This is a genomic window from Halorubrum marinum (genome assembly GCF_048381195.1).
Taxonomy (GTDB): domain Archaea; phylum Halobacteriota; class Halobacteria; order Halobacteriales; family Haloferacaceae; genus Halorubrum.
Genome location: NZ_JBLWMM010000008.1, coordinates 55,617 through 107,736 on the forward strand (window position 1 = coordinate 55,617; position 52,120 = coordinate 107,736).

Genomic DNA, 52,120 nt, shown 5'->3' on the forward strand with positions numbered 1-52,120 from the left:
TGAGTTGTCTCAGAGTTCAATCGGCCACTTGGGAGATCTCGGTGTAAAAGGAGCTGAATACGAGTGTCATACCCTTGCCGACCTTGCTCTCATTTCCATCTACAGCGATATTATGTTGGGGTTGTCGGATCCAATTGAGGATGGCTCTGGGCACAGTCGAGCCCTGCACTTCTCAGTTGAGAACTCATTAGATATTATCGGACAGCACATCAATAATCGGGACTTCGAGCATTTCCACGAAGTCTCCCCACATGCCTACGAGATTATGAGGTGGGTTGATGGCATCACTCCGAGCGAAAACTTAGTTCAGAATGTTACAATAAAAGAACTCGTTGAACGCCAGGTTGAATGGTACAAAAAGATCGTTTCTGAGTTTGACTCAGAACTTTCTCAGGAAGACCCAACTGTTGAAGAGATGCTCGGCAAAAAGGATCGAACCGGTCTTAGCATTAGTCAAGACTGGGACCCGAGACAGCACGAGAATTTGAAAGTGTCTGCTCTAATAAATATACGCTTACATATGATGACAATCACAGCGAAGCATTACAAATCAGTAGACTGGCCCGATGATGATGGGACCGTACCTATGTTTATCTCTGGTGCGTGGCGTGATTTATTGGAATATGCTGTTACACACCCTCCTGCAGCAAGTTCGATATTACTCTTACAGCGGTATATCGAAATTATAGGCTATACGCTCGTTGAGCGTGACGATTCCTCTTATTTAGAAGGGCATTCGAACCTGACGATGGTCTTGCATTCTGGGGGTATCATTCCGTTTGAGATTGCTTTTAACCGAATTTTAGAGAATCCGGAGCATGAGGATTTGTTCGGTTATACTACTTTCCGAGGATTGGGTCGAGGACTATTGTGGTTCCCTTTCCGAATGTACGACTACTCGGATGAGTTCATAGAAGCAGTAAATGACCTCCGTGCTGATTTGAGACGAAAGTATTGGGACGAACGATTTGAGGCAGGGGAATCTGCTGCAAGTTCTCTTGACCAGTATCTTCAGTACCGAACTGATGAATGGCAGGGATAGGGTGAGCAGCTACGCCGCGCAACCCCTCGCGCTTACCCGCTGGCGTCGAGACCAGATTCATTTTAGCCCGGAACGGGCGCGGGCGGTGCGGAGAGCGCCCGCACGCCCGGAATGGTCGGTCGCGAGCGACGCGGAGGGCGGCAGCGGCGAGCGGGGCGGGCCGGTACGTACACACCTGTCCAGCCGATCACGTCGCTGGGTGGGCCAGCGACACTCCTGGCGGACTCAGAAAGGGCGAGGCCGTCTCGGCCGTCCCCCGACCCCGCAAGCACCGCAGGCACGAGGCGCGCAGCGGCGGTCGCGGGACGTCGAGCGGCCGAGGGCTTTCGAGAGTAATCGCTATCTCAACTGCTGCGGTCGTTATTCGTCGACCGAGTCGGACTCGTCCTCGACGATGACGTCCACACCGTCCGGTGAGACAGCAAGGGGAATCCCCTCGACAGTGAACTGAACGACGATCTCCTCATCGGCGGAGGCAATCAGCTGTTCGAGCGCACCCGGATCCACGTAATCGTGGAGCTGGTAGGTGTCGTCCTCGAGCCCACACGCTTCCAGTGTCTCGATGATTTCAACGAGTAGGTCACTCGATCCATCCGAACTGCCGATGGACGGGGAATGCATCTGTATGCTCGACCCTTAACGTGGCTGGCGCTTAAAACGTTTGGAGTCAACCACAGAAGCGTAACGCTTTGCTACTTGACTTAGCGCGTTTGGGATAGCGTCGGCGCAACCAGAAGCGATTATGCGCTTTGACGCCGACTGGATGTCTCGCGCTGATGACCGCATTCTGGAGCATCTCTCTGAGGACGGCCCTGACACCCCGAAGGAAATGGCGGACAGCGATCGCGTGCGCTTTTCCCGCCAACACATCAATGCCCGCTGCAAGACGCTGGTCGAATATGGCCTCGTCGTCCACCTGGGCAACGGCGTTTACGACATCACTCGCCAAGGAAAAGCGTATCTCGCCGGTGAGATCGACGCTCGTGATCTAGACCCCGAGTAGCGTCAGCCGTCTCCGGCGACCAGATCCTCGATGAACCGGAATCCGTTCACGAACGTCACTGAATCCCCGTAGCCCTCACTGGCAAGCACCGTTTCGGCTCCTTCCCCGGCCGCGATATCCGTTGTGTAGATGTACACTTCGGTCGCCGTCCCCGTACTGAGGTGCTGGGCAGCCAGAGCCGCGAGGGCTGGGTCCGCCCGTTCAACCTCGTCGGCAGGGCGGTTGTCGGCGTTCGCGATATACCGTTGGACGCCATCCATCGTCCGCGAGACGATAGGTTCGGAGAACTCGAGCGGCACCGCTACCGTTGCCCACCCCTCGTCGATCGCGGTGTCAATCGGCACTTTCTCGACATCGGGGTCGTCGGTGGTTAGCTCCTCGTACACCCGTTCGGGCAGGACGAAGATGATGTCGTTCCGGCGAGTGAACCGCCGAACGGCCTGGTACCGGCTGTTCGACGGCTGTCCCATCGCGACGAACAGGCCGGTGTCGGCGATGTGGAGCCGGCTCACGCGTCGTCAGCTGCGTCGCCGTCATCGATGTCCAACTCGTCGAGTCCTGCCCCTGTCACCTCGATGTCGTAGTGCTCGTGGACGACAGGCCGGAGTGCCTGGAGGATCATCTCCGCAGCCAGCGGCGAGATGTCCAGATCCTCCGCCATCAGCCGGTGGGTCACTTCCCCACGCTCCCGAGCAATCGCGTAGGTGAGCGCGGTCGCGAGGCCGGCGACGCCGTGGCGGTCGATGTACGTGTCGATGTCGGCGTCCGTCTCGCGGCGGCCGACGGCGTCGATGAGCGCCGGCGTGATGGTGTACTCGCGGTCACCAGCAGCTGTCGTCACTGTCAGGTCGATCTCCCGGGCGGCGTACCGGCGCGGCTGCTCGTCGTCGGTGACGTCGACGACGCCGGCGTCGACGAGCCGGTTGACGTAACTGTAGGCGGTCCCCTGGGCAAGTTCGAGGTCGTCCATCACGTTCTGGACGGTCGCCTCGCCCTCCCGAGCGAGGTACGCGTACAGCTGGGCCAGCTGTGGCTCCTCGAGAAGGTCAGCGACCGACAGGAAGTCTTGGACGATGTCGCCGTCGGCGCGGTTTGAGGTGCGTGACACGGGTTGTTCTTGATTACAGTTTACAGCGAAACAGTAAAGAGTGTTGGGGTCACTCCGCCGGCGTCGTGACGAGATGCTCCTCGAGATCGCGCGTCCAGTACGTCGCGAGCCCGCCCGGACTACAACGTGCGCACAGCTGCAACGGGCCTTCCAGATGCCCCAGTTCGACCCGGAATCGGGTGAGTGCCGCAAGTGTGTCGACGACCAGTCCACAGCCGTCACAGGCGACGTGATCGCACTCGTCGGGATCCGGCTCCGTCTGAATCGCGCAGTCCACGCAGATCGGGTGGGTGACCCGCTCGTCCTGCCCCCAAGTATGCGCCTCGCCAGTCTCGGTACCGGGCGGGGCGTCACAGAACGCACAGCCGACGAGAGTCTGCTGCATCACTCGCCCTCCCCGTCGGCGTCGCGTGCGGCCACCCAGCCACGGTGGAAGACGGCCAGCTGCGTTGTCGAGTCGAACGCCGTACCGCTCGGCTCGTGAACCAGAACTTGGTCCTCGGGAACCGAAGTGACGACGTCCGCATCGACGAGATCGCTGACCAGGCGCTGGGCCGTCGTGTCGTCGATGTCCGCCGTGTCGACGCTGGTGGCGTCGCGGTCTTGGGCGAGCAGTTCTTTCTCGAACTGTTCGTAGTCGCGACTCGTGTCGTCGTGAGGATCGGGACCAGGCATGGTGAGTCACGCAGCGCACGCTGTTGCGCGCTGCACGCCTCCCGGCGCCGACAAACAGTCAGGGCGGACAGGGTCAGTCCGGTCGCGGGTCGCGATAGCCGATGACGGCGACGTCGTCGATGAACAGGACGCCCTTCATGAAGTCGAGCTTTGTCAGGCTGTGCTGGTAGAGGTTATGCCGACCAAGGTAGTTCACCGGCACCACCAGACAGCCGAACTCGATCTTCGGCCGGCCGTCCTTCTTGGTGCGGTACCCCTTCTGGAACTTGAGGAGATCGTCGCTGACGTTCTTCCGTTCGCTCTTCTCGACCTCGATGGCGATGCGGGCGTCGGCGTCGTAGAGATCGACGCTGTAGTTAAAACCCTGATGCGACCAGAGCTTGCAGTTCGGGTTGTAGCCGCCGGCGGCGTCTCCTTCGTACTCGTACTGCGGGAGCCGGTCGGCGATCGCGGCATCGAAGCCGCCGACCTCTGTGTGCTTCGTCGAGCCGTCGAAGACGCTTGCTGGGACGGCCTCGACGGCCGACCGAATCGACGCCAGCGCATCGTCCGGAAACGCCTCGGACGAGGTTTGGTTGCGGCGCTCGCTCAGTTTGGTGACCTCCTCGACGACGACCATACTCGCTCACGAGGAGTAGCGACCCGATAAAACCCGTCGCGACGGTCAATCGAGCCGACCGGCCGCCAAGGTATACTTACTCGAGGAGTAGGGCGATGGGCGGGGTTATTCGACTGATTTTAGTTAGGCGCAATATCCCCTTCTCAATTCAGCGATGGGGTGAAAATCCTGCTCAGGGCTGCTAGTCATCGTCATTATCCCGACTTCTTCAACCGGAAAATCATCACTTCTAAGTCTCGAGTCTCGGCGTCATGGCGTAGTTCGTATCCTCCATTGTCTATGGGAACACCGTTCTCAAGTGCACGAAGAATGAGGTCATCCATCGCTTCTTGAAACTCCCGTTTGGTAGTTGGATCCTGTACAGGCATCCTTCTCTTTAGACTGCGGAGAGGAATACGATTGTGGCATGATACACCATGTCGAATCCTGAATTAGCTCTTGAGGGGACGTTCCTTGTCGAAGTGGGGGCCTTTCTTTACAATATTTCTCTCGGGATCCCACTTGACTACCCCATCTTCCACTAATTCTTCCAAGGACTTTTCGCTCAATTCAAGACGGAGTTTAGCAACGTCTAAATCAGCGGAGGGGGGATCGGAACGGGGGGCGTTCCCCGATGACGTGAGGTCTGTGATAAACAGATAGTACGTGCTTCATACGGAAGAGTCCAGTAGGTTTTCACGCGACCTAGACAATTTGATTAAGTGGGTAACATTCTGCGATACGCACTCAGTCCGTAGTCTTCCTTGCGAAAATGGCGATTCCAGCTGTGGTCCTGTTCTGGAAAAAGGGGTCGCGATAGCCCCAGAGTTAACCAACACTGTGTCGATATCGGCCGAAGATGTTGGTTAAGCCTAACCGCTACGGCGTTCGGAGCTCTCGAACTGGCTTCACGACGAAGGTATCTGGCTCGCTGGCTACTCCCTCACCTGACCGCTCCGCCGGCGTCGAGGCCGACCGCGTGAGCTGAGTAATGAGCTCGTCGCGAACGGTTCGTCGAGGGACGGTGGTCTCGTGCCAGCCCAGCCGGTCGTCGAAGTGCCGTTTCTGGAACTGCTCGCCGACGTCGTCGGCTGCGACGTACTGCGTCCGCGTCGACCGCCCGACCTGCCGGGAGATGAAGACGGCGCCCACGGCCTCGTGCGTGAGTTCGACGAGAGAACACTCCACGAGCGCTACGACGGACGCGTGATCCCGGTCGGTCGGAACCGTTACCTCGATGTCTTCCCACGGTGCTTGACCGTCGGGGGTAGTTCCTGCCTGATGCGCTGCTCGTGTCTTGCTGCGTTGTTCCGAAGCCATCGTCTATCGGGGGCACGTGATGCGCCCCGCCACCCCCTCGCGGGGGCGACAGACACCACTGACACACACCCTGTCAACCTATGCGCTAAATCTGATAGATTACTGGATCCAAACTCTGGATGACGGCCCCTCGGCCTGAGAGAGCCGGCGGCCTTCGCACACTGCATATCGCCTCTTTCTTTGGACGAAATCCGCGATATGCAAGACGATATGACGGCCTCAAATCGAAGAAGAACTCCGTCGGGCCGATTTGAGGCAGTAGAAAACACCTCGACGAGTTCGGGAGCGATACTGGAGTCCCAAAATTTGCTCGACGAGGGGGTGATGAAGGTGATTTCGGAGGTATCTAAATTTCACCGGGCCGCTGCTTCACCTGTTCTGTGTCTCTCGAGGCTCCCCTGCTCGGTACTTCGAATCGTGAAACACCCCGATTCCCTCGATTCCGGTTGTGTTAGCCGCTGAAAATTGCTCGACGGGGATTCTGAAAAGACTGGCTTTGGTCTGCAACACGATTCTCGAAAATCTGAGGAGAAGTCTATTATTTAGAATTGCTCAGCGGGGCCGGCAGACTGCTCGTCAACTTGTTCGTACATCTCGTCCGGGAACGGAAGACTGCCCCAGATCGAGTAGGGACATTGGTCCTGGCCGATGCAGTAGCGCTGCATATCGTCGTTATCGCAGTTCATCGGCAACGGGGTGTCTCCGCCGATCGTGTTCGAGAACTCGTAGCGGACTTGGTACTCAGTTTCCTGCTCGTCGTACCACGGCCACCTGGAGAAGACGTCCTTGAGGTCCGCAACGATTTCGTCGAGGCTGCTGTCTTGGTACTGCGGCAGCCACATCACCATCCGAGCGAAGTTGTAGAGATCCTTCCGAACCGGCTTCTTCTCGTGGAGTCGCTCCTCCATATTCGCCAGACAGGGGAGTTCGAAGAGGTCCTCGATTTCCCGCACCTCGATCTGTTCAGCGCCGGTTCCGGCCCGCCCGATTCGATAGGTGTTGACGCGCCCGTCGCGGTCGATGGTGACCGCCGAATGTGACTCGTGGTCGGCCAACGTCTTGGCGAGACTGCTCGGACTCGAGATCCAATCTGTCACGGATGATTCCCAGTCGTCCTCGGCCTCGTACGCCTCGACCGCTCGATAGAGCTCTTTCGCTGTAAGGAACTCCCCTTTCTGGGCGACGTCGTCGGGGGCGTCACTCAGGGCTCGCCGGAGGACGCGAATCGTCCGTTCGCCACGGTCCCAGTTCCGCCAGATGCGCTCGTGATGGCCGGTCTCGAGGAAGCGGTCGATCCGCTCCGTTATCGCGGACTCGTTCGTCGTCAGCCACGTCAGCTGGTCGTCGGAGAGCCCGTCTTCTTGCACCCGCAGGAGCTTCTTGAACGCCCGCTCAGCATAGTCCCGATACTTGCTGTCGAAATCACCGACCGGGACGTACAGCTTGTTGTCTTTCACTCGCGTCAGTATCTCCCCGCCATCGTCACTCCCCGTCGACCCCTGGTCCTCCCGAACGAGACATTTGCGTGACGCTGCGGCCATCGGGATTTCGAGGTAGAGACCCTCCCCGAACTCCGGCATCTCTGTGATGCCCGTACAGACTCGACCAGGGTGTGGGCCATCCTCGCCGGGCTCCTTGCTGTACAGCACGTCGGCGATGTCCTGCTGGAGCGATCCATCACCGTGGGCGCGGATGAGGGAGGCGAGATTGTTGACGTACAGCTGCCGGATGTCGTAGAGCACCTGGATGTTCCGGGGCAATGCGTGCTCGAACTTCGGGTGATCCTTTACACAGACCGCACTCAGCGTTGCAAGCACGGCGAGCGTCCCGGGCTCGTCGACGAACGGCTCCTCAGCGGCGTCAGCACGAACCTGCTCTTTGAACGCCGCCGTCCCGAACCGCTCGACGTCGTTCACGAGGTCCTCGGGCTGGTCCTCGCCGTCGACGACGTATCGGTTGTAGCCACGCGTAAACAGCTGGTTGATGCGGGTCTCACCGTACTCCAGCGGGAGTGCCGCAACTCGATACGCTGCGTCCTCGTCGTCGGTGGGCGTACTGGGGCTCATTCGTCGATCACCTCCGGTGTCGCCGACCGAACGTCGAACGCCGGACTCTCGATAGGTTGGACGATGCTACAGACGTCGGCGTGCAGCGAGTAGGGCAGACGAGCGACACGCCGGCGGTCGGCCGTCACGACGGGGTCGATCGGGATGTCGTACGTCTCGAGGAGGAGGTCGTTCAACACCTCGCGACTCTGCTCGTCGTACCGGTGCGCCAGGTCGGTATCCAGCAGATAGACGTGGACCCCCTGCCCGCTGTAGACGACCATCGTCTCCTCGGCGTCGAAATCGTCCTCAAAGATGTCGCGCACCTCGAACCCGTACTCGATGGCGCGGTCGACGTCTTCGAAGGCGTACGGATACCCCTCGGGAGCGGTGTCGAGGATACCCGCAGCGTCGAGGAGCGCATCGTCGTCCCGACTGTCGACGTCCGCCGACACCATCTCGTCCGCTCGGTCTCGGGCGATCTCTTTCGTGTCGATGTCGACCAGGAGGACCCAGGGTCGTTCCCAGTGATCCAGCGCGTAGTAGACGGCGTCGGGCCGTGGGTCCGGTTGCTCCAGCACCTCCGGATCAGCAAGCGCGAACTTGCTCCGCCCCAGCGGGTCGTTGCGAGCGGGGTGTTGAATGAAGTCGACGACGTCCTCGAAGTCGTTGAACTCGGATGTCGTTCGGTCCCCCGACGGATCTGTCTGCCACGTATCCCGCCGGATGAAGTCCTTGTCCGGCACCCCGTCTTTGCGCACCGGGTGGGACTCTCGGAAGGCGATGGCGTACTGTTTCGGACCGGTCGCCGTGATGAATTCCGGCAGGTCGTCCAGATAGCGGGGGAACTCCTCGGCGTAGTAGGCGTAAATCTCCTCGCGGGTCGCCTGTCGCCAAGTCATTGGTTGAAGTCTTGATCGAGATTTTTGAAGCCCCGAACGGTGGTCAGCCCCGCAGCATCGAACTCGTCGACGGCGTCTCTGATGGTCGTAAACGACCGTGCCGCCCGCCCGCTGACCCGCTCGTCGATTCGGTCCGCGTCGGCAAGGCTATCCAGTACGTCGAGCGCCGTCTCGCGATTGTTGAAGGCCCAGATCGCGTCGGCGTCCACCGCGCTGAGTTTGTCGTAATCCTCGACCGGGGCGTGCCGGTTGTTACTCGCGAGCTCTGCTTCGCCGGCCCAGACGAGATCGCCGTCCTCGTCGAAGCCGGCCACGTCCAGGACGGTGCAGTCGTCGGTTTCGTAGTACGGGTCCACGCGAACGACGTTGTCCTGCTGGTGGAACCACAGTTCGAGGAGCCGGACGCCAACCTTGTGTGGCGTTTTCTCGCCGAGATCGCCCGCTCCTGGTCCCGCCTTCAATTCTCTCCCCAGGAGGTCTCGACCGTCGGGGAGGACGGTGTAGTACTTGCGCCCGGCAGCGGAGTCCGCTTCCAGGAGATCCTGCTCTGTGAGCCGCTCTATATGGAGGTCGTCGTATTCGTCCCGGAGCTGGCTCATCCTGTCCAGTAGCGTGTACTCGTCGTCCTCCCGGTTCATCACGTCGAGGACCCGATTCAGGAACCGGACGTCGTCACGGCTGAGCCCGCGTTGTCGGAGTTCGTCATCGGGGACAGGTACGCTGCTTTCCTGGACGGGCGTTGCCCCGTTCTCCGGCTGCCCTGCTTGGTCACCAGCTGGGTCCTCGTCCGTTTCGGTGGCCTGCCCGAACAGGGAGCTCATCTCTGACTCGTCTGCATCTGGGTCGCTGTCCGTCTCGGTCGGCGTGGTCGACGTCGACGCATCTTCGGTCGTCGATTTGCTGATGAACGCGGATTGCGTCGGGTCCGTTTTTGAGTCGCCGTCGGCAGCCGCACCCGTCGTCTCGGCCCCCGAACTCCCCCAGCCAGTCTCCTCCGGATCAGTGTCCGACTCAGTCGGCTCTGTTAGCCCGTGCTGGGCCTGTGTCCGCTCGACCATCCGTGGCCGGGACACGGACTCGAAATGGTCTTCTTGGGGCTCTGTGAGCGGCTGGTCGCTTTCTGGATGCCCCGGCGCAATCGGGAGGGGCTTCAACGAAAACGGCGGCGGACCAGTCTCCCCGAAGGACGGGCTCGGGAGCTGCGCAATCCACTCGCCGCTCGGAAGCGTGTTGATTCGGTTGCGGAGTTCGGTCGGAGAGAGGTCCTCGTGGGCAAGCGACTCCGCGAGGTCGCGCTCGATCGAGATGTTGCCGATGAGCTTCGTCTTGATGTTGTTCAGCACCTCGTCGTAGGCCCGCTCGTTCCGGTTCCGCACCTGTTCGGGGAACTGCATCACGAGCCCCATACTCAGGCCGAACGACCGGCCCTGCGGCAGGAGCTGCTCGGAGACGAGCTTCGTCGACGCGACCGGCGCCGCCTCCTCGATGATGAGGTTCGTGAGCTTCTCGTAGTCCGTCTGACCGTCGCGACGGCGCACCTGCACGGCGTCCCAGAGGTTGCTCAACAGCAGGAGTGTGATCGCTCGCTGTGCCTCTGGCCGGAGGTCGCCGAGGTCGAAGATGATGGTTGCATCTTCATCGAGGAACTCGCGGAAGTCGAAGCGGTTGTCGACGTACTCGCCGGCTTCGTTCTGCTCGGGGACGTGGCTGAAGATCCGCCGGAGATGTGCGTCCTCTTTGAGCTTGTCGAGACGGTTCCCGACGGCGTCCATCGAGACCTGGAATTGGTGGTTGTCCTTCGCGAAGTGGCGCGTCAGCGATTCCTCGATGTTCTGGTTGTCCGCCGAGACCGGGGGAATCGTCTGGTCGCGCTGCATCCGGAGCGCGGCGGCGAAGAGGTCGTCCAGCCCGAACACGTCGCTCCCGTACTCCTCGTCGAACAGCGCCTTGATTAGGTAACTCAGGATCTCGTTCGCGACGAACGCCTGCCCGTACTGCTCGCGACCCATAATCATCCGGAGGATGTCGTGGAAGTGGTCGACCTTGTCCTGAATCGCGTCCTCTCGGTTGCGACCGGCCTCGAGCGCGGGACGGATGTCGAAGAACGAGAACGCGGGGATGGTCTCCGGGACGCGGAAGTGGTAGACGTCGTCCAAGCCACCGAATCGTTCGTAGTGGCAGCGCAGGTAGTTCTCACACATTCCGTCCCCCTTCGGGTCGACGAGGACGACGGGGCCACCCGTCGTCTCGCGGAGCGAGAGGGCGTCGTTGATGATGGCCTTCGACTTCCCGCCACCAGTCGAGGCGAACCGCCCGTAATGCGTCGGCAACAGATCTGGCGGAATCCGGATCGGGTCTGGTCGTGGCTCACCGTTTTCGTCGAGCGCGTAGCCAATAGCCATCCCGTCCTGGAACTGCTGGATCAGATCCGGATTGGGCCACGGGAGCGGGTTCCGACTTTGCTGTTCGGCTCTGGTTCCCCGCGTCCCTTCGACGGTCAACTGTTCGGAGGATGGAACGAGGACGAAGTTCGCGAGCTCCGTCCCACAGAGGACCAGCTCGGGGCGTGTCTTCCCCCGGCCCGTCGTCAACTCGCGATTGAGGAGGCGCTGGAGAGCGGCCCGTGCCTTCTTCTCCTTCGTCTTCTCACGGAAGCCGCTGTCCCGGAGGCGTTGCCCCTCGACCTCGTAGAACGGCCCATCAAGCGGGTCGAACACGGGGAGGAGCGAGTCCATCCGACTATCGAGGTCGTCGCGGGTGTCGTCGGTGGGGACGCCGACGGCCCGGATGTTGACTGTGAACGACCGTTTGGCGTTCTTCGCGTCGATGTACTCGATTCGCTTCTCGACGGCCTCGCTGAGCTGCCGGTCGTCCTGATCGCTCCGCTGGTCCTCGACCTCGAGCAACGACCCGACGACCTCCTGGAAGAACGTGTCGCGGCCGTCGACGAGATCCTCTTTCCGCACCTCCGCGTCGGACTGCCAGCTGGCACGCCGTTGAAAGACCACCTGGAACGCGGTCGGCGCTGTCGCCTCCATCAGGTGGTCGATCAGCGACGCCAGCGCCGCGCCCGGTTCGTCGACGGACGAGAGGCCGCCGTTCGTTTCCTCTGCCGTGAACGACGTCAGCGAGGTCATCCAGTCCTGCTTCCGCGACGCGGAGCCACACCACCGGACACCGAGCGGCGAGACAGCATCCTGTGCCGGGCGAGCCAGAATCGTTCCCGCCGGTGTCATCGTCGGCTTCTCGATGGCCCGTCGCTCTTCCTCGTCGTCTGGAAGTGCATCGGGCGGCGCTAGTTCGAGGGCTGAGCCCCCGACAGTAACGTGATGATCGGGGACGCTCGTGGTTGCCGTACCGCCGTCGACAACGGGGTCTGCTTCGGCTGCCTCGGAATCCACTGATTCCTCGTCGATATCGTACTGTTCTGCCGGGTCAAACTCGTACTGCAGCCGCCCGGCCTCGTAGTGGTCGACGAATTCCTGCGGTGTGAACTCGACTGGCTGAATGAGACGAGCGGCGACGTCGACGTCGACGCGCTCGATGTCGAACGTGGCCGGATAGATGGAGCGGAGGCGTTTCTCAACCGTATCGAGGTGGGCGTCGGCCCCGTAGAAGAACTCCACCGGGTCGTCGGGGCCATCACTGATTGCGAGGAACTCGAATCGGGGTGGTGTCTCACTGTGGAGTGGGTTCAGCTTCGCCCCGAGGCCCGACGAGCCGGGCGTGGTCAGTTTGTGGAGGCTGTCGAGGACTCGGGGGATGCTCTCCGGGTCGAGCCGCTCGGATGTCGGCGTGACGCGCAGGTACTCAGCCATCGTTGGTTTCCTCCGTAGTCCCGCCGTCTGGCTCAGCTTCGACGGCGTCTGAGTCCTCGTTCAGTTCGCTCGTTTCGTTCGTTCCGTTCGTTGCTCGATGCTCGAGCTCTTCCTGGAACTCCTCCATCTCGGTATCGACGGCTTTGTCGCCGGCGCCGGGCAGTGAGGATCGGACCTGTGAGGTCGGGTCGAAGTCGATGACCTGCTTCTCCTTGGGCATCGCTTTGACCTGGATGCCGCGCCACTCGCCGTCGACGCCCACGAGTGCCTCGGAGAAGCCGGCGTCCTCGTTGCCCGGCACGGCATCTTGGACGAACCGCATCTGTGCGTAGTTCAGGCCGAACTCGTCGGCCCACTCCTCGTCCATCCCGTCGAGGCGGTGGAACTGCTTGACCGCACACTGGTCCAGAATGGCCTCGCTCTCGGCGTGCTCGAAGAACTCGTCGACGGTCTGCGTGACCAGTCGAATCGAGAGGTCGTGATGCCGGTGGTGGCGGAACACCGTCTCGAGGAACGCCAGGCTCGCGGCGTCCTGCATGATGTAGCGCGCCTCGTCGATGTAGAACACGACCTCCTTCTCCGAGACTTTCGCCCGCTCGTACACCAGCGAGATCAGGAGCTGCATCGTCAGCGCCGTGCTGCTGTCGACGCTGCCCTCCTGCTGGGCGAGGTCGAGGTAGATGACCTTCTCGTCGCGGATATCGAAGTCGGACTCCTGGCCGAGGTTGCCGTGCCGACCGTCGTCCTCGAAGGGGCGGAGCTGGTCGAGGAGCCACGTCGCGTCCTCTTTGATCTTCCCCGCCTCCTCGTCGGACCGGACGACGAACTCCTCTGGGTCGTTGACCATCTCCTCGAAGACGTCCATCATATCCTGAATCGTCGGACTCGGGTTGTCGTGCGTCGAGATGTCGTCGGTGATGCCGTTGCGCTTGTACGCCCGCTTGAGCCCGAGTTCGAGCGTGGTCCGGCGGTCGCCCAGCGAGATGCCCCGGAGCGCGAAGAAGTTCGTGAGGAAGCTCATAGCGTCGTCGAGCTTCTCGTTGAACGGGCTCGCGTCCTCGCCCATCGCCCGCTGGACGTGCTCGGGCGTCTCCCGAATCTCCAAGGGGTTCAGGCCGAGCGTCCCGCCGACCGTGATGCGTTTGGCATCGAGCGCTTCGGCGACCCCCGCCCAGTTGTTCAACGGCTCGAGGATGATGCCGATACGGTCCTTGCTCTGCTCGATCGACCGGATGAAGTTCTGTTTCGAACTGAACGACTTCCCGGAGCCGGTGTCGCCGACGGTGAACATCGCGTACCCGTTGTCCCGCGCGAACGGGTCGATGACGACCGGGCTCTGGTTGTCTTTGTGAATCCCGAACTCGACGCCGCCCTCCTCGAGGATCGTCGCGTTGTGCGGCGAGGACAGCAGCGCGCCGACGGCGCCGCCGAGCGCAATCGACGTCCGCCCGAACTCGTTGTCACCGATGGGTGCGGCGGACTGAAGGGCGAGATCCTGCCGGCAGATCGCCGTCTTCGGCGTGAGGTTCGCCGGGTCGTCGCGGAGCGCGCTCTTGACCTTCTGGACGGCGTCGCGGAGGTCCTCCTTCTCGTCGGCCCGGACCGTGATGAACATCCCCTGGTCGAAGACATTCGCGCCGTTCTCGACGGCCTTGTACGTCGCTGCGGCCTCGTTGGCGCGTTCCTGTAGGTAGGCACTCCGCACGCTCTGTTCAAGGTCAGCGTCCACCTGAAGGTCGTCAGCGATATCCTGCAGTTCGTTCCGCGCCCGCTCCTGGTTCTTCGGCGTGATGTGGGCCGTCAAATCGAACTGCACGTCCGTCATCTCGAAGAGCTCGGAGAGGTAGCCGTCGTTGGGGTAGTCCGGGTAGTCAGCGATGTACAGCGTCGTCGTCCACTGCTCGCCGACCCGTGCCGCGCGCGTCTCCCACTCAATCGCCGCCGGCGCGGTCACCGTTTTGTGTGACTCGGCGATGTCGTCGAGAAGTTGGCGTTCGGCCGCGCCCTGTTCGATGGTCTCCTCGTCGAGGAGATCCGAGAACTCGACCTCTTCCTCGTCGTCTTCGGTGTACCAGTCCCAGAGGAATTTCCCGCCGATCCCGACTAGTACCGCGAGCAGGATGTAGAGAGCCGCACCTTCAGCTGAGGTCGGATTCGTGACCCACTCCGTGAGCTGGCCGACGGCTCCGCTGCCCGTCTGGAGGACGAGGTTACGCATCGTGGGCATCCTCCCGGCGCGAGTGGCCGATGATGGGTTGTTCACGAACGACGTTCTCTGCGTCGTCGTAGTCGTGTTCGCGGCCGTTCCAGAAGTCCATATTCAACACGAAGAGTTCGACCGTGCTGAGCCGGCGTGCGGACCACCCGGAGGCCTGCTGGATGAACTCCGACCGCACATCGTTGACCCGGCTATCCAGCTTCTCGAACATCTGTGCGCGGCGCTCGACGTCGGTGAGGTCCTCGCGGCGGGTCACGAACGGGTTGAACAGGAACCCGATGACGGGGAACTGCGTCAGCTTCTCGGCCGGCGTCCCCTCGTCGCGGAAGCGGTCGTAGACCTCCAGTGGGGTGACCTCGACGCCGACGTAGTACCGCACCTGCTGGATGCCCCGTTCTCGCATCTCCTTCGGCCGCGTCTCCCGATACTCCTCGAGGAGTTCCCGGAAGATCGGATTTTCTTTGACGTCCTCGTCGTTCAGGCGGTCTTCGATGTTCTCGGTGATCTGTTCGACCGGGAACGAGCGGGTCGTGGCGTGGAGTTTGAGTTTCGAGTCGAGTTCCTTGTTGGCGAACTCTTCGCCGGCGTCCTGGAGCTGTGCCCAGTCGTCGGACATCGCGAAGTCCATGTTGCCGGGGTCGATCTCGATGAACGCCTCCATCGTGCCGTCCGCGCGCTGGATCGCGCCAGCGCCCGGCCACGCCCGCTCGATATTCGTGAGGTCCTGCGTCCGCTCGTCGGGCTTGAACGGTGTGTAGTTCGCGAGCCCGCCCTCGTTCCGCTCTGTCTCGTTGGTGCTACTGTCGGCGTCCTCCGGGGCGCTGAACGTGATCTGGGGGCGTTTGACGTAGCGATAGACGTCTTTCGTCCACGTCCACGCATTCAGGTGGTCGGGCGAGACGTAGACGATTGCGACGCCGAACCCGAACCCACCTGCGACGAACGGGAGGGCGAGTGATTCGATGCCGGTGAGGCCAGCGATGAACAGGCCGACGATCGGGAAGGCGATCAGGACGCCGACGTCGCCTTCCTCGATGTTGAGGTAGGGGATGCGGCTCTCCTCACCGAACTGGTCCATGATGCGCCGTGCGGCTGCGTCTTCGTCGATGGACATGGATTGTTAGTAGCCTCCAGGGTCGTTCTCGGTCCGCCGGTACGACGGCGTCCCGCTGTCTTCGTCGCTGTTCGCGCCCCGGGCTGCAGCTTTCTGCGCCACAGCGTGTCCCGCTGCGGCCTTCGGTCCCCACCGGGCCGCGGTCGTCGCGACGCCGGCGCCGCCGATGTAGGCTCCAGCGGCGACACCGCCGATGAGGGCCGCTCCTTTCGTCGCACCACCGAGAACCTTCGCCGTCAGCGGGGTCGCGTACTTGAACGTCTTCCACGTGACATAGAGCGCAACGAGGGGAAGTGAAGCCGCAACGAGATACTTGAGGAACGCTGATCCCGGCGTCAACGCCCCTCCAGAGTAGAGTAGGTCGTATCCTTTGAGGACTATCGCCGCAGGCAGGGGTAGGATGGCCAATGGGACGAACCGTTTGCTGAACCCCATCGCGACATCAGAGAGGACTGGGATATTGCCATACGCAACGGCGAACGCGATGGGCATCCCATACAGGTAGACGTAGAGGAGAATCTGCCGGATGTAGAACAGCGCCTCCAGTGCCCACATCGAGATTCCTCCGATGAGAGCAAAGAGGAGACCAAGACCGGGATTGGTAATCGACCCCGTTATGAACTGCAGCATAGCAGAGCCCAGCGAGGACAGCTCCGGCATCAGGGCAATCGTGAACCCATCAACAAGGTAGAGTCCGAGCGCTCCAATCCAGTACCAGGTAATAATCAGAAAGGCTCCGACCCAGGCAGTCTTCTTGGTCTTCCGAGCCTCGTACGCACTCCCGATATTGAAGATGCGGATGGTGTGTCGTCCCTGAACGCTCATCACGAGTAGCAGCAGAGAAATCAACATGATCTCGCCACCGATGAGTCCTTCCTGAATTGCTGGCCAAGGGGCGTTACTTGATTCTCCGAAAATGAACGTCCCGTCAGTCTGGGGAGTCGGAGTGCCAAACATCTCTTCGGTCAGCGTCTGATACCCCGACCGAAGCCCGTCCATGAACAGACCGATGAACCAATCGACGACGTCTTTGAAGCCCTCGAGAACGACGTCTATCAGGTCCACCATCGTTAGGCCTCCGTGATTGAAACCTCGCAGTCACTCATCTCCGTGGATCCGGAGTACTGTACATCGAAGGATTTCGATACCTGGTCGCCGCCAACCTGGGTTCGGACTGTGACGGTGAACTGGCCGCTGTTCCCGTCCGGGGAGCATCCCATTCCCTCCTCAGATTCAGAACCAAACGGGAACGAACTACTGAACAGGTCGGTAGTCTCTCCCGGCGAGATCACCACCTGCTCGGTTTCATACATCCCGCTATCTCGGGGATCTTCGACAGGGTTTGGAACATCACCGGAGAAAATCAACTCAACAATCGCTTCTGGTCCGCTTCCGGTGTTTTCGACGGTGACGTACGCTTCCCCGTTCTTTAGCCGATCCGTCTCGGTGTCTCCGTAGACTTCGTCCCACGGCTTCTCAGGGTTATTCCGATAAAGACCGACCTCTTGAATTCCAATTTCCGGCTGTATCAGTGAGGAAGTCTCAGCTAGCGTTTCTTCACCGCTGAGAGCCACGACAGTATACTCTCCAGGCTCGTAGGAAGTCCCGATCTCGAAAGAGACCTGCTGTGACCCAGCAGCGGTTTCTCGCTGACCGAACAGTTCCCCATTCGGCTGAACGAGATTGATCTGGTCGACTTCCTCCTCTGAGGAGTATTCAACGACGATTTCTGTCCCCTCTACAGTGACTTGCTGGATAACTCCTCCTTCATCAGACGGTGTTGAGTTCCCGCCACCCGGGGAATCGCCGTTGTTGAGGCATCCGGCCACGCTCACGAGAGCGGCGCCGGCAACTGTTCGGAGGGCGGTCCGTCTACTGAGGTGGGGATTGTCCTGAGTCATGGTTTCTGTCCGAAGATGTCTTCTGGGCCGAGCATCCGAAGGAGGCGCTTGCCAGCGTAGAACATCACGAAGAACGGCAGGAGCTGCCAGCCGACCTCGAACACCAGCGCAAACCAGCCGTCGATCGTCCCGAGTGGGTGCCACCGGGCCGTCGCGGTATCACTCACGTACGCCGGGTCGTGACCGAGCCACGAGCCCGGATGGTACCGAGCCGTGTAGATGCCCGGTTCGTCGATGGTCACGATCGCCACCCCCGAGGCGTTGGTCTCGACGCGCTGATCCGCGACTGTGATGTACCCGTTCCGGGTGGTGCCGCCGATTGGATACTGACGGCTATCGTCGAGCGCGATCGGCGCACCAGTTTGATTGTCCCGCAGTTCGACCCTGAGCGTGGCTTGCGACTGATTCTGTTGGATGACCTCGACAGTGAGATTACTGCGGCGGAGCTGTCGCTCGGACCCGGCATCCGGCTCGACGATTGACGCATTCACGCCCCGGACGATGCCCGCAACGTGCAGCGCCTCTCGATCGACGTTCTCAGCTCGAACGGCGACGCCGTACGTCGTCGTGTACGACTGGTTGACGATGTCGATATTGATGTTCTCACCGATGGTGCCGACTGGTGACGGGCGGTCAGTCCCCCAGGTCTCGATGAGTTCCGGCCCGTCTCGAACCGGCTCGGCACGCGGCCCGATCCGTGAGGGATAGGCGTGGACGTACACCGGAATCGCGTCTGACTCGACGGTGGCGCTATCCGTGCGATTCGACCGGACGAGCGTGTCCCAGTTGGTGTTCCGAGCGGTGTAGAACCGCCAGATGCCACGGACCCGTGCCTCACCGTCCTCCGTGAGCGTGTACCCCTGCCACGGCCGCGACTGGAAGATGGCCACGCCGGCATCGCCGTTCGGATACTCGGCGTAGTAGGGGTACGCCGAGAGGTCGTAGATCTCGACGGCGATCGAATCGGAGACGTTCCGTGTTTCCGTCCGATAGGTGACGTCGACGTCCGTCCGGTCACCCAGGTCGGTCCTGACGGTCTTCTTCAGCCGGACGCTAATCTCCGCTTCCAGCGTGAGATTCGCACTCCAGTCATCCTCAATCTGGTAGTCGAGGGCAGGCGTATGGGCTCCGTCACGCTCGGCGATGGTCTCGCCGTCCTTCTTCAACCGGACTTCTTCGATCTCGTGCTCCGTGAGCGACCACGAGATAGTCGTGTTGCCGGAGGAACTCCCGTTGGGGACGCGAACGCGGTAATCAACGAACCCGCGCATCGTCCCATTCGGCGCGATGTAGAGTGGGGTTTCACCGGACTCGAGGTGGCCACGAGTAGAGGGCTGGACCGCGAAGATCGTCGCGTGAGCATCTTCGATGAAGACGCCCTCCTCGAGGTCCGCGTGCGGTGGATGTACGGACGTATCTGGGCCGCCGGCGTCGAGATCCTCAAAGTCGTTCCGCGTCCACGTCGCCGCAGTCGCCGGCGGTCGTTTGAACGTAACGTCCGTCCCGTTGGCGACCTGATGGACGGCGGAGCGGTTCTCGCCGTAGCGCTGGCGGTACTCTTCTTGGCTGATGTAGTTGTCCGCATCACGTGACCACAGCGTTGCCGACTCGTTTTCCGTGAGCCCGTTCCCCTCCGTACCTGGTCGCGGCGGGTCAGCGGCGACGATACCCGTGACTAGGCTCGTCGCGAGCAAGCCGGCCATGAGCACGGAGAGCTCTCGGTGGTTCATAGGGCTCGCAACGGGGCTGTGGAGTGCTTACCAGGGGACGAGGTCGACGCACTGCGCCAGCGGGAGGCCCATCATTGACCCGGCGACGGTGTAGAGCGGGCCGAGGACGACGAGGACGACCGCGGACTTCATCGCCGAGCGCTTGTGGCGCTTGAGCCCCTTCTTCTGCTCGGGATTGAGGGTGAACATCTCGATGAGGGAGTCAGCCTGCCACACGATTGCGAGGCCGACGATCCCCAGCGCGGTGGTCAGCTGGAAGAACCCCTCAATCATGCTCGGGAGGTTGTCTGCGCTACAGACCGCGTTACTCTGGGCGGCGACCGGCTGGACAGCGAACAGGCTCAGGAGGACGACGGTGAGCGCTGCCTGCCGAGGGATCTTCCCGGTCAGCGGTGACTGGTTTTCGACGCTAGGCTCAGGGTCGGAGGGAGTCTGGTCCTGTGACATAGCGAGTCAATCATCTGTGGCGTCTCCAGCTGGTGGCTGGTTCTGTTGCTCTTCGACGAGCGACTGTAGGTCGTCGAATCGGTTGGTGTCTTCTGCGATCTCGTCGAGCGTGTAGCCCTGCTCGCGGGCCCGTTCGAGGAGGTCGCGGAGTTCATCGGGGTCAACACCGCGGACTTCCATTTCCTCGCGGAGGGCGCGGCGATAGAGGGCGGAGGCGTTGATGTGGTCGTTCCACATCAGGTACAGGTCATCGATGTCTTCGATGGTGACTGACCTCGTAATCATACATGCGGGTATGGGTATGCACCGGTTGAGTCACGGTACATATTGGCGCGGTAGTTGGATGATACCTAAATGCTTTCTGGCTACCAAGTGGTGCAAGTTTATCGGATAAATTATAACCAAATCACTTGTTGACCTCGTAGGAAAGGACTTAACCAACGAAGGCGCAGGAGGAAGAAGTCTGTTGGTTAAGAGTGAGAATCAGCTCACTTACTCGAGCTCCACAACTTCGCCGCTTCCCCCGTCGAGGACCTCTCGAACCTCGGTCAGGAGTTCCTGACCCTCCTCGTGAAGTGCTGTACCTTCGTCGAGGTCGCACTCATCTGCGTCGAGCTGCTCAATGATCTCCTCGACGCGACTTAGCCGATCGTGGATTTCGGAGTCTTTTGCCACGGTTAGATCACCCCTAGCCAAAGTCCGGTGATGACCAGCAACAGCAATAGCAACACAGCGATCGCGACTTTGTAGTAAATCGGTGAGATCCCCTCGGGTGCAGTCGCTTCATCGACTGCTTCGGCGAGCTCCTGTTCGTGTTCGTGCTCCTGCTGGAAGGTCTCGTACGCGCCGTCGAGCTGTTGCTCCAGCGGCTCGATCTCACTCGCAAGGAACTCTTGGCGGGAGTTCACGATATACTCGCCGGCGGCGGTCGGCGTGATCGTCGCGACGTCCGCCACCTGATCCGCGATGAGTCGGTCATCAGTGTGTCCAATCGCGGTGACCACCGGGGTATTCGCGGTGAAGATCGCCTCCGCAACCCGCTCGGTGTTGAAGGCCTGGAGGTTCGAATCGCTCCCACCGCCCCGACCGACGATGATGGCGTCGACGTCCTCCGAGCGGTCGAGATGATGAATGCCGTTCGCGATGGACGTCGGCGCGTTCGACCCCTGGACGGTTGCGTCCTTCACCAGGATGTCGACGGTGGGGTCCTGTCCGTGGATCGCGTTCTGGATATCGTACCGGGCGTCTCCTCTAAGGGACGTGACGACGCCGATCCGCTCCGGGAACGCCGGCGGTTGCTGTTTCTGCTCGTCGTCGAACCAGCCACGCTCTTCGAGTTCGCTTCGCAGTCGCTCAACGGCAGCCGCCTGGTCGCCGTCGCCGACGACGATCACCTCCCACGGTTTGAGGTCGATTTTCCCACCTTCGACCCAGTAGTCGATATCGCCCTCGAGGATGACTTCGGTCCCGTCCTCGAGGTCGGCGTCCATCTCCCGGTAACGGTTCGCCCAGATCATACATGGGAGCTCGGCCTCGCCGTCGGTGAGCGTGAAGTAGAGCGCCGTACTGTTCTTGTGGAGGTCAGTGACCTCCCCGATACAGCGGACGCCGTTGAGGGCAGGCGTGTCCTGGACGACCGACGCGATCCGGTCGTTCAGCTGGGACACGCTAAGGACCTCTCTCGCATCGGGTTCGACCGCCTGCCGTTCGGTATCCGGTGCGTCCGCCATCTCCGTTTCCTAACTTCTGAACAGGAACCTCAAAAAGCTACGTTCGAGTGGCGGGGTTGGCTGCGTTACGCAGGCCTACAGATCGCGGGGCTGGACCGTCTTCCGGTCGTTGGCCTCGGCACGCTCTGCGGCGTCGTCGAGCAGTTCGGCGACCTCTTCGTTGAGGGCGTCGTAGAAATCTGCCGAGACGTTGTGGTCCGAAAGTGCGTCCTTCACGGCTGCTTTGACGATTAAATCAGTCATACGACTATATCTCTCCCAGAGGAAGTGAATAAGCGTTTATATTTAAGCGAATGTCTGATGCCCAGTTATTGCTATCGTGGGCCTGTGCCAGCTGGACTCCTACTCTCTTTCAGAGGTCGGGACACACGCGGATCATTGACGCTGGATAACATAAATATCCGAGTGGTGGGTGAGGGCCGTATAATCCGCGGTTTTAATTGGGAGAGTATACAATGAGTGCCTCTGACAAGTAGGGACTACCGATGCCTTCACAATAAAAGGTAGAGATACAGGCATAATAATGAGAATTTAATAATTCACTTGTCACCTAGTAAATCATAACCCCCTCAAATTCCCTCGTCTTTCCTGTATAGCCAATTTCTGATCGCACTTAATCCCAATATGTCCAATGAATTTGAGAACAACAGCAGTGATTACACCTGTGGAATCACCCGGAAATTTTTAGTTTGATAAATGGGTCCGTAGGATTAAGAAGTGATTACTTCTGTTCACTAGCCAGGGGGAGTTCGATGACTAATCTCACGACAATTCTTGTACCGATCCGATATCCACTCACCGATCAAAGTGCCCGAACACTCGCAACCGCTGGTCGACTCGCACACGACTATGCCCCAGCGGACCTCCGGGTTCTCCACGTCAATCTCTATCAGACTGGAGACAAAACCCAAACAGCGGAAATCACTCGATCAATTTCATCAACACTCGATGGCGTTGAAGCCTCAGTGACCACGCGTCAGGGGTTCCTCGTCGAGGAAGTGATCCTCGAAGAAGCCACCCAGATCAACGCAGATATTATCGTTGTTGGGGCAAATCAGCAACCCACCTGGCGGCGACTCCTGCGTCGCCTGCTCCAGAACGATCCTGAAATCAGCTCATTTCTCCACGATCACACGGCCACCGGCACCGAGATTATGGAAGTCGATGTGACGGCTGAAACACCCACCATCGAACCGGTGTGAAACACCCTCAGATATCTCCCAGACAACCATCTAGAGCTACTCGGATTACTGTCAGTTCTTCCTTTACCTTGGATCTGGTAGTGCCACGAATCAACCCGGTCCTCTACTGTGATCACGACCGGGACTTAAGGAATCCTATCGAAAAGACCGTCTGTGAACAAGGACTGTGATTTGAAACTTCGTGCGTCGATATTTCTACTTGTCGGAGTTCTTGTTCTGAGCGCGTGTACACCGGCAGCAGCAGCTGTCGGTTCAACCAGTCAAGAGCGACCACTAGCATCCAACAATTCTGTTTCCACAGTTCCGCTGGAAGCATCCCAAGCTACCTCCTCAGCCACAGCCCGGACGATCGAACTCACCCAAGAGTTAGAACGGACACCAGAAATGCCGGGTGAGATAGTTGTTACACTCCAGTATTCGATGCCCGCCGATGTCGTGGATGTACTCAGCCGGATGAACACCCAGAATGACCCTGTAACCGGCCCAGAATTTCGCGAGATGGTACGCCAAATCGGCGGCGACGATACAGTAACGCTGACCGACCGGTACACGTCGACTCGAGAGATACCTTAAACGTGGGATCAGCAGACGCACGAGCAGGTGTTCGGAGCCACGCCAGCACGAATTAGTTACACGCTCCCCGATCCAGAGAATGCAACAAGCTACCGTGTGAGTGGTCCGTACCGTACGGGAGCCGTTGGTTCGGATCGACCGATTAGACTCGCAACGGGTGAAACCCTCAACCTAAAGATAGTAGCGTCAAATACCGGCGGGACAGCAGGCGAATATGATGCGCGGGTGCAGGTGAATGGGAATCAGACGGATCGCCAGCAAGGCCGTCTCGCAGCGGGTGCGACAAAGACGCTGAATTTCTCTCACACCTTCTCTACGGCAGGTGAGTACAGCCTAGTCGTTGGAGGGGGTCAGGTAGCCGTGAGTGTTCGAAAGCCCGCACAGCCAACTGTCATTTCGATTGAATCCCAAGATACCACGACGACAGGAACGTCCAACTATTCGGTCGAGATTATCGCGACGATACGGAATACCCACGCGTTCCCAGCAGCAGGAAATCTTACACTCTATCAGAACGGAAAGCCGCTCAAGACACAACGAATCCAGTTAGCTCCGAACGAGAAGCGCACAATTAGCTACAACGCGACTGTCGAAGAGGCGGGCGAACACATCTACCGGCTTGGGGGACAGCAAGCGACGGTAACGATCGCGCCAGCGTCAACGCCCAACCCTGATTCGGAAACGACTTCGACGGAGAGCCCTGGATTCGGAGTCGGAGTGGCACTACTTGCAATTATGGGTCTCATCATCGTACTTGTCCGCAAGCAGTAAGATCGCCACCACTCAGCCGATGCAGCGATAATCGGGACTGAAGAGCCGCCACAGGTAATATTATCAGTTCGTAGGTTTGGCCCCCTATTTATATATGTATCCGTCTGTACATGTAAATGTCTGGCATACAGTAGTATTCAATCTATGAACGGGTTTCAACCGACAAGGCGTGATTCGGACACGTCCATAGCGTCTCAGTTGGGACCTGCCCGGATTGGGCTACTTCTTACCCAGGAAGCCAATAGCGAGCATCTGGGCGAGTGGTTATCTTCACCGTATGAGGTCGTTCAACCAGACGGTGAATCTCTGGCTCAGTCGAATTGTGATCTCTACATCGTGGATGAATCGATGCTGGAAATACATTATTCCCGGCTCCACCAACTCAAAGAAGAGTCAAATCCGGTGTTTCTCCCCTACCTCTTGGTTTCGACTAGCACGGATACCCATCCGAACGATCAAGCTGTGTGGGATCTCGTTGATGAGATTATTACCATTCCAACTGAAAAGCGAGCACTCCGCCATCGGCTTGTCAATCTCCTCGAACGGCGCGAACTCTCAGCGAACCTTTCAACGGAGCTGGAACAACAACGTGATCTGTTCCGGAATATCTTCGAGTCTTCGAATGACGCAGTCTTCATTATTGATCCTGAATCGGAAGAGATCCGCGAGTGTAATCCCCAGGCCTGTGACCTGCTCGGGTATCCGAGAGACGAACTCCGTTCGTCCTCTCCGGAGGTCATTCATCCGGACGAAAAATCAGAATTTCGGGCGTTCGTCACCGATGTCATCGAAAACGGTCGTGGGTATACCACCGCGTTGACTTGCCGCACCAAAGACGGTGAGCAACTCGAGGCTGAGATATCGGCCTCTGCACTCCAAATCGATGGGCGGCCTCATGTACTCGCCAGTGTTCGCGATATCACGACTCGCTACGAGCAACGGCAAGTCCTGAATCGACTACACGACGTGACAACTGAACTGATGCGGGCCCCGACAAACCCTGAGATTGCGGAGGTAACGATAGCCGCCGCAAAACAGGTCTTCGAGTACGACATCGCCGGCGTTCGGCTATTAAATGAGGAGGCGACACCCGAAACCCTCGAACTCGTGGACGCAACCAACGAAACATACGAGCGCTTAGATGCCACATCAACCGTCTACGAGCGTGGTGAGAGCGTGGTTGGAGGGGTATTTGCGGAACAAGAACCAACCATTCTCGACGATATTCAGTCGAGTGAGACGCCGTTCGAATACGGAGCCATTCGGAGTGTAATGTGTTTCCCTCTGGGTGAACACGGGGTGTTGAGCATCGGAGCAACAGAAGCCGCTTCGTTCGACGGAACGGATGCCGAATTGACGAGTATCTTGGCCGCGAACACAACTGCCGCACTCACTCGAGCACAACGAGAACAGGCATTGAGCGAACAGACAGAGTATTTCAGTGCCCTCTTCGAGAACGCAACTGACGCCATCGCCGAGGTCACATTTGAGGAAGACACTCCGTGCATCCAAGACGTCAATCCGGAGTTTGAACAAGTGTTCGGCTATGAGAGTGCCAACATCCGTGGGAACTCACTCACCGACCTCGTCGTCCCACCAAGTGAGGAGGCGGCATCCCAGTCGCTCATCGCTCGTGCACTTACAGGCGCGCGTAGCACCGTTGAAACAGAGGGGCGTCGCAAGACGGCATCCGGCCGGCGAGACTTCCTCATCCGCGTCGTCCCGATCCAACAGAATGGAGAAAGCCTCGGCGCCTACATCGTGTATACGGACATTACCGAGCAAAAACGTCGTGACCAGCAGCTACAGGTTCTCAATCGTGTCCTCCGACATAATATTCGGAACAAACTGAACGTCGTCCGGGGAGTCGTTGAGTGGTCACTAGATGACGAGAGAGACCTGCCAACGTCTCTTGCAAAGAACGGGTTGGACGCCGTAGATGAACTCCTCAATCTAAGCGAAACAGCGCGAACCCTTTCGAAGGGAACCAATCCGGAACAGAATCTCGAACCCGTTCCGATTGCCAACCTCATTGAGCAGCCGGTGACGGCACTTCGAGAGCAATATCCCAACGCCGAGATCTCGATGACGATTGAGACCGACGAGTGGGTGGCCGGGACCGTTCAAGTAGACCGTGCGCTGAAGGAGCTATGTGAAAACGCTATCAAACACTCCAATCAGGCGACTCCCTCGGTGTCCATCACAGTCGAACCAGCGGAAGATGAGACTGGGCGGGTAACAATTACTGTCGAAGATAACGGCCCGGGAATCCCGGAAGAACAGCAAGCCGTACTCCGGGAAGGAAAAGAGACCCAGCTCCAGCATGGGAATGGACTCGGTCTCTGGGCTGTACACTGGATTGTCACTATCGCCGGCGGAGATCTTAGATTGTCGAACGATGACGGTCAAGGAGCAACCGTGATGCTCAAGCTGCCCACAGTCGGGTCGAACTACGGCCTACAAAACCATTCGGAGATACAAATATGACAGACCCTACTCAGGAGTCAGAACAAGAACCGGCCACAATCCTTGTCGTTGATGACGAACAGGGATTGGCAGACCTATACGCTCTCTATCTCGAAGAGGACTATACCACGCGAATCGCATACGATGGCGAAGAGGCCCTCGAGATCATCGACGATGATGTTGACGCTGTGTTGCTCGATCGACGGATGCCGGGGATTTCCGGTGATGAGGTACTCGCCACACTTCGTGAGCGTGGATATGATCAGCCCGTTGCAATGCTCACCGCGGTTGATCCAGGGGAGGAGATCATCGGCCTGGATATCGACGAATACTTTGTGAAACCGATCTCCGAGGAACAGCTTCGAGAGGCTGCCGAAGCACTACTTGCGCGAAGGCGATACGATGAAGAGTTTCGCGAGTACTTCGCCGCGATCTCGAAGAAGGCTGCTCTGGATGCATCCATGAGCGAACAGGAACGCGCGTCAAGTGACGCATATATGATATTAGAACAGGAGGTGACGGATGCAAAGGATGCAGCAGATTCAGCACTCACGGAGATGATGGCGAAAGACGCCTTCGCCGGATTCCATAATTTCTGATACTTCAGAAAGTACTATGACAACCAAAACACCAAATCAGCGGAGAGCGAGCAACTCCGGACGTACTCGAAAGAGTGCAACACAGTGGGACAGCGACGTATGAACGATAGTATCACAATCCTTAGGAGTGATTTTGAGATAGATGCAACGACTGATGTGCCGCAGGGGAATGTTGAATACGATTCGTCACTTGAGGCGTATCGCCTGAAACACGACTGGTCGACGAACAATTCGCTCTGCGTATCGCTACTCTCCGTAATAGAGGTAGCATCGAAGGTATCGACAGACGAACTGCCGACGTTGCATGAACGTATCGATCCAGATGCACTAGATGGCCTTTTTGCCCCGATCAAGTCAGGGGCGTCGAGAGCGCGGGGGCAGGTAGCATTCCCATACGCAGGCTTCCATGTGACTATCGCCGCAGACGGGATGATCACAGTCCGACAGAGTCACACAGAGGATGAAACCCAATGACAGACAGCTCAGAACCACATTCAATGACGGAGACCGCACAGACCTTTGACCGCGTTGCCACCGGTATTCGTGGTCTCGATACCATTCTCAATGGCGGGCTCGTACCCGAACGAAGTTATCTCGTTCGGGGGAAACCAGGGACTGGCAAAACGATTCTGGGGTTGCATTATCTCACGCAAGGAACAGCACAGGGCGAAACATCGTTGTTCATCAATCTTGAGGAAGCAACTGCAGACATCGAACAGAATGCAGCAGTACTCGGCTTCGATGTCGAGGACGTTCAATTTCTCGATCTGAGCCCAAAGTCAGAGTTCTTCGCCGACGATCAGGGCTACGACATCTTCGAATCTAGCGAGGTCGAACGTGATCCGTTAGTCGAAAAAATCACCGAGCGGGTGTCGGCAGTTGAACCAGATCGCGTGTTTGTCGATCCGATCAGCCAGCTCCGGTACCTCTCGACCGATGAGTACCAGTTTCGCAAGCAGGCACTCTCGTTTATGCGACTACTGGGTGAAGCGGGTGCGACCGTTCTATTCACAACGCAGGCCACCGAGGATGCCCCAGACGACGACCTGCAGTTTATGAGTGACGGGATGATCGAACTCGGTTACGCGTCGACCGGCCGGTCGATCAGCGTCCCGAAGTTTCGGGGCTCAGCGACTCGGAGCGGGGACCACTCGGTGAAGATCACCGATGACGGGCTAGTTGTGTATCCAGAACTCGCCCCGGGAGACTACAACCAGGAATTCGTCGATGAACCAATCTCTGCAGGTGTTCCAGAAGTCGACCAACTACTCAATGGGGGGCTGGATCGGGGTACCGTGACAGTTATTTCCGGGCCAACAGGGGTCGGGAAGACGACGACTGGCACGCAGTTTATGAAGGAAGCTGCAGGCCGAGGGGAACGATCAGTGATGTATCTCTTTGAGGAAACATCGGGCACCTTTATGCGACGATCCGAAGCAGTCAACATACCCGTCGCGGAGATGCGCGACCGCGGGACGCTTAATGTCGAAGAGATCGAGGCCTTAGAGATCTCACCCCAGGAGTTCACCAATATGGTACGCCAAGAGGTGGAAAACAAAGGGGCCGAAATCGTGATGATCGACGGGATCTCAGGCTACAAACTCGCCTTAGAAGGTGAAGAAGGCGAGCTTGTTTCGCATCTCCACTCTCTCGGTCGGTATCTCAAAAATATGGGTGTGACAGTAATTATGATTGAGGAAATCACCAACATTACAGGAGAGTTTCAGGCGACTGATGTTGGGATAAGCTATCTTGCGGACAACATTGTCTTTCTCCGTCATCTCGAATTGCAGGGAGAGATGCAGAAAGTTATTGGTGTCCTGAAAATGCGCACCAGTGACTTCGAACGGACGCTTCGTCAATTCAAAATCACCGAACACGGAATTACAGTCGGTGAACCACTAACGCAGCTCCGAGGGATTCTCAGCGGAACCCCGGAATGGACTGACGGCCCAGACTCGACTGAGCAATAATCGAGAACGTAATGGAACCTTCTAACAGAGACAACGACCATCGGACGACGCTCCTCCTGCTGATCCAGAGCGAACGGAACCGCGAATTGCTTGCCGAGCAACTGGAGGAGGAATATATTGTTCAGACCCACGCCGATACACCGTTTGAAAATCCTCACTTCGATCTATGTCTGGTCGATACTAACTCGTTTGGGAGGTTCAAGGACGAACTGCAAAAAGTAAAAGCTGAAACGGCACCGACGTTTTTACCGGTCCTCTTGCTCACGGGTGACAAGTCACCGGATGAATGTACAGGCAACACCTGGGACGTCGCTGACGAGCTGATTCAGCGACCGGTCAGTAGGGCCGAATTGAACGCACGGATTGATAACCTTCTGAAACGCCGCCGGCTGTCGCTCGAACTTACACGGCAGAAAGAGCAGAGTGACCGGCGGTTTGAATCGCTCTTCCAGTCCACCCCAGACCCGGTCGTTGTGGTGAAACCGGATGGAACCGTCACCGAGGCAAATGACGCCTTCGCCGAGGCGTTCGGGATCGACACCGAACACTTAGAGGATCGGCCAATCACCGACCTCGAATTCTCCCCATCAGAGTCGCTGGAGCGTGTTCTTCTGAGAATCGACGACGATACGACGACAACAGTCCAGTGGGGACGCGATAAGGAGAACTCCCAAGTTATGGAGTTAAACACGGAGGCTATTACCGGGCTGGGTAAAGCAGCCGAGCGTATCGGGATATTCAGAGATGTCACGGAGCGAGCGAAACGCGAAGAGGAACTCGCACGACAGAACGAACGGCTTCAGGAATTCGCCAGTACAGTTGCCCATGACCTGCGTAACCCTCTCAATGTCGCGAGTGGTCGCCTCGAACTAGCACGCGAATCAGGGGATGTAGAACATTTTGAAGCGATCGAACAATCTCACAAGCGGATGGCGGAGATGATCGACGAACTCCTGTCTCTCGCAAAACAAGGGCAAGCAGTTCTTGATCCAAACGCAGTCACGCTCGCCGAGGTCGCCTCACAAGCGTGGGAGCACGTTGATACATCAGATGCCACCCTCGAAATTGGTGTTGACACTTCGACTGTACTACTGGCTGATGAAGGACGGCTATGTGAACTCTTCGAGAACCTCTTTCGGAATGCGATCGATCATGGTGGAGATTGTGTCACCGTCACTCTCGATATCTGTGACGATGGTGCGGGCTTCTACGTCGAAGACGACGGCCCAGGGATACCTGCTGGGAAACAAGACGAGGTCTTCGAAGCGGGATATACTGATGCAGCGGAGGGCACCGGATTCGGGCTCTCGATTGTCCAACAGATCGTTGATGGACACGAGTGGGAGATCGCTATTTCAGAAGGGACTGCAGGTGGAGCACGATTCGAGATTAGGAACGTCGAACTCGACCGTGTATAGTCTGATTTGGGGCCGATTCGACGTCAGATTGTGCTGCTCCCCAAGAAGTGGATATCGGTAACCGTAGCCGAAACATCATCGAGATAACCGAAAGAAATCGCCTCATTCGCACTCTAATCTGCGAATTCACACCATATCGTTCCCGATCGGGAGATCAAGATACCACTGTAGATCATTGTCGGGGATGGCCTCAGAATGCAGCCAGATACGAATCGTCGTCCCGTCATCGACAGCGACTGTGAGTTTGCCGCCAGAGCGGACAACAGTCCAATAGACGAACCACAAGCCCAACCCCTGGCCGTGTTCCAACTGTGTCTCCATCTGACCTCGGAGAATGTTTCGCTCCATCTCCGGGAGTCCACATCCGTTGTCTTCAACCGTAATCACAACCCAGTCGTCGTCCTCTACTTCAGACTGGAGACTCAGCTCAAGCTCTGGGTCCCCCTTCGTATGTGTGATAGCGTTCTCCCCGAGTTCATACAATGCAGGCTTCAGATACTCGTTCGTAAATGCAGTCTGGGTGTTAGGTATCTCGACATCGACCTCTGCCCTCGGGTGACGATCCTGGAGTTCGGTAGCAACGTCAGATAATAGCGACCCGAGTTCCTGCTGTTCGGGTGGACCAGCGTCTCTGGCAACGTTTTCGAGATTTCGGGCGGTTTCGCCAAGTTCAGTAAGATTGTCCGCGCTGGCCACAATTCGCTTCGCTAACTCTTGTTCGTCGCCAGCGAGTCGTTGAGTAAGAAGGTCGGCGTAGCCTCTGACAACATTCATCGAATTCCGGAGATTGTGCCGAAGAACACGATTGAGAACAGCATTTAGTCGATCACGATCGGCGAGTTTGTATTCGTACCGCTTAGCCTCAATTTCTGTGCCAACGACGCCAGCCACGAGTTCGACGAACGCGCGTTCAGAAGCAGAGAAGTCTCTAGTATGCGGCGCTTTGGAAACGAAGCAAACCGTGCCATAGGTCGTTCCTTCAACCGAGATTGTCGCACCGAGGTAACATTCAAGATTGTGTCTGTGGTACGCGGGATCGTCCGCCCATCCTTGTTCACTGGCATGAGAGATCGCCAGCGGTGAATCCTGTTCGATTGTTCGCCGACAGAATGTCGTCGCGTGAGTATGTTGCGCACCAACCTCGAGGAGTTCGCCCTCCCCCCCAGCAGTCGCGATGACATCATGGACACCGCGCTCTTTATCAATCCGTTTGATATGGCCGTTTTCGACGTCCAGATACTCACAGCCCAGTGAAAGGAGCTGATCAAATTTCTCAGAAAGCGTGAGGTTTTGGTTTTCCCGAACCTGGTACACTTCCCGCCGGTACAAATCCCCCTCCGATGAACGGGAAGATTCCTCAGAGGACATCCTTGGATCAGGGTTCGGGACACACAAGCATCATATTTGGGATGAGGTCGTCCAAGAGCGTGATCGACCACCATGAAACTATCACCTCATATTGAACGATATCCCGATATTCAGCTGTCGTCATTCGACTAGGTCAACTCAGTTTCGAGCTGAAATCCACACACGAATGAGAGAATTGTTGCTAACCAGTAGCCAAAGGGTATACAACATAAGTAGTCTATTCTATACAAACGTCAATAATGTCGTTACGTGATTGGATTCCTAGACTGGGATCACTTGATGATGTTCGGGTGGGAAATCTCAAGAAATGTGTTTCAGAATCTGATGGTGTCAAATTGATAGATGATCATCACCGGCGAGGAACCCATCGAGTGACGCTTCGACTCCATAAGGACTCTTCACTAGACGATGAACTGCTGCGAATGCTCAATACACGTCACGTGAGTTTTGTGGATTTCTATGTTGAAGATGAAAATGCATATATCGAGATTGAGATATCGTAACGATGGCCGATAGAGTCTAGATGTTGCTACTCTCAACAAACATCAACCGGAAGAAGTGAGAGACAAGAATTGGTTTAGGCATATCCGTAGGCAATTTCAGTTGCCATATATATTAATAGCAGACATTTTGGTTGGTGTGATATCCACACTGCAATTCATTCTTGGATAATCGTAAATGCGGCTGGTGCATTATTTGTAACAATATTTATTGCGTTATTCACATTCGGATCCCGTTTTATCTCATTTCCGCTGACCGCTAAAACAATTAAATCAGACTGGAGTGCGTCAGCATATCTGATAGTAGCTTCTCCAATCGGTCCAGGAGAATGCAACAGTCGGACCTTCCGATCAGTATCGTCTGTCATTGATTCTACCTGATCAACGAGTCTGTCGATAGTAGCCTTCGAAAGCTCCTTCGGACGTTGCTCAGTGATTTCTTCAACAGATACCGTTGGTTTTGCAGTCGCATCAGATGCGATGTGGAGAAAATCTATTCGGTGATCAGGTACTGTAATCGCATATTCTAGAGCCGAAAAGGGATTGAGATCCTTGTGGCTTGGTATGAGTAGAGACATTCCTTTTGGAAAATCAAGGGTTGTTCCCTTAATCCTCTTGTGACCAGCAGTACTCCGATAGGAATCACCACAGACATATAGAGCCCAGTAGCAGTCACGAGACATAGAACGGTCGACAATCTTTCCAGGGGCTAGGACTCAGATCGTCAAATGGTCGGTGTCAGTGGCGTGAAGAGAAGCACCCGCACCGACGGTATCCCCATACCACTATTCCAGAAACAGTCCTGACGACAACGTACTCAATTCGGCGTCGTAGCAGATTGTATGCCCGAAATTTCGAACCGTGCACCACTATTTGTACCGTCAGTAATCGTAATCGTCCAGCCGTGCGCCTCGACGATTCGCCTGACGATTGCGAGTCCAAAGCCATTACCCTCTTGATGCGTCGTATATCCACTGTCGAAGACGTCTTCGCGCTCGGCTGCGGGGATACCAGGTCCCGTGTCCTCGATGTAGATGCCATTACCGTCGTCAAGGGGGCCTACGCGAACTGTCACTGTGTCACCACCGTGCTCAATTGCATTCCGGTAGAGGTTTTCGAGCACTTGACCGAGGCGACTGCGGTCCGCATCTAGATGAAGATCTGTCTCAACCTCAATTGACGCAGCATCGGTTGCGACGTTCGCCCAGGCTTGCGTTGCGAGTGAGACAAGCGAGATTGTTTCCGTCTCACCGACCGCATCACCCTCCCGGGCGAGTGTCAACATATCCTCGATGAGTCGTTCCATACGATTCAACGCCCGTATAATGGGGTCAAGGTGATCCTCGTTGTACCCCTCGCGTCCTATGAGCTCCATCCGCCCTTTCGCCACTTGTAACGGATTGCGTAAGTCATGGGACAATAGACTGGCAAATTCCTCAAGCCGGTCGCGTTCTCGCCGAATCGTCTCCTCGGCAGACAATCGTTTGAGAGCGGTCACAACGTGGGTTGCCAGCATCTCCGCGACATCCTCGTCACGGTCCCCGAACGCCCCAGGGTCCGACGCGAACACCTGTAGGACACCCCAGCCCTCAAGCGGGATACTCAATAGCGCCCGTGGGGCGACGTGCGGCTGGGGCTCGGGCTGTGCCCCACCATCTTGATTCGTCGACGTGGCTGCGGATCGGGTGTCCTCGAGATCGTCGACTCTGAGAACCATGCCCGTTTGATAACTCTGTCCAGCGTATCCTACCGAAAGGGGTACTGGATTCCAATCGCCAACATCGTCGGAACCTGAACTGGCGGCTGGAACCAGTTGGTCACCCTCTACCACGGCGACACGAGCGACGTCCGCGTCGAACAGCTCGACAGCGCCGTCAGCTGTCCGTTGATAAATGGCAGCTCTCGAACCGGCCGCGGCGAAGTCAGTGGCAATCTCGTGGAGCTGTGTTACCTTCGACGTGTGCTGATGAAGCCGGTACTCCGCTGCCTTCCGGTCGGACACGTCCTGAATGACACCCGTAAACAGATGGTCGTCACCAACGGCATACTCACCAAAGCTGACCTCCACAGGAAACTCCTCTCCGTTAGCTCGCTGGCCAACCAATTCGAGCCCCTCCCATTCAACAGAACGTTCACCCTTTGAGAGATACCGTGTTACTGCATTATGATGCGCCTCGTGGAACCGATCAGGCATTAACGTCGTTAGCGACTTTCCAGTAAGTGTCGCTGGGGGGTATCCGAAGAGTTCCTCGACGGCGTCGTTTGCATACCGAATCGTGCTCGTTTCGTCGATCGTGATGACGGCAAATGACGAATTCTGAGTCAGGGCACGAAACCGGTGGTCAGATAGTTCGAGCTGTTGTTCGCGGGCTTCGAGGCCGGTCGCATAGTAACCCAGAAGAATCCCAGCGGCCATGAAGATGCCAACGCCGTTGAGAGTGAGAACCATCGGTTCACCGGACGGCACTTGTTCGAGCGAGATGATAAACAGGATCCAGAGAGTGGCGGCCACGCCGACAAGAACTCCACCAAGCAGCCATTTCGCAAGCTGACTAATCCGAGCGGCCGGATGTGTTCGTACCAGCCAGACTCCACCAATAATGAGTCCAAGACTGACAGCAAAAGGGAGCAAGACTTCAATGAAATCGATAACGGGATTGTCGGTATACGTTACGACACGACCAAGCGTGAGCAATAGAAGAACAAATCCAAGGATAGCGACCCCCCATTGGCTGGGCAACCGAGACTCCCAGTGCATTCCAATAGATTACGAACTGTTAGCCACTTAACCAACGTGGTCGTCGAATATCGACGTGTTCAGCGATTACGCAACAAAGAGGAATCCCCTGACGATAGTCTGTTACATCCCCAACGAATATTAGACTACTGTGGCCCTGAATCGTCCACTCCATCAGTCAGGAGTTTTCGGTGGGAGACACTCACTACCGAAGTATTACAACCATCCGAGACATTTCCGGTGGTATGGCTGGGACTGTCTCAACTGGCGACCAAGTATTCGATACCGCCCTCGACGGAGGTATCCCCACTGGTGCTGCCGTGTTATTCACTGGCGGTCCTGGAACAGGGAAAACGACTGCAGCAATGCAGTTTCTTCAAGCCGGACTGGAGGCCGATGAGCAGTGTGTCTTCATCAGTACCGAACAAGCAATCGCCGATCTGCGGATCGGGCTCGAAGATTTTGGATTTGAATTCGACCATCCAAATCTCACGTTGACGACCGTTCATGCGGGCCACGGGGAATCGGTGACAACAGGTGAAGCTGGCCTTGTGATGCGAACGTTAGATGGCGGAACCACTATGGACGAGGGTCGGTCGGTTCCGTTCACACCAGAGTATATCCAACAATATTTTGAGCGGCTTGCACCGGCAGACCGTATTGTTCTGGATAGTGCGTCTGGATTCGCTGCAGTCACACAGGACCACGCTCAGTATCGTCGGGTAATGATCGATATCATTCGACAATTCAAACGCCAATTTGAAGCGACATCTATCTTGACTGCGCAAGATTACGCACAACAAGACGATACAGCAACGAATCACGGAACACTCAGTTCGTCGCTTGCGCTTCAATTTACTGTAGATGGCGTTGTTCGGCTGTGGCAGGACGAGCTGGAAGGCGAATATCATCGCTATGTCCACATTACCAAGATGCGAGGTGCCGATCACGACCTCCGTCCTTACGAGATGAATTTGAGCGCGAAGGGGATGCGACTCAAACCACTCAACCGGTCACCGCCCGCCTCCCTTTCCTCAAAAGGCCGAACGACATCAGGACTCCCAGAGCTTGATAATCTCCTCGGAGGAGGATTCATAACTGGAAGCACAATCAGTTATCTGTACTCGGGAGATGCTCACGCTGATCTGCTATTATCAAAGGTGACTGCTGAAATGGTGAATTCAGATCGCGATGTGGTTATCGTTCCGCCTCCAAATTTGACATACGAGCAGCTTGATCAGTATCTTCAAGCCTTAGAGGACCAACCTCTTAAGGCGTATCTAGATGCCGAATCTATCCGTGTTTTAGATGTGCTTGGAAGCGGCTCAAAATCGAATAATTTCCTGCCAGATGACATCACCTCCCGTTCGGTTGAATCGCCAAAACAGGACGAGCTATTGGATGAGTTACGCCGAATCCAGTATCAGTCGACGACTCCACTTACAATGATCCTCTCCTGCCAAGCGACGCGGATGTTCGGAGATGACAATGTCCTTCCAGGTATGATTTCTGTGTTAACAGCTGAGGCTCGTGGCTCAGATGATACAGTAATGTTCGCAGGAACGCCCGAGCTTATCGATGAACGTACGGCAGCTCGTCTGATGAACGCAAGCGAGCAAATTCTGAAACACGAACGCCGTCCGAACGGAATGGAGTCGATTCGTCTGCGAAAGGGGTTAGGCGGCGAAGTCGGCAGTTCTCGAGTCGTTGAATACTATCGAGATGTCCCCTATCTATCTCTATCTTAGAACGAAGAGTGGTGATGTGAGTGCGATTCCCAACAGAGTTCTACTACGCAAACGTACCCTCCCTCATTCAAACAATTCACTGACACGGTGTCGATCTCTCTGCCGGACAAGTTTTATAAGCGGACCAGTACCAACTAAGACGCCGAGGACGAGTAGGCCAGCGACCGGAATCACACGTTCAGACGGAATTGTCAGTGTCCCGCCTGGGTACCAACCCGCCAAAAAGATCGCGGCTCCAAGTGACAGTACAGCCGTGAGTGAGCGAACCGCATTTTCAACGACTATACGAAATGGGAGAGGTTTGGACTGGCTCATAAAAACACGCTCTGTATAGCAGAAATATACGTGTCCTCCGATATAAAATCCTCAGACTCTCACAGATGGATCGGATTGACAACAGCAGACGACGTCTTGGAGTAAACAACATCGATGGGTATAGTCTGAAGACGATATTATATCCGTATTCTACCGACCTTAACGCAGGTCTTCGACAAGATCGCTCGCATCTCGAGTTTTCTGCTCAGGCATCTCCATATCCTCGCGTTCGTACCGCATCGCCCAGTCGGTCCCAGTTGGGAGCTCCTCGCGGTCGCCGACGCCAATTGGTGCTGCCTCGCAATCCTCCCCACAGCCCCACGTAGACGACATATTCGTCTCCACATCACGGAGACCAAGTCGAAGCGTACCCTCGATCTTCCGTGCTACGTCCAGCGTGATCGCCAGGAACCGCCGCTGCATTAGACCAGCGACAATCGCGTTCACCCCGATGACCGACGGGTCCCTATCCTCTTCGGCTGGGTCCTTCCCACCCTGCACGTAACCCCGTTCGCCACGAAACTCGGGATGGTCGGCCTCCCAGTCGACATCGTCCTGAGTCCAGACGCGCTGGCACTCGAAACACGGCCAACCGGGTCCGGTGACCGCCGTTTCGACTTTCGCCTCTTTTTCTAGGACGCCCTGATCGTCGGCGTGTAGGAGGCTTCCACCGTCAATAACGGGAATACAGTGAGCGCGAGCGAGCACGTCCAGGACCTGTCGGGGGCGAGCGGCGTCGACTCCGGACATGATAAGATCACAATCCAGGAGATCAGGGACAGCCGCATACTCGAGGTTTTGCTCGACGACACTCCCGTCAACGACCCGCGTCTCAAAGTTCTCAGCTGTCGCACTTCGACGGGCAACGCGTTCGGCAATCTCGGTCTTGAGGCGGTCTTGCCGGACGTCTATCCGCCGGGCACCCTGTGCGCGGTTGAAGTTCGCGCTCTCGAGGTGGTCGAAGTCTACGAACACGAGTTCACCAACGCCCAGGCGGGCTAGGTGTTCTGCAAGAATCGACCCGACGCCACCACAGCCCACGATGCCGACGCAAAGGTTGGCTAATCGTGCCTGGCCGTCTGCCCCCCAGAGCTGGATCGTGGAGTCCTGCTCAGCACTAGCAACACCTACACTATCGGCACCGGCATCTCGCCGGCCGGTTGGACGAACATCCAAAGCGGGTTCGTCAGTGGCTGGACCGACAACGCGAACGTGGTCGGCGCGCGTTACCTCCGGCCCGTCGCTGGGGTCGCGCGTGGGTTCGTAGACACGCATCGACCAGTCGCCTGCATCATTAGTGATGGCAGCAGCGAACGGAGCGCCGCCGGGGAGGCGATCCCGGTCGTTCTCGTAGACGCGAGCCGCCGACGCGGTATCGGTACCGCTCTCACGAACGCCGCCGGGTTGAGTATGAATCCGAATGAGCCCGCCACCACGGCTGCGGGCACGTTCGATTGCGCGCTCGTGGTAGGCTTCACTGAATTCGTAGCCGACGATCGAGTCGTCGCTCGATACGTCGCCATTAGAGCTACTCCCAAACAACGACCCGATTGAACGGCTTTCTGACCGATCTCCCCAAGCTGACCCCTTCAGCTCGAGGTCGTCACTGGACTCAGGGTGGACCACGTCTTCGACAATGTAACTCGCACGATAGTTGCCCGTACTCTTTGCGAGAACGGCGAACGCACCACGCTCGCCCATGCCGTAGAAAGGGTGGCCTTCACTCGGAAAGAGCACCTTCATCAAATCCTCGTGGATGTCTCGGGGGAACACGAGGTGGACCTCGTCGGCGTCGGCTGCCGTCAGCCAATCTGCTGCTGTACCCTGAGGCATAGTCAGTCCTCCTTTTCGAAGCGAGACCGTACGACCTCAGGAGCTTTCCGGAGGTCAGCGGGTTCAGTCCACGAGAAGTCCTCCCAGCGGTAACTCCAAAGGGCGACTTCGTCGACGTCGAGAGCCTCACGTGCCGGACGCCCCTTGGCATGGTCGCGATGCACGCTGTCGACCTCCTGACCGTCGTGCTTCGTGACGTAGGGGTACGTCACGATGCCATAGGGCCGTCGACCGTTCGGGAAATCGGTCGGAATTCGGAGGATAGCGAGGACTTCTTCCTGGTCGAAAACGTCGTTGACGTGGGCAGGATTGACAGTCCCGATACTGACCCATGCCCAGTCGCCTTCGACCGCGATGAGTTCGGCTTCAGGCTGCTCGTCCTGCAGTTCGGAGAGAGCATCGCGACACCTTTCGCTGAGGTGATTGCGGAGGTCCGCGCGATCAGCGTCTTCCGTTGTCTCGCCCTCACTCATACGCGATCTTCCCCCCATCGCTGGTCGACTCGAAGAACGTTCGGTTCATTTCGCCGAGGTCCAGATCCCGATCAGCCGGGAACGCCTGGTCTTCTTGACGGTTGCCGAGAAGGCCGTCCAGCGGGAAAAGCCCGAGTTCGTCGGGATCCTTCTTGCCGGCGTCCAGCAGGATGGTTTCGACGGATACCGAACTGTCGTCGTATCGGTCGACAAACTGCTGATTGACGTACACGACATGGCCAATGGTGCTGAACTCCAGAGGTTCGACAGTGTCCGCGAGGTTCTCCAGGCGCTCCGTGAGGTTGTCGAACTTCTGAAGGAGGCTGGTGTTGCCATCGGGAACCTCCTGTCGAATGTCCCTCGCACGCTCACGCTCTGCGCTGACGATAGTCTTCGTGCCCACGAGCGCGTCGGTATCGTGGGGGTCGGCGTCGTCGGCCCAGGTTTCGATGGCTCCGATCGCCTCCTTCATATGTGATAGTCGACGGAAGACTTCGACCGGGACGTCGTCCTCAATAGCCTCGATGGCGGACTGTACCGGGTTGACCTTGCCGGCAACTTTCTTCGTGGTAGTCGTACTGTGCTCGTCTGCGGAGTCGGCGGGAGTGTTGCGTTCACTCATGGTTGTGGGTCGTCGCGCTTAGCCCGGCGACGTGGGGCCGACCGAAATGATACATTCGCCGCTGTGAACAGATCTATGAACGGGCCGAGACCACGCGGTCAGTCAGTACCCGTCAGGGATCCGCTCGGTGGGCGAACATCCGTGGAGGTCACTGCCGGATACCCCGGCTCTCTCGTCGGTCTTGGTGGGTTCCCGCCGTCCCCCTGCCGCAGAATTGCGGTGATCGGGGGATGCCTACGTAGCGGTGGGTAACCAGCCCAGAAACGTGTAGCCGACCCCCACTGAAAAGGGTTTTGCTGAGTGGAACTATACTCGCCCCTTTCTCGTATCAGGCATATATGAACCGTGGGGTGGGGGTTTTCGAACTGGCAATTTCCACTTTCACTCCGCTGGGAATAGCTTTTTAAATAGGGATATTCATCGATACAGAGCTGTCAACCGCGGGTCGAAAACCAGCGCCTTAGCTGCTGAACGTTGCGGTTTGGTGGGTAGCAATAGAGCCCCCACCGCTACGTAGGCAGGCATCCATATGGCATAGGTGCTAATAAGACTGTCGGCCGCCCCTACGCGGTCTTGCGATTTCCACTCGAAAGCATAGGGGGTTCGCTATACTTAAACTGTATTTTCCAGCGAAAGTGAACCGTCAAACACTGCTTTAGTCCCCCGGTTTGTGAGCAGTGAGTACGAGAAGCTGACATCAAACTGATTCCGCTGAAAATTCGATCTGATCTCCTACCTCTTCAAGAGCCTCTGTAGCAATATCCCCTAACTCGCCAGCTTCAATATGCGAGTAGCGCTCTCGGACCATCTCTTCGGAGTTATCGAGATACCGGGCCGCCACCGTGTATCCAAACGCGCGGACAAGTACCTCCCCCATCCCACGTCGACCACCGTGCGGAGCAAGATAATCGTGTTTCGGATGGTCGATATCGATCTCTGCGGTCTCCGAGAGCCGTTGGAGAACCGACCGTGCTCCGTCCGTCGTGATCGACGTCGGCCGAATGTCCTCATCGAGCGCCAGCAGGAGGTCACGGGCGTATTCGTCACGCCGCTCAGTAATTGCTTCTGGGCGTTCCCCTCGGTCGGCTAGCTCTTCCCGGACGAGCTCTGCGAGCGTCCGTTGGTCGAACGTCGGAAACACCGGCCACCGCTCCGTCGGCGGGTCCATCAGCTGGCGATAGCTTCGCAGCGGAGAAATCACTGGATCGGGGAGACTCGCGGCGTCCCACTGCTGTTTCTTCCGGTAGACGTCCATACTACCGTCGTCGAGGGAGAGGTCCTCCCAGCGGACGCCGCGCCGGCGTGGGTCGTTCGGATCGCGGACGAGTTCGCCGACGCGGACGGCGGTGTACGCCAAGACGAACACCAGCGCCCGGTCACGAGCCGCCTTCAGCGCCGCGTAGCGTCCTCGCTGCTTGTCGAGGGGGTCAGTATCCTCCGGGAGTGTCGTGTACGCCTCGACGGCGTCGCGTGCTTGTTGGTCGACGTGGCGGGTGAGGGCGTGGCGCTGTTCCGACGTCCAGGCCTGCTGGTCACCGGGCTTGCGGCCGTCGTCCTCCGGCAGTGGCGCCATCGCACTCGCTCGCTGCGCGTAATGCGCTTCGAGATATCCCTCGTTGACGCACCAGCCACACCACGCAGAGATATAGCGGTAATAGGTTTGTACCGTGTTCTGCTTGAGTCCCCGATCTCCTCCGAGATGCCGAGCGTACTCCCGGAAGACGCGTTCGTCGAGATCGTCGAAGGTCGGCTCCCGGTCGACATCGTCGGGGACAATTCCGGTCCAGTCGTCGGCGCCGCGGTCGCCGGCGGTCCACTCGGCGAACCGCTCGAGCTCGCGAGCTGCGTTGCGTCGATAGTTCCCGCCGTCGCCACCACGGCCTTTCCCTTTGTCCTGGAGGTAGCGCTCGAAGCTGTCGTCAACCGCCGTCGAAAGCGCTCGATCAGGCATCCACCGGCCCTCCACGGTCCTGCGGACCGGATCTCGGTGCCTCTACCCTGGGGGAAGCGCCGTCGTGAGGCGGTTGCAGCATTCGTGCTTCACCGACGGCAGCGGGGTACTTCAAAGTGGTCGTGATTACCGGCGTAATCAGGACCATCGAGTACAGAAATCTCATAACCATTTTTCCGATGATAGAAGGGTTCTATCCCCTGAAATTCGGACTTGGCCAACAGTATAAATCATATACCGCTATACTAAAACCGCGACCGCCGTTCGGACCCGGTTCTGAGAATAATCGCAAGACTGCAAGCAGGTAGCTTGCTACACAATCTGCATAATGTACAATGCGCACAAAATTTGAATGATGGGGGAAATCACCCAAATCCAATGTTAATCGTTCGTAGCTTGCTCGCTCAGCATCTCCACAACTTCCTGAACACGTTCCTCATCGGCTTCGATACCACGCTCCCGGAGGATCTGGAGGGCGACCTCATCACCGTGGTCCGCAATTACCCGGAGACAGGCATCTTGAAACTCTCTTCCCTCAAATTCGGGAACATCAAACATAGAGCACGCAGCAGTTACCGATGATCGCATCCGGGTGACGCCATCCCACGTGTCCTCCCGGACATAGAAGCCGTGCATATCGGTCTCATCAAAGGAGAAGGCCGGTCCACCGGTGGATTCGTCCACATCCTCTTCATCATGCCCAGGAATGGACTCAGTCTCCGACTCTGTGTCCTCAGTAGTTATCTCTTCATCCGGTTGCGGTTCATCCTGAGTGTCAGTACGTTCGTCGTCCGATTCAGCTCCGTCCTCCGTTTGTTTGAGCTGTTCAGCGACGTCCCCGAAACGGTCGTCCTCATTAGGCATGGCTGTGTTCCTCCACGAGGTCCGCTAAGTGGTCGAAATTCGGGATCTGGTCGCAATCTTCGTCGAACTCCGAGACCGGCATTCCTTGCTTGAACGCGCGAGAAATCGCGGTCCGTTCGCGAATCCCTGGCTTCGGAATACTATCGATGGTGCGTCCCGAATCATCGAGGGCATCAAAGATCTCCGGGTCCACACGAGCGTACTCGGGGACGAATGAACCGAACTCCCGGTTGAGATTTTCAACGAGAGTCCGATGCTCGTTGCGTTGTCCCATTGTTTCGCGAATCATATTCGGAGTGACTGCGAGGATATCCAACCCGATATTCTGCCGGATTGGGGAGATCTGGCGTTCAATCATCTTATTGAGGCCGTTGATCGATCCAGCACGCGGGATTAGCGGGATTATGACGCGCTGGACGGCGATGAGGGCGTTGTCGGAGAGTTTCCCACGGCCGCCTGCGGCATCAATTATCACGTAGTCGTATCCGTTTTGAATGAGCGGATCGACAACGTTCCGTCGAAGCTTCACGTCTGCGAACCGTTCGTCCTTCAGCCTCGTCTCGACGTTCTCGAGCTCGTTACTCGACGGGAGTAGGTGAACGCCGAAGTCCGTCTCGATAAGCAAGTCTTCGGGGTCCTCACCATCGATAAGGGCGTCACCGAGGTTCGCATCTCGGTCGTACGCATCGTCGTATCCCAACTGGGTCGTCATGTGCCCGTCCTTATCCAGATCCAATAGTACCGTCTCATGGCCACGAGCAGCGAGTCGATCTGCGATGTTGAGCGCGATCGTGGATTTCCCTACCCCTCCCTTGAGCAACGAGACAGCTGCTCCGGGGAGCCCTTCAAACTCGTCAGCACTCATAGCTCAGCACCCCCATAAGAAGCGGATTTTGTACATTTTGTAGGTAATGTACATTGGGTAGACGTTGAAGGTTGCGCGAGTTTTGTCGATAATGTAAGTTTCGCACTGGTCATACGCGGTCAATTAAGCTCGTCCATCTTAATTCTGTGTCAGACAGATTGCGTACGCCATCTACACAATCTACATTTTGTACATTACGTAGATTGTTGGCACAATCTTAATTGGCATAATCACCGTCGACCCTACGCAATCTACATAATTTAGATTATCAGCATTTCATACGTATTCATCGCAATCTTTGCCACCCACACGAACCAATTGAAGAAGTCCAATTTGCATTATCTACATTATCCACATTATGCAGATTGGCCATGAGAGCTACATTCTTCGGTCATTCAATTGGAGAGTCCTGAGTGATAGAACTCAGACAGAGCCGTTCTACCCCGCACTCTAGTAAGACTTTTAACTGTTACCAGATTATTGGTAACCGCCAGATGTATGAGGTTCTCGACGACACCGCGGCGCAGGTCATCCTCACCATCGAGAGTGGTGACTCCATCCGCCGTGTCGCCCAACACCTCCACACGCCCTACGAGACAGTGAGACAGGCCGTCAATCGGCTGGAAGACGCAGGCTACGTTTCCTATGACGACGGCCTCACTGTAGTCGACAAGCGCGTACACGACGCAGCGCTCGAGCTCGTCGCTGCCAGCGCCGGCGTCAGTCCACCCTCCATCGAGGAAACGTACGTCATCCCACAGTTCAGTGACTGGCCGTTCGCGTTCACGCGGATCGACGCCGTCTACGTGTGGACTCAGGGCGGCTACCAGGTCGGTCGCGAGCCCGACGACTATCCACTGTTCCTGGCTGTTCGTGAGCAGGACGTCGACGCCTGGGAGGAGTTCTTCAAGTCCTTCGACCTCCCGACCGCATTCGAACGACAGCCCCGAGATGAGCTGGACCGACCGCTACAGATCGTCCTCGAGCCACGCCCGTCACTCGACATCGAATACGTCGAGGGATACCCAGTGATACCGAGAGCAGAGACGATCGAGTACATGCGCGAGAACTACGCCCAGTTCCAGTCGGCACTGGCGATGCTCGACCGGATGTACGAGGACCTCGACCTCGGCGTCACGTATCGAGAACCCGAGCGGGCGCAGCCATGAGCTTCAACAACCGAAGTGACGCGCTCATCGAACTGCTCGAAGAGCTCACCAAAGAGGGCCACGAGTACGTTCTTGTTGGCGGCTACGCTGTCTCAGCGTTCAATGCTCGCTTCTCCACGGATCTCGATATCGTCGTCGCGCCGGGCTCCAAAGCTGACTTCGTCGAATTCCTCGAACGTCGGGACTTCGAGGAAACGGACAGCCACGCCAAGGAGTGGTTCTACGACACCGAAGTGATCGAGTACGAGAAGCGGCTCACGCCGCAGCAGCCGATCGGCTTCGACCTCTTGGTGAACGGACTCGGCTGTCGCCAGACCGAGGCACAGTGGTCGTTCGACTACCTGTACGACCACAGCCACCAACAGGAGGTGAGCGGGGGCACAGTGACGATGACGGCTAGAGTCATCGATGGGGCAGTCCTCGTGGCTGCAAAGCTCCACAGCGGCCGAGAAACGGACCTTCGGGACGTCTTGGCAGTGGCTGAAGAGATCGACCTCGACGCTGTCACACCCCACCTGCGGCGAGGGGACGACAATGCCCTACGGGAGCAACTTGAGCGTGGACTGGATATCTTGGAGAGCGACGAACTCAAGCACGGATTTCGGAGTGACTTCGGGGCCTCAGCTGTCTCAGAAGAAACGGTCACCGCTCTCCAAGAGTATCTGTCTGCACAGATTGACCACCTGAGCTGAATCGGTCGGGACTCCCTTGACCAGAAGTGAAGATAAGGCCCTTCAGCGGTGCTTGCAGTCAGTCAAAAAATTGGAGGGGTGGTTGTCAGTCGACCGTCGCTAACACACGGACATCCGTAGCTGAGTGTCGTTCCCGTTCAGTACGAGCACCGTGCTCGCGGAGGAACTCATCAATGCGGTCGGCAAGAGCCTCCGCATCCTCCCTATCGACGTGGACGATTAGCGTCGGACGCTCCTTGTCGCTGTTCTCGATCACGAGCGAGACATCCTTGAATTCGTCCGGCTGTCTATACGCCTCGAACTCATCGGCGACCTGGTCGGCCAGGTCGTCGAGTACCTCAATCGGTTCCTTTGTCATAGATTGAATATCGGCCTTGGAAGGTAGTGCCATCGCGAACGCGTGAAGAGAACGTGACGTGACTTTCAGAACCACCTCCATCAGACAAACTCGAACGGAGCCTTCTCACACCGATGATTTACCGAGAAGAAGACCGATCCACAGAAGGGACCAGGGGTTAGAGTGCTCGCGGATCGCTATCGACGATGCTCGCAAACGCGACGTTCTCCTGAACTTGTTCGATTTCGACTGTTGGCTCGTCGCCGGGTTGAGCGCCGGGAACGATCACGACGTACCCCCGTTCGACTTTCGCAATACCGTCTCCTTGATCACCGACGGTTTCGATTGTCACGTCGCGCACTTCTCCCTCATCAACAGGAGGACCAGATGAATCATTGCTCGTGCTTTCCTGAGAGGCGGGATGCCGTGGGCTCTGTGGAGATGTTGATTCAGCTTCGGAGGATGAATCAAGAAGAGCGATGCGGTACGTTTCATCAACAGTCAGCGCCCCATGCTTGATCTCACTCGGAGGAATCTCGATGACGAATGTACCATCCTCCTCCTTAATTTTCGCAGTGAACAGCGAACACAGAGAGTCTGAGATTTCTACCATAACTGGGTTTGATACTGGATACAATTAATCGGTCTCTTTGAGAAGGAGCGAACTGGATCAGCTGTCATCAGCTAGTTCTTCCCAAGGAATGTCTCGCTTGTGGACTACAGCGAGCTTCGAGTCGTCATCATCTTCCATTGTACTAAGACCACGCTGGACAAGAGTGTGAACCTGTCCAGCAGACTCCGGGAACGAAAATTGGTCATCCTCCGCGTCAGCACGGAGTTCCAGATAATGGAGGTACAACCTGAACGTCGTATCTGCTCCGATAGGCCACCAAATCGTCCCTATCTGCTCATCTACCTGATTGTCCCAATGCTCTATGAGTTCACGGATATCGTCGACGAGCTCCTCCCCAGAGGTGCGAAGGCGGAGGGAGTATTCCCGATCCCGCTCCATATCTTCGATTATATCCTGAAGGAAAGGCTCAGACTCCAGGGCGGTATGTGAGGTCTGATCCGCTTCTAGAAGGTGTTCTAACGCCCGAATTTCTTCACGCCGAGCGGCTACAGCGTATGCGACATTGTACTTGTCCTCGGGGAAGATTTCGTGCTGACTCGGTTGCTGTGCCTGAGGGTCAGTGTCCCCAGTGGATGAGCTAAATAAGGTCTCAAAGAGTCCCATACGCTTCGTCCGGAGGGCACCCATAAGTACTTCCTGTCATATCAGACGGCAATTCTGGCGGCTGTGAACCGATTCACCTTGCCACTCGAAGAAGAAGCGGATTATCTTTGTATCGACAGACAGCGATGGATATGGTAGCAACACGAGAGAGGGCCCTTAGCGAACGCGAGTTCGAACTACTGTTAGAAGGTGCTGGGCGAATAGATGATACACAACAGAGACTCGAAACACGAGCGGCCATTCTCCTTGGAGGCCGTCTTGGACTTAGACCAGGAGAAACAACGCACTTGTCGAAATCGTGGGTTGACCTAGAGCGGCAGATGATCCAGATTCCCACACAGGAAAACTGTACGAAGGGACGGGATGGTGGCATCTGTGGATACTGCCGGCAGGCGGTGAAACAACGGCTAGATCACAATCCCAATACGGATTTTCAGAGCTTTGCTGAGCGTTATTGGCTCCCGAAAACAGAAGCCGCATCTCGAACAGTTCCGTACCACTTTTCGTATCGGGTTCGAGTCGCGGTTGAATTGTTACTCGACGAACATAGTGGCTGGCCGTATTCGTTCTCGACCTTACAGCGACGTCTAGAAACGGCCCTGAAATTGTCGCCAGAATTGTCTAACGACGCAACCTCATTACATGGATTACGTGCAACAGCAGCGTCTTATCACGCCGGAAGAGGCTTAGATCTTCCCGCTCTCCGAGCAATGTTCGGGTGGGAGGACATCACCACTGCACGTCAATATCTGAATGTCGACGGAGCAATGACCCGACGAGCGCTGGACAGCATTCATCAGTAAGCCTGACTGGACTAAAATCCAAGAACCGGCGTAGTGCTAGCTCAGAAGTTACTCCATTGGCCCTACATCTCCAAGATGAGTGTATTTCTCAGTGACCCTATCGATGTAGGCTTCCGTCATAATTCGAGGATTCGACACTCGATGAAAGTCATCAAGAACGAACTGCATTTCCTCCCTATCGAGTCCGTAGGCGTGGAAAGAAGCTGCATCAATTTCGGCCTGAAGTCGCCGACGCTCTGATTCCTCTTTAGCGGGGTCAATTCCGCCGAGCCGTTCCCGCATCTCCTCGAACTTCTCACCGTAGCAGTTGAGTCGGGCCGCCCGGTCAGAAATATAGTGGAACCAGTTGTCGCCCTCTGTGAGACGCGGGACCTGTGATTCTTCCAGTTTGAACCGGACAATGTGTGAATCGACCTTCGTCCGCATTAGGTAATCGAACGGAATGCTGTTCAGTAAACCGGTGATGACGAACAGTTCCTTGTCATCGTATGCACGTTCATAGATTGAACGCAGGGGATACTCTGAGAGATCGTCCTGCTCCGGATTGACTTCATATGGCGAAAATGTCTGGAGTGTGTGAACACAAACGAGCCCTTTGGGTAACACAGTCGAAATCATTGTCCGTTCGTCGGTAGGTCGGGCGATATCTCGGTAGATAATCCGGTATTCCGTGAAGTCTGGAAGGAGGTCATCCATACAGAGGTCCTGTCCACGGTGTTCCTGAAGAAGATCGTTGACGAATCCCTTCTGTGATTTGCTGGTCTTCGGTCCACCAAACGCTTCGTATATGTCCTTTTTCGGCGTTCCACCGTTGTACGCCCGTTCCCGAACACGGTATTTAGCGCTCAGATCAGGCTGATCTTCATCGACACTCCATAGTGAAGGGGAATCAAGACTCGAATCGAACGTATTGTCGTGCTGGAACTGGTGAATGTTTGCTCCACCGTACACAGGGTAGTCACCTTCATTTTCCTCTTCGACGAAGCGGTCAGACGCCCGTGATCGATCCAGTTCACGGTGCGGAGTGACGTTCCATTTATTGTCGATTTTTTCTCCCAACGGAGGGTGTGAGACAATACTCTCCAAGATACCCACTTCCTCAGGATGAGTGATATTAGGAAATATCCGTGCTTTCAGTGAATATTGCGAAAGCACTTCTCGAGGAATAGTAATTGCCATCTCATCAAAATGGCGGAGGACAGAAACATCACGCTGATCAAATACACCCTCTATCTGGTCCGTTTTACCACTATTCTTGAAAGAGAGAATGGCGAATTGGTATCGATTGTCGATCTCCTCAAAGATTCCATGATTTTCGAAGCCCACTAACGTCTTGATCTCTGCGTCATCAAGTAATTTTAATCTGAGATCCTTCGAGAAGGATCCACTGAAGATAACTCCAGGGAGAACTTGCGCTACGTACCCTTGTTTGCTCACGAGGTCAAATAGCCTCTCAAAGAAGAGAGCAGCAAGGTTGTTTTCGTTCGGGTCCTTGCGGCCGTCTATAACCGGTTTCTGGAGAGTATATTCAGAACCGTCGGTGAAATACCGCATTTGCTTCTCTATTTGATCTTGGTACTTCTCCCATCCCTCGGCAATCTCTTCGTCTTCTAGTAACTGTTCTTGCATCTCGTCCTTATCCGAAGGCATCCGGGACCGGAACTGCTCATCAAACTTGACGAAGTAATCATCGCGACTCGCTCGAAGCTGGTCCCAAGGCGGATTCCCGATAATAAGATCAAAACCTCCCTGGTCGTAGACTAGCGCGAATTCAAGAATCCAATGAAAGGGGTGGAATTCTTGAACTTGATCCAGAGTGATTTCAGCGCCGGCATTATGGAACTCATCTAGCACCTTGTTGTCCAGATTCTGACTGTAGCTGGTGATGAGCGACTCTGCCTGACGACGGGCGTTGGTTGCTTCTTTCGAGGAATTTGCCCGTTTGTGTTTCCGCTGAGCGTGGATAACGTCCTCGTAATACTCGCTGACCGGTGTTTCTTCACCGATGCCATAATTTGTGAGTGAGGTATCACCCTCTTCGTTGACGGTTTCGATGAGGTCTGTAAATCCAATTAGACTGTTCCCCTGCCGGATGTTGAAATCAATATTCGGGAGCGGTTCGACCTCCCCTGGCTCGTCTTCGATATCCGCAACCATCGAGAGCCACAACCGAAGTTTACAGATCTCCACAGCGCCTTCGTCGATATCCACCCCGTAGAGGTTATCCAGAATAATCGAGCGTTTGGCGTATAGCGACTCCCCACCATGCCCACCCTCGATACTTTCTAATTCCTCACGACTACGAGTCTCCAGCTCCCAGCCTTGCCCTTCAGCCTCGAGCCGCTGGAAATACTCAATACATTGCATGTATAGGTCCATCAGCACCTCCTGTGCGGCGAGCAGGAAAGCCCCACTTCCTACGGCGGGGTCGAGAATGTGAGCTTCCTTCAGAATGTCGTGGTAGAGAGTCTCCACATGGCTGGTCTGGACGTTTTCCGTTGGAACTTGCTGGGTTATGGTTCCGCCATCGGCAACAGCTTCTGCACTACTATCTGCCTCGGGCACGGGGAATCCGAACACATTGTCGATCTCGTCGTAGTCTGCGTCCACAGCCTCGTTGAGTTGATCGAGCAGATATGGATGGATCGTCCGTCGGGCCATGAACCCCGTGATTTCTTCCGGTGTGTAGTACGCCCCCATCTCCTTCTGATTGACCGTTTGCTCGAAGATGTGGCCCAATATCGCTGGGGAGAGGTTCTTGGGATCGACGATATCGAGTCGTTCGTCTACGTTCCAGTTCCAGTCGGAGAGGAAGTCGAGGATATCGTCGAAGAGCTCGTTCGTTTTCTCGGCAGGGCCACCTAACTTCGCGTCCTGGAACTCCTCTTCGACAGGGTTCCTTGCGAACAAGCCACCGTTCAAGTACGGAAGACTACCGAAATCAGGGTTCTGCTTGTCTTCTGCGAGGTATTCGAAGAAGAGCGGTTCGTAGAACTCTTCGTAGTGGTCACCGCCCTCGTCAACGACTTCATTCGGCTGTTCGTGAAGGTAGTTCGGGTTCCGATCAAGGAGGCGCTTTTCTTGGATGAAGTATAGGAATATCATCCGGTCAAGAATGACCTGCACATATCGTTGCTTCGCGTCACCACGGTCATCGGGAATGCCCGTGACCTCTTGAATGAGATCCGTCCGGAGTTCCTCGAACTGTTCATAGAACTCTTTGACGACCTGTTGCGTGTCGTAGAGCGTATCGTATATCGCAGCAGAGGAACCGTACTCGATCGAGTTCAGCTTCTGGAGAATAGTGTTCTTCTCTCCGCTGTCCCGCGTGAACTGCTCCTTCGAGAACGAAATCTTTTGATGCTTAATTCGACCGTGCTGCTGCCCCTCCCAGCTTCGGACTCGCGTAATGAAGGTGAAGGTCTCGAAATCGTTGGTGGCAACGAGGTTGGTATGCCGTGAGCGATTTTCCGGTTTGAAGTCCGTGGCAGTCTCACCGGGGCCAGCATTGACGATGACGATGAATTCGTCATCATCAAGCTGGACTACGAGTTCGTTATCGCCCCCTAATTTCGGACGTGGTTTGAGCCCGCGTTTTTCAAAGGAGTTTGCTATATCCTGTAAAGAGTCCCAGCCCGCGATATCGGATGCGGTGATCTGCTGGAGAGTCATACCACCTGAAAGTTGCTTTACTCATATGAAAATGATGGATACGAGGGTGACTTTCGACTGAACTGGTCAATCCTCCCGTTGCGTAGTATGCAAGAAGCAGCTCGCATTTCACGAGCATTCGTAAATCAAGTCGAAAACAGCCAATAGCGAGACGCTCAGTTGATGCAATGTATTGAGTATTTCCAGCGGCTCGAGGCTGAAGGGCAAGGCTGGGAGCTAGAATCCAGAACGCGAGAAGAGATTGAGGAAATCGAGTCTGGAAAAGGCTCCTCATCACTGTA

General features: G+C 56.8%; 46 protein-coding genes and 1 pseudogene (1 of these 47 running past the window's edge). 14 read left to right on the forward strand and 33 right to left on the reverse strand.

Features of this window, described 5'->3' with window-relative positions; all coding sequences use genetic code 11:
• Positions 1–1,042 carry the 3' portion of a DUF2254 domain-containing protein gene (locus ACNSN4_RS16285; RefSeq protein WP_418286888.1) on the forward strand. The gene continues 806 nt to the left of window position 1, outside the view, so only the last 1,042 of its 1,848 coding nucleotides appear in the window; its start codon lies beyond the left edge, outside the window; it ends in the stop codon at positions 1,040–1,042.
• Positions 1,043–1,402: 360 nt separating this feature from the next.
• Here the strand turns inward: ACNSN4_RS16285 and ACNSN4_RS16290 are convergent, their stop codons facing one another.
• Positions 1,403–1,663, reverse strand: a complete 261-nt coding sequence (locus ACNSN4_RS16290; RefSeq protein ID WP_418286889.1) for a HalOD1 output domain-containing protein — start codon at positions 1,661–1,663, stop codon at positions 1,403–1,405.
• Between the two features lie 121 nt (positions 1,664–1,784).
• On the opposite strand from ACNSN4_RS16290, the gene ACNSN4_RS16295 reads away from it, so the two are divergent.
• Positions 1,785–2,045, forward strand: a complete 261-nt coding sequence (locus tag ACNSN4_RS16295; RefSeq protein WP_418286890.1) for a MarR family transcriptional regulator — start codon at positions 1,785–1,787, stop codon at positions 2,043–2,045.
• 2 nt (positions 2,046–2,047) lie between these two features.
• On the opposite strand, the gene ACNSN4_RS16300 is transcribed toward ACNSN4_RS16295, so the two are convergent.
• From ACNSN4_RS16300 to ACNSN4_RS16390, 19 genes are all read right to left on the reverse strand, one after another.
• Positions 2,048–2,557 carry a PIN domain-containing protein gene (locus ACNSN4_RS16300; protein ID WP_418286891.1) on the reverse strand — a complete coding sequence of 170 codons (510 nt, stop codon included), beginning with the start codon at positions 2,555–2,557 and terminating at the stop codon, positions 2,048–2,050.
• Positions 2,554–3,153, reverse strand: a complete 600-nt coding sequence (locus ACNSN4_RS16305; RefSeq protein ID WP_418286892.1) for a DUF7437 domain-containing protein — start codon at positions 3,151–3,153, stop codon at positions 2,554–2,556. The genes ACNSN4_RS16300 and ACNSN4_RS16305 overlap by 4 nt, the downstream gene beginning before the upstream one ends.
• Positions 3,154–3,202: 49 nt before the next feature.
• A complete protein-coding gene (locus ACNSN4_RS16310) occupies positions 3,203–3,538 on the reverse strand; it encodes a DUF7558 family protein (RefSeq protein WP_418286893.1) in 336 nt (111 codons plus the stop codon).
• Entirely contained in the window at positions 3,538–3,828 is a 291-nt protein-coding gene (locus ACNSN4_RS16315) for a DUF8069 family protein (RefSeq protein WP_418286894.1), read from the reverse strand. Before ACNSN4_RS16315 ends, ACNSN4_RS16310 begins: the two co-directional genes overlap by 1 nt.
• A gap of 73 nt (positions 3,829–3,901) precedes the next feature.
• Positions 3,902–4,447: a hypothetical protein gene (locus tag ACNSN4_RS16320; protein WP_008364298.1), complete on the reverse strand. Its 546-nt coding sequence runs from the start codon at positions 4,445–4,447 to the stop codon at positions 3,902–3,904.
• A gap of 858 nt (positions 4,448–5,305) precedes the next feature.
• Positions 5,306–5,746, reverse strand: a complete 441-nt coding sequence (locus ACNSN4_RS16325; RefSeq protein ID WP_418286895.1) for a DUF8030 family protein — start codon at positions 5,744–5,746, stop codon at positions 5,306–5,308.
• 542 nt (positions 5,747–6,288) lie between these two features.
• Positions 6,289–7,812: a primase-associated protein gene (locus ACNSN4_RS16330; protein WP_418286896.1), complete on the reverse strand. Its 1,524-nt coding sequence runs from the start codon at positions 7,810–7,812 to the stop codon at positions 6,289–6,291.
• Complete coding sequence (locus ACNSN4_RS16335) at positions 7,809–8,693, reverse strand: bifunctional DNA primase/polymerase (protein WP_418286897.1); 885 nt, start codon at positions 8,691–8,693, stop codon at positions 7,809–7,811. The genes ACNSN4_RS16330 and ACNSN4_RS16335 overlap by 4 nt, the downstream gene beginning before the upstream one ends.
• On the reverse strand, positions 8,690–12,511 hold the full coding sequence (locus ACNSN4_RS16340; protein WP_418286898.1) for an ATP-binding protein: 3,822 nt from the start codon (positions 12,509–12,511) through the stop codon (positions 8,690–8,692). The genes ACNSN4_RS16335 and ACNSN4_RS16340 overlap by 4 nt, the downstream gene beginning before the upstream one ends.
• Positions 12,504–14,738 (reverse strand): VirB4 family type IV secretion system protein, encoded by a 2,235-nt coding sequence (locus ACNSN4_RS16345; protein WP_418286899.1) that lies wholly within the window; start codon positions 14,736–14,738, stop codon positions 12,504–12,506. The genes ACNSN4_RS16340 and ACNSN4_RS16345 overlap by 8 nt, the downstream gene beginning before the upstream one ends.
• Positions 14,722–15,843: a TraC-like domain-containing protein gene (locus ACNSN4_RS16350; RefSeq protein ID WP_418286900.1), complete on the reverse strand. Its 1,122-nt coding sequence runs from the start codon at positions 15,841–15,843 to the stop codon at positions 14,722–14,724. Before ACNSN4_RS16350 ends, ACNSN4_RS16345 begins: the two co-directional genes overlap by 17 nt.
• Before the next feature lie 6 nt (positions 15,844–15,849).
• Positions 15,850–16,911, reverse strand: a complete 1,062-nt coding sequence (locus ACNSN4_RS16355) for a TrbL/VirB6 family protein (protein ID WP_418286901.1) — start codon at positions 16,909–16,911, stop codon at positions 15,850–15,852.
• 2 nt (positions 16,912–16,913) lie between these two features.
• The gene (locus ACNSN4_RS16360; RefSeq protein WP_418286902.1) at positions 16,914–17,744 is read right to left on the reverse strand and encodes a hypothetical protein; all 831 of its coding nucleotides are present in this window, start codon (positions 17,742–17,744) and stop codon (positions 16,914–16,916) included.
• Positions 17,741–19,474 (reverse strand): DUF8186 domain-containing protein, encoded by a 1,734-nt coding sequence (locus ACNSN4_RS16365; RefSeq protein WP_418286903.1) that lies wholly within the window; start codon positions 19,472–19,474, stop codon positions 17,741–17,743. The genes ACNSN4_RS16360 and ACNSN4_RS16365 overlap by 4 nt, the downstream gene beginning before the upstream one ends.
• Positions 19,475–19,501: 27 nt before the next feature.
• Complete coding sequence (locus ACNSN4_RS16370) at positions 19,502–19,921, reverse strand: DUF7985 family protein (RefSeq protein ID WP_008580508.1); 420 nt, start codon at positions 19,919–19,921, stop codon at positions 19,502–19,504.
• Positions 19,922–19,927: 6 nt separating this feature from the next.
• A complete protein-coding gene (locus ACNSN4_RS16375; protein WP_008580506.1) occupies positions 19,928–20,206 on the reverse strand; it encodes a hypothetical protein in 279 nt (92 codons plus the stop codon).
• Between the two features lie 207 nt (positions 20,207–20,413).
• Positions 20,414–20,596 carry an exodeoxyribonuclease VII small subunit gene (xseB, locus tag ACNSN4_RS16380; RefSeq protein ID WP_418286904.1) on the reverse strand — a complete coding sequence of 61 codons (183 nt, stop codon included), beginning with the start codon at positions 20,594–20,596 and terminating at the stop codon, positions 20,414–20,416.
• Positions 20,597–20,598: 2 nt separating this feature from the next.
• Complete coding sequence (xseA, locus tag ACNSN4_RS16385) at positions 20,599–21,651, reverse strand: exodeoxyribonuclease VII large subunit (RefSeq protein ID WP_418286905.1); 1,053 nt, start codon at positions 21,649–21,651, stop codon at positions 20,599–20,601.
• Positions 21,652–21,726: 75 nt separating this feature from the next.
• Complete coding sequence (locus tag ACNSN4_RS16390) at positions 21,727–21,894, reverse strand: DUF1931 domain-containing protein (protein ID WP_418286906.1); 168 nt, start codon at positions 21,892–21,894, stop codon at positions 21,727–21,729.
• Positions 21,895–22,403: 509 nt separating this feature from the next.
• Here ACNSN4_RS16390 and ACNSN4_RS16395 point away from each other — a divergent pair.
• The 8 genes and pseudogenes from ACNSN4_RS16395 to ACNSN4_RS16430 all read left to right on the forward strand — a co-directional run bounded on the left by ACNSN4_RS16395 (position 22,404) and on the right by ACNSN4_RS16430 (position 30,653).
• The gene (locus ACNSN4_RS16395; RefSeq protein WP_418286907.1) at positions 22,404–22,853 is read left to right on the forward strand and encodes a universal stress protein; all 450 of its coding nucleotides are present in this window, start codon (positions 22,404–22,406) and stop codon (positions 22,851–22,853) included.
• A gap of 669 nt (positions 22,854–23,522) precedes the next feature.
• Positions 23,523–23,753, forward strand: a pseudogene (locus ACNSN4_RS16400) (hypothetical protein); the annotation flags it as partial.
• Positions 23,754–23,786: 33 nt separating this feature from the next.
• The gene (locus ACNSN4_RS16405) at positions 23,787–24,197 is read left to right on the forward strand and encodes a PGF-CTERM sorting domain-containing protein (protein ID WP_418286928.1); all 411 of its coding nucleotides are present in this window, start codon (positions 23,787–23,789) and stop codon (positions 24,195–24,197) included.
• Positions 24,198–24,533: 336 nt separating this feature from the next.
• The gene (locus ACNSN4_RS16410; protein ID WP_418286908.1) at positions 24,534–26,684 is read left to right on the forward strand and encodes a PAS domain S-box protein; all 2,151 of its coding nucleotides are present in this window, start codon (positions 24,534–24,536) and stop codon (positions 26,682–26,684) included.
• Positions 26,681–27,262, forward strand: a complete 582-nt coding sequence (locus ACNSN4_RS16415) for a response regulator (RefSeq protein WP_418286909.1) — start codon at positions 26,681–26,683, stop codon at positions 27,260–27,262. Before ACNSN4_RS16410 ends, ACNSN4_RS16415 begins: the two co-directional genes overlap by 4 nt.
• Before the next feature lie 99 nt (positions 27,263–27,361).
• Positions 27,362–27,736: a HalOD1 output domain-containing protein gene (locus ACNSN4_RS16420; protein ID WP_418286910.1), complete on the forward strand. Its 375-nt coding sequence runs from the start codon at positions 27,362–27,364 to the stop codon at positions 27,734–27,736.
• Positions 27,733–29,235: an ATPase domain-containing protein gene (locus ACNSN4_RS16425; protein ID WP_418286911.1), complete on the forward strand. Its 1,503-nt coding sequence runs from the start codon at positions 27,733–27,735 to the stop codon at positions 29,233–29,235. Before ACNSN4_RS16420 ends, ACNSN4_RS16425 begins: the two co-directional genes overlap by 4 nt.
• A gap of 11 nt (positions 29,236–29,246) precedes the next feature.
• A complete protein-coding gene (locus ACNSN4_RS16430; RefSeq protein ID WP_418286912.1) occupies positions 29,247–30,653 on the forward strand; it encodes an ATP-binding protein in 1,407 nt (468 codons plus the stop codon).
• A 126-nt stretch (positions 30,654–30,779) separates the two neighbouring features.
• Here ACNSN4_RS16430 and ACNSN4_RS16435 read toward each other — a convergent pair whose 3' ends face one another.
• From ACNSN4_RS16435 to ACNSN4_RS16445, 3 genes are all read right to left on the reverse strand, one after another.
• Positions 30,780–32,021 (reverse strand): GAF domain-containing sensor histidine kinase, encoded by a 1,242-nt coding sequence (locus tag ACNSN4_RS16435; RefSeq protein WP_418286913.1) that lies wholly within the window; start codon positions 32,019–32,021, stop codon positions 30,780–30,782.
• Between the two features lie 658 nt (positions 32,022–32,679).
• Complete coding sequence (locus ACNSN4_RS16440; protein ID WP_418286914.1) at positions 32,680–33,204, reverse strand: universal stress protein; 525 nt, start codon at positions 33,202–33,204, stop codon at positions 32,680–32,682.
• A gap of 134 nt (positions 33,205–33,338) precedes the next feature.
• Positions 33,339–35,033, reverse strand: coding sequence for a PAS domain S-box protein (locus ACNSN4_RS16445; protein WP_418286915.1), 1,695 nt, complete (start codon positions 35,031–35,033; stop codon positions 33,339–33,341).
• Between the two features lie 470 nt (positions 35,034–35,503).
• Here ACNSN4_RS16445 and ACNSN4_RS16450 point away from each other — a divergent pair, with 470 nt between their 5' ends.
• The gene (locus tag ACNSN4_RS16450; RefSeq protein WP_418286916.1) at positions 35,504–37,006 is read left to right on the forward strand and encodes an ATPase domain-containing protein; all 1,503 of its coding nucleotides are present in this window, start codon (positions 35,504–35,506) and stop codon (positions 37,004–37,006) included.
• Between the two features lie 474 nt (positions 37,007–37,480).
• On the opposite strand, the gene ACNSN4_RS16455 is transcribed toward ACNSN4_RS16450, so the two are convergent.
• From ACNSN4_RS16455 to ACNSN4_RS16480, 6 genes are all read right to left on the reverse strand, one after another.
• Positions 37,481–39,154 carry a ThiF family adenylyltransferase gene (locus ACNSN4_RS16455; protein ID WP_418286917.1) on the reverse strand — a complete coding sequence of 558 codons (1,674 nt, stop codon included), beginning with the start codon at positions 39,152–39,154 and terminating at the stop codon, positions 37,481–37,483.
• A gap of 2 nt (positions 39,155–39,156) precedes the next feature.
• A complete protein-coding gene (locus ACNSN4_RS16460) occupies positions 39,157–39,627 on the reverse strand; it encodes a hypothetical protein (RefSeq protein ID WP_211313400.1) in 471 nt (156 codons plus the stop codon).
• Positions 39,620–40,249: a hypothetical protein gene (locus tag ACNSN4_RS16465; protein ID WP_211313399.1), complete on the reverse strand. Its 630-nt coding sequence runs from the start codon at positions 40,247–40,249 to the stop codon at positions 39,620–39,622. The genes ACNSN4_RS16460 and ACNSN4_RS16465 overlap by 8 nt, the downstream gene beginning before the upstream one ends.
• Before the next feature lie 697 nt (positions 40,250–40,946).
• Entirely contained in the window at positions 40,947–42,200 is a 1,254-nt protein-coding gene (locus tag ACNSN4_RS16470) for a site-specific integrase (protein WP_418286918.1), read from the reverse strand.
• A gap of 381 nt (positions 42,201–42,581) precedes the next feature.
• Positions 42,582–43,064: a DUF7970 domain-containing protein gene (locus tag ACNSN4_RS16475; protein ID WP_418286919.1), complete on the reverse strand. Its 483-nt coding sequence runs from the start codon at positions 43,062–43,064 to the stop codon at positions 42,582–42,584.
• On the reverse strand, positions 43,057–43,929 hold the full coding sequence (locus ACNSN4_RS16480) for a ParA family protein (RefSeq protein ID WP_004594451.1): 873 nt from the start codon (positions 43,927–43,929) through the stop codon (positions 43,057–43,059). Before ACNSN4_RS16480 ends, ACNSN4_RS16475 begins: the two co-directional genes overlap by 8 nt.
• Before the next feature lie 494 nt (positions 43,930–44,423).
• Here ACNSN4_RS16480 and ACNSN4_RS16485 point away from each other — a divergent pair, with 494 nt between their 5' ends.
• Positions 44,424–45,098: a MarR family transcriptional regulator gene (locus ACNSN4_RS16485; RefSeq protein ID WP_418286920.1), complete on the forward strand. Its 675-nt coding sequence runs from the start codon at positions 44,424–44,426 to the stop codon at positions 45,096–45,098.
• The gene (locus tag ACNSN4_RS16490) at positions 45,095–45,790 is read left to right on the forward strand and encodes a hypothetical protein (protein ID WP_418286921.1); all 696 of its coding nucleotides are present in this window, start codon (positions 45,095–45,097) and stop codon (positions 45,788–45,790) included. The genes ACNSN4_RS16485 and ACNSN4_RS16490 overlap by 4 nt, the downstream gene beginning before the upstream one ends.
• Before the next feature lie 85 nt (positions 45,791–45,875).
• On the opposite strand, the gene ACNSN4_RS16495 is transcribed toward ACNSN4_RS16490, so the two are convergent.
• The 3 genes from ACNSN4_RS16495 to ACNSN4_RS16505 form a co-directional block, all read right to left on the reverse strand.
• Positions 45,876–46,229 carry a hypothetical protein gene (locus ACNSN4_RS16495; protein WP_418286922.1) on the reverse strand — a complete coding sequence of 118 codons (354 nt, stop codon included), beginning with the start codon at positions 46,227–46,229 and terminating at the stop codon, positions 45,876–45,878.
• A 76-nt stretch (positions 46,230–46,305) separates the two neighbouring features.
• Complete coding sequence (locus tag ACNSN4_RS16500) at positions 46,306–46,740, reverse strand: TRAM domain-containing protein (RefSeq protein WP_418286923.1); 435 nt, start codon at positions 46,738–46,740, stop codon at positions 46,306–46,308.
• 57 nt (positions 46,741–46,797) lie between these two features.
• Complete coding sequence (locus tag ACNSN4_RS16505) at positions 46,798–47,364, reverse strand: hypothetical protein (protein ID WP_418286924.1); 567 nt, start codon at positions 47,362–47,364, stop codon at positions 46,798–46,800.
• 131 nt (positions 47,365–47,495) lie between these two features.
• Between ACNSN4_RS16505 and ACNSN4_RS16510 the strand changes: the two genes are divergently transcribed.
• Positions 47,496–48,167 (forward strand): tyrosine-type recombinase/integrase, encoded by a 672-nt coding sequence (locus ACNSN4_RS16510; RefSeq protein ID WP_084777746.1) that lies wholly within the window; start codon positions 47,496–47,498, stop codon positions 48,165–48,167.
• Positions 48,168–48,215: 48 nt separating this feature from the next.
• Here the strand turns inward: ACNSN4_RS16510 and ACNSN4_RS16515 are convergent, their stop codons facing one another.
• Positions 48,216–51,839 carry an Eco57I restriction-modification methylase domain-containing protein gene (locus ACNSN4_RS16515; protein WP_418286925.1) on the reverse strand — a complete coding sequence of 1,208 codons (3,624 nt, stop codon included), beginning with the start codon at positions 51,837–51,839 and terminating at the stop codon, positions 48,216–48,218.
• Positions 51,840–52,120: the final 281 nt, after the last annotated feature.

Bases quoted from the DNA above. Each gene is read 5' to 3' on its own strand.
- ACNSN4_RS16485 (WP_418286920.1), top strand. From the start codon at position 44,424: ATGTATGAGGTTCTCGACGACACCGCGGCGCAGGTCATCCTCACCATC.
- ACNSN4_RS16315 (WP_418286894.1), bottom strand. From the start codon at position 3,828: ATGCCTGGTCCCGATCCTCACGACGACACGAGTCGCGACTACGAACAG.
- ACNSN4_RS16290 (WP_418286889.1), bottom strand. From the start codon at position 1,663: ATGCATTCCCCGTCCATCGGCAGTTCGGATGGATCGAGTGACCTACTC.
- ACNSN4_RS16375 (WP_008580506.1), bottom strand. From the start codon at position 20,206: ATGATTACGAGGTCAGTCACCATCGAAGACATCGATGACCTGTACCTG.
- ACNSN4_RS16340 (WP_418286898.1), bottom strand. From the start codon at position 12,511: ATGGCTGAGTACCTGCGCGTCACGCCGACATCCGAGCGGCTCGACCCG.
- ACNSN4_RS16365 (WP_418286903.1), bottom strand. From the start codon at position 19,474: ATGAACCACCGAGAGCTCTCCGTGCTCATGGCCGGCTTGCTCGCGACG.
- ACNSN4_RS16370 (WP_008580508.1), bottom strand. From the start codon at position 19,921: ATGTCACAGGACCAGACTCCCTCCGACCCTGAGCCTAGCGTCGAAAAC.
- ACNSN4_RS16390 (WP_418286906.1), bottom strand. From the start codon at position 21,894: ATGACTGATTTAATCGTCAAAGCAGCCGTGAAGGACGCACTTTCGGAC.
- ACNSN4_RS16415 (WP_418286909.1), top strand. From the start codon at position 26,681: ATGACAGACCCTACTCAGGAGTCAGAACAAGAACCGGCCACAATCCTT.
- ACNSN4_RS16320 (WP_008364298.1), bottom strand. From the start codon at position 4,447: ATGGTCGTCGTCGAGGAGGTCACCAAACTGAGCGAGCGCCGCAACCAA.
- ACNSN4_RS16440 (WP_418286914.1), bottom strand. From the start codon at position 33,204: ATGTCTCGTGACTGCTACTGGGCTCTATATGTCTGTGGTGATTCCTAT.
- ACNSN4_RS16455 (WP_418286917.1), bottom strand. From the start codon at position 39,154: ATGCCTCAGGGTACAGCAGCAGATTGGCTGACGGCAGCCGACGCCGAC.
- ACNSN4_RS16435 (WP_418286913.1), bottom strand. From the start codon at position 32,021: ATGTCCTCTGAGGAATCTTCCCGTTCATCGGAGGGGGATTTGTACCGG.
- ACNSN4_RS16335 (WP_418286897.1), bottom strand. From the start codon at position 8,693: ATGACTTGGCGACAGGCGACCCGCGAGGAGATTTACGCCTACTACGCC.
- ACNSN4_RS16480 (WP_004594451.1), bottom strand. From the start codon at position 43,929: ATGAGTGCTGACGAGTTTGAAGGGCTCCCCGGAGCAGCTGTCTCGTTG.
- ACNSN4_RS16420 (WP_418286910.1), top strand. From the start codon at position 27,362: ATGAACGATAGTATCACAATCCTTAGGAGTGATTTTGAGATAGATGCA.
- ACNSN4_RS16395 (WP_418286907.1), top strand. From the start codon at position 22,404: ATGACTAATCTCACGACAATTCTTGTACCGATCCGATATCCACTCACC.
- ACNSN4_RS16510 (WP_084777746.1), top strand. From the start codon at position 47,496: ATGGTAGCAACACGAGAGAGGGCCCTTAGCGAACGCGAGTTCGAACTA.
- ACNSN4_RS16515 (WP_418286925.1), bottom strand. From the start codon at position 51,839: ATGACTCTCCAGCAGATCACCGCATCCGATATCGCGGGCTGGGACTCT.
- ACNSN4_RS16325 (WP_418286895.1), bottom strand. From the start codon at position 5,746: ATGGCTTCGGAACAACGCAGCAAGACACGAGCAGCGCATCAGGCAGGA.
- ACNSN4_RS16295 (WP_418286890.1), top strand. From the start codon at position 1,785: ATGCGCTTTGACGCCGACTGGATGTCTCGCGCTGATGACCGCATTCTG.
- ACNSN4_RS16310 (WP_418286893.1), bottom strand. From the start codon at position 3,538: ATGCAGCAGACTCTCGTCGGCTGTGCGTTCTGTGACGCCCCGCCCGGT.
- ACNSN4_RS16360 (WP_418286902.1), bottom strand. From the start codon at position 17,744: ATGACTCAGGACAATCCCCACCTCAGTAGACGGACCGCCCTCCGAACA.
- ACNSN4_RS16345 (WP_418286899.1), bottom strand. From the start codon at position 14,738: ATGCCCACGATGCGTAACCTCGTCCTCCAGACGGGCAGCGGAGCCGTC.
- ACNSN4_RS16475 (WP_418286919.1), bottom strand. From the start codon at position 43,064: ATGCCTAATGAGGACGACCGTTTCGGGGACGTCGCTGAACAGCTCAAA.
- ACNSN4_RS16330 (WP_418286896.1), bottom strand. From the start codon at position 7,812: ATGAGCCCCAGTACGCCCACCGACGACGAGGACGCAGCGTATCGAGTT.
- ACNSN4_RS16500 (WP_418286923.1), bottom strand. From the start codon at position 46,740: ATGGTAGAAATCTCAGACTCTCTGTGTTCGCTGTTCACTGCGAAAATT.
- ACNSN4_RS16430 (WP_418286912.1), top strand. From the start codon at position 29,247: ATGGAACCTTCTAACAGAGACAACGACCATCGGACGACGCTCCTCCTG.
- ACNSN4_RS16425 (WP_418286911.1), top strand. From the start codon at position 27,733: ATGACAGACAGCTCAGAACCACATTCAATGACGGAGACCGCACAGACC.
- ACNSN4_RS16495 (WP_418286922.1), bottom strand. From the start codon at position 46,229: ATGGAGGTGGTTCTGAAAGTCACGTCACGTTCTCTTCACGCGTTCGCG.
- ACNSN4_RS16470 (WP_418286918.1), bottom strand. From the start codon at position 42,200: ATGCCTGATCGAGCGCTTTCGACGGCGGTTGACGACAGCTTCGAGCGC.
- ACNSN4_RS16505 (WP_418286924.1), bottom strand. From the start codon at position 47,364: ATGGGACTCTTTGAGACCTTATTTAGCTCATCCACTGGGGACACTGAC.
- xseA (WP_418286905.1), bottom strand. From the start codon at position 21,651: ATGGCGGACGCACCGGATACCGAACGGCAGGCGGTCGAACCCGATGCG.
- ACNSN4_RS16350 (WP_418286900.1), bottom strand. From the start codon at position 15,843: ATGTCCATCGACGAAGACGCAGCCGCACGGCGCATCATGGACCAGTTC.
- ACNSN4_RS16465 (WP_211313399.1), bottom strand. From the start codon at position 40,249: ATGAGTGAACGCAACACTCCCGCCGACTCCGCAGACGAGCACAGTACG.
- ACNSN4_RS16490 (WP_418286921.1), top strand. From the start codon at position 45,095: ATGAGCTTCAACAACCGAAGTGACGCGCTCATCGAACTGCTCGAAGAG.
- ACNSN4_RS16355 (WP_418286901.1), bottom strand. From the start codon at position 16,911: ATGGTGGACCTGATAGACGTCGTTCTCGAGGGCTTCAAAGACGTCGTC.
- ACNSN4_RS16460 (WP_211313400.1), bottom strand. From the start codon at position 39,627: ATGAGTGAGGGCGAGACAACGGAAGACGCTGATCGCGCGGACCTCCGC.
- ACNSN4_RS16450 (WP_418286916.1), top strand. From the start codon at position 35,504: ATGGCTGGGACTGTCTCAACTGGCGACCAAGTATTCGATACCGCCCTC.